This is a genomic window from Micromonospora radicis, from assembly GCF_003583405.1.
Classification (GTDB): domain Bacteria; phylum Actinomycetota; class Actinomycetes; order Mycobacteriales; family Micromonosporaceae; genus Micromonospora; species Micromonospora radicis.
On record NZ_QXEC01000026.1, the window covers coordinates 1 to 57,226 of the forward strand.

Annotated in this window: 52 protein-coding genes, 1 tRNA gene, 1 other RNA gene and 1 pseudogene (1 of these 55 cut by a window edge); 18 read left to right on the forward strand and 37 right to left on the reverse strand. The window is 70.2% G+C overall.

The genetic code is table 11. The annotated features are described in order from the left end of the window. Window positions 1-7: 7 nt before the first annotated feature. The 10 genes from D2L64_RS21955 to D2L64_RS22000 form a co-directional block, all read right to left on the reverse strand. Entirely contained in the window at window positions 8-946 is a 939-nt protein-coding gene (locus tag D2L64_RS21955) for a transketolase family protein (RefSeq protein ID WP_119579106.1), read from the reverse strand. Next, the gene (locus D2L64_RS21960) at window positions 943-1,815 is read right to left on the reverse strand and encodes a transketolase (protein WP_119579107.1); all 873 of its coding nucleotides are present in this window, start codon (window positions 1,813-1,815) and stop codon (window positions 943-945) included. Before D2L64_RS21960 ends, D2L64_RS21955 begins: the two co-directional genes overlap by 4 nt. Continuing rightward, complete coding sequence (locus D2L64_RS21965; protein WP_119579108.1) at window positions 1,808-2,242, reverse strand: RpiB/LacA/LacB family sugar-phosphate isomerase; 435 nt, start codon at window positions 2,240-2,242, stop codon at window positions 1,808-1,810. Before D2L64_RS21965 ends, D2L64_RS21960 begins: the two co-directional genes overlap by 8 nt. A 52-nt stretch (window positions 2,243-2,294) precedes the next feature. Then, on the reverse strand, window positions 2,295-3,425 hold the full coding sequence (locus tag D2L64_RS21970; protein ID WP_119579109.1) for an epoxide hydrolase family protein: 1,131 nt from the start codon (window positions 3,423-3,425) through the stop codon (window positions 2,295-2,297). Further along, complete coding sequence (locus D2L64_RS21975; RefSeq protein ID WP_119579110.1) at window positions 3,391-4,398, reverse strand: Cof-type HAD-IIB family hydrolase; 1,008 nt, start codon at window positions 4,396-4,398, stop codon at window positions 3,391-3,393. Before D2L64_RS21975 ends, D2L64_RS21970 begins: the two co-directional genes overlap by 35 nt. After that, complete coding sequence (locus tag D2L64_RS21980; protein ID WP_119579111.1) at window positions 4,398-5,873, reverse strand: MFS transporter; 1,476 nt, start codon at window positions 5,871-5,873, stop codon at window positions 4,398-4,400. The genes D2L64_RS21975 and D2L64_RS21980 overlap by 1 nt, the downstream gene beginning before the upstream one ends. Before the next feature lie 88 nt (window positions 5,874-5,961). Beyond that, entirely contained in the window at window positions 5,962-6,738 is a 777-nt protein-coding gene (locus tag D2L64_RS21985; RefSeq protein WP_119579112.1) for an SDR family NAD(P)-dependent oxidoreductase, read from the reverse strand. Window positions 6,739-6,761: 23 nt separating this feature from the next. Next, entirely contained in the window at window positions 6,762-8,306 is a 1,545-nt protein-coding gene (locus D2L64_RS21990; protein WP_119579113.1) for a xylulokinase, read from the reverse strand. Between the two features lie 10 nt (window positions 8,307-8,316). Further along, a complete protein-coding gene (locus tag D2L64_RS21995; RefSeq protein WP_119579114.1) occupies window positions 8,317-8,871 on the reverse strand; it encodes a VOC family protein in 555 nt (184 codons plus the stop codon). Window positions 8,872-8,904: 33 nt separating this feature from the next. Further along, complete coding sequence (locus D2L64_RS22000; RefSeq protein ID WP_119579115.1) at window positions 8,905-9,399, reverse strand: VOC family protein; 495 nt, start codon at window positions 9,397-9,399, stop codon at window positions 8,905-8,907. A 181-nt stretch (window positions 9,400-9,580) separates the two neighbouring features. On the opposite strand from D2L64_RS22000, the gene D2L64_RS22005 reads away from it, so the two are divergent. Both D2L64_RS22005 and D2L64_RS22010 read left to right on the forward strand, forming a co-directional pair. Next, window positions 9,581-10,462, forward strand: a complete 882-nt coding sequence (locus D2L64_RS22005; protein ID WP_119579116.1) for a class II fructose-bisphosphate aldolase — start codon at window positions 9,581-9,583, stop codon at window positions 10,460-10,462. Then, window positions 10,459-11,226, forward strand: coding sequence for an HAD-IA family hydrolase (locus D2L64_RS22010; RefSeq protein WP_119579117.1), 768 nt, complete (start codon window positions 10,459-10,461; stop codon window positions 11,224-11,226). Before D2L64_RS22005 ends, D2L64_RS22010 begins: the two co-directional genes overlap by 4 nt. Before the next feature lie 58 nt (window positions 11,227-11,284). On the opposite strand, the gene D2L64_RS22015 is transcribed toward D2L64_RS22010, so the two are convergent. The 3 genes from D2L64_RS22015 to D2L64_RS22025 all read right to left on the reverse strand — a co-directional run bounded on the left by D2L64_RS22015 (window position 11,285) and on the right by D2L64_RS22025 (window position 14,106). After that, a complete protein-coding gene (locus D2L64_RS22015; RefSeq protein ID WP_233559088.1) occupies window positions 11,285-11,989 on the reverse strand; it encodes a GntR family transcriptional regulator in 705 nt (234 codons plus the stop codon). A gap of 808 nt (window positions 11,990-12,797) precedes the next feature. Next, window positions 12,798-13,304, reverse strand: a complete 507-nt coding sequence (locus D2L64_RS22020) for a hypothetical protein (RefSeq protein WP_119579119.1) — start codon at window positions 13,302-13,304, stop codon at window positions 12,798-12,800. Then, window positions 13,297-14,106 (reverse strand): IS630 family transposase, encoded by an 810-nt coding sequence (locus D2L64_RS22025; protein ID WP_119579120.1) that lies wholly within the window; start codon window positions 14,104-14,106, stop codon window positions 13,297-13,299. Before D2L64_RS22025 ends, D2L64_RS22020 begins: the two co-directional genes overlap by 8 nt. On the opposite strand from D2L64_RS22025, the gene D2L64_RS28040 reads away from it, so the two are divergent. Together D2L64_RS28040 and D2L64_RS27130 are read left to right on the forward strand one after the other, a co-directional pair. After that, window positions 14,078-14,635, forward strand: a complete 558-nt coding sequence (locus D2L64_RS28040; protein ID WP_147376282.1) for a hypothetical protein — start codon at window positions 14,078-14,080, stop codon at window positions 14,633-14,635. The two genes, D2L64_RS22025 and D2L64_RS28040, sit on opposite strands and share 29 nt — an antisense overlap. Window positions 14,636-14,976: 341 nt before the next feature. After that, entirely contained in the window at window positions 14,977-15,564 is a 588-nt protein-coding gene (locus D2L64_RS27130) for a peptidase inhibitor family I36 protein (RefSeq protein WP_147376283.1), read from the forward strand. Window positions 15,565-16,256: 692 nt separating this feature from the next. On the opposite strand, the gene D2L64_RS22035 is transcribed toward D2L64_RS27130, so the two are convergent. Beyond that, window positions 16,257-16,838, reverse strand: coding sequence for an RNA polymerase sigma factor (locus tag D2L64_RS22035; protein WP_119579122.1), 582 nt, complete (start codon window positions 16,836-16,838; stop codon window positions 16,257-16,259). A gap of 340 nt (window positions 16,839-17,178) precedes the next feature. Beyond that, window positions 17,179-18,264 carry an IS110 family RNA-guided transposase gene (locus D2L64_RS22040; RefSeq protein WP_119579123.1) on the reverse strand — a complete coding sequence of 362 codons (1,086 nt, stop codon included), beginning with the start codon at window positions 18,262-18,264 and terminating at the stop codon, window positions 17,179-17,181. 268 nt (window positions 18,265-18,532) lie between these two features. On the opposite strand from D2L64_RS22040, the pseudogene D2L64_RS22045 reads away from it, so the two are divergent. Next, window positions 18,533-19,684, forward strand: a pseudogene (locus tag D2L64_RS22045) (IS3 family transposase). A gap of 137 nt (window positions 19,685-19,821) precedes the next feature. On the opposite strand, the gene D2L64_RS22050 reads toward D2L64_RS22045, so the two are convergent. From D2L64_RS22050 to D2L64_RS22060, 3 genes are all read right to left on the reverse strand, one after another. Continuing rightward, window positions 19,822-20,019 (reverse strand): hypothetical protein, encoded by a 198-nt coding sequence (locus tag D2L64_RS22050; protein WP_147376284.1) that lies wholly within the window; start codon window positions 20,017-20,019, stop codon window positions 19,822-19,824. Between the two features lie 435 nt (window positions 20,020-20,454). Then, window positions 20,455-20,527: transfer RNA gene (locus D2L64_RS22055), tRNA-Ala, on the reverse strand. A gap of 89 nt (window positions 20,528-20,616) precedes the next feature. Further along, entirely contained in the window at window positions 20,617-21,207 is a 591-nt protein-coding gene (locus D2L64_RS22060) for a YqgE/AlgH family protein (protein WP_119579168.1), read from the reverse strand. A 271-nt stretch (window positions 21,208-21,478) separates the two neighbouring features. Between D2L64_RS22060 and mdlC the strand changes: the two genes are divergently transcribed. Further along, the gene (gene mdlC, locus D2L64_RS22065) at window positions 21,479-23,074 is read left to right on the forward strand and encodes a benzoylformate decarboxylase (RefSeq protein ID WP_119579125.1); all 1,596 of its coding nucleotides are present in this window, start codon (window positions 21,479-21,481) and stop codon (window positions 23,072-23,074) included. A 21-nt stretch (window positions 23,075-23,095) separates the two neighbouring features. Here the strand turns inward: mdlC and D2L64_RS22070 are convergent, their stop codons facing one another. The 8 genes from D2L64_RS22070 to pruA all read right to left on the reverse strand — a co-directional run bounded on the left by D2L64_RS22070 (window position 23,096) and on the right by pruA (window position 30,638). Next, on the reverse strand, window positions 23,096-24,055 hold the full coding sequence (locus D2L64_RS22070) for a hypothetical protein (protein ID WP_119579126.1): 960 nt from the start codon (window positions 24,053-24,055) through the stop codon (window positions 23,096-23,098). Window positions 24,056-24,181: 126 nt separating this feature from the next. Then, window positions 24,182-24,557: a transfer-messenger RNA gene (gene ssrA, locus D2L64_RS22075) on the reverse strand. A gap of 108 nt (window positions 24,558-24,665) precedes the next feature. After that, the gene (smpB, locus tag D2L64_RS22080; RefSeq protein WP_119579127.1) at window positions 24,666-25,145 is read right to left on the reverse strand and encodes an SsrA-binding protein SmpB; all 480 of its coding nucleotides are present in this window, start codon (window positions 25,143-25,145) and stop codon (window positions 24,666-24,668) included. A gap of 154 nt (window positions 25,146-25,299) precedes the next feature. Then, window positions 25,300-26,175: a permease-like cell division protein FtsX gene (gene ftsX / locus D2L64_RS22085; protein WP_119579128.1), complete on the reverse strand. Its 876-nt coding sequence runs from the start codon at window positions 26,173-26,175 to the stop codon at window positions 25,300-25,302. Window positions 26,176-26,244: 69 nt separating this feature from the next. Next, on the reverse strand, window positions 26,245-26,925 hold the full coding sequence (ftsE, locus tag D2L64_RS22090; protein ID WP_013731749.1) for a cell division ATP-binding protein FtsE: 681 nt from the start codon (window positions 26,923-26,925) through the stop codon (window positions 26,245-26,247). A 118-nt stretch (window positions 26,926-27,043) separates the two neighbouring features. Beyond that, the gene (gene prfB, locus D2L64_RS22095) at window positions 27,044-28,165 is read right to left on the reverse strand and encodes a peptide chain release factor 2 (protein ID WP_119579129.1); all 1,122 of its coding nucleotides are present in this window, start codon (window positions 28,163-28,165) and stop codon (window positions 27,044-27,046) included. A 126-nt stretch (window positions 28,166-28,291) separates the two neighbouring features. Then, window positions 28,292-28,810 (reverse strand): PadR family transcriptional regulator, encoded by a 519-nt coding sequence (locus D2L64_RS22100; protein WP_119579130.1) that lies wholly within the window; start codon window positions 28,808-28,810, stop codon window positions 28,292-28,294. 199 nt (window positions 28,811-29,009) lie between these two features. Continuing rightward, window positions 29,010-30,638, reverse strand: coding sequence for an L-glutamate gamma-semialdehyde dehydrogenase (pruA, locus tag D2L64_RS22105; RefSeq protein WP_119579131.1), 1,629 nt, complete (start codon window positions 30,636-30,638; stop codon window positions 29,010-29,012). A gap of 299 nt (window positions 30,639-30,937) precedes the next feature. Here pruA and D2L64_RS22110 point away from each other — a divergent pair, with 299 nt between their 5' ends. Continuing rightward, complete coding sequence (locus D2L64_RS22110; protein WP_233559090.1) at window positions 30,938-32,017, forward strand: hypothetical protein; 1,080 nt, start codon at window positions 30,938-30,940, stop codon at window positions 32,015-32,017. A gap of 12 nt (window positions 32,018-32,029) precedes the next feature. On the opposite strand, the gene D2L64_RS22120 is transcribed toward D2L64_RS22110, so the two are convergent. Further along, entirely contained in the window at window positions 32,030-32,548 is a 519-nt protein-coding gene (locus D2L64_RS22120) for a DUF6912 family protein (protein WP_119579132.1), read from the reverse strand. A gap of 219 nt (window positions 32,549-32,767) precedes the next feature. On the opposite strand from D2L64_RS22120, the gene D2L64_RS22125 reads away from it, so the two are divergent. Together D2L64_RS22125 and D2L64_RS22130 are read left to right on the forward strand one after the other, a co-directional pair. Continuing rightward, the gene (locus D2L64_RS22125) at window positions 32,768-32,995 is read left to right on the forward strand and encodes a helix-turn-helix transcriptional regulator (RefSeq protein WP_119579133.1); all 228 of its coding nucleotides are present in this window, start codon (window positions 32,768-32,770) and stop codon (window positions 32,993-32,995) included. A 120-nt stretch (window positions 32,996-33,115) separates the two neighbouring features. Next, window positions 33,116-33,775: an Rv3235 family protein gene (locus D2L64_RS22130; protein ID WP_119579134.1), complete on the forward strand. Its 660-nt coding sequence runs from the start codon at window positions 33,116-33,118 to the stop codon at window positions 33,773-33,775. A 392-nt stretch (window positions 33,776-34,167) separates the two neighbouring features. On the opposite strand, the gene secA is transcribed toward D2L64_RS22130, so the two are convergent. Next, on the reverse strand, window positions 34,168-37,113 hold the full coding sequence (secA, locus tag D2L64_RS22135) for a preprotein translocase subunit SecA (RefSeq protein WP_119579135.1): 2,946 nt from the start codon (window positions 37,111-37,113) through the stop codon (window positions 34,168-34,170). Between the two features lie 161 nt (window positions 37,114-37,274). On the opposite strand from secA, the gene D2L64_RS22140 reads away from it, so the two are divergent. Together D2L64_RS22140 and D2L64_RS22145 are read left to right on the forward strand one after the other, a co-directional pair. Beyond that, window positions 37,275-38,504 (forward strand): GNAT family N-acetyltransferase, encoded by a 1,230-nt coding sequence (locus D2L64_RS22140; protein ID WP_233559092.1) that lies wholly within the window; start codon window positions 37,275-37,277, stop codon window positions 38,502-38,504. Next, on the forward strand, window positions 38,501-39,613 hold the full coding sequence (locus D2L64_RS22145; protein ID WP_119579136.1) for a GNAT family N-acetyltransferase: 1,113 nt from the start codon (window positions 38,501-38,503) through the stop codon (window positions 39,611-39,613). Before D2L64_RS22140 ends, D2L64_RS22145 begins: the two co-directional genes overlap by 4 nt. Window positions 39,614-39,674: 61 nt before the next feature. Here the strand turns inward: D2L64_RS22145 and hpf are convergent, their stop codons facing one another. The 5 genes from hpf to mtrA all read right to left on the reverse strand — a co-directional run bounded on the left by hpf (window position 39,675) and on the right by mtrA (window position 45,479). Beyond that, window positions 39,675-40,298 (reverse strand): ribosome hibernation-promoting factor, HPF/YfiA family, encoded by a 624-nt coding sequence (gene hpf, locus D2L64_RS22150; RefSeq protein WP_119579137.1) that lies wholly within the window; start codon window positions 40,296-40,298, stop codon window positions 39,675-39,677. A 250-nt stretch (window positions 40,299-40,548) separates the two neighbouring features. Continuing rightward, window positions 40,549-41,247, reverse strand: a complete 699-nt coding sequence (locus tag D2L64_RS22155; protein ID WP_119579138.1) for a ComF family protein — start codon at window positions 41,245-41,247, stop codon at window positions 40,549-40,551. Between the two features lie 6 nt (window positions 41,248-41,253). Continuing rightward, entirely contained in the window at window positions 41,254-43,032 is a 1,779-nt protein-coding gene (locus D2L64_RS22160; protein WP_119579139.1) for an LpqB family beta-propeller domain-containing protein, read from the reverse strand. After that, window positions 43,029-44,777 carry an MtrAB system histidine kinase MtrB gene (gene mtrB / locus D2L64_RS22165; protein ID WP_119579140.1) on the reverse strand — a complete coding sequence of 583 codons (1,749 nt, stop codon included), beginning with the start codon at window positions 44,775-44,777 and terminating at the stop codon, window positions 43,029-43,031. The genes D2L64_RS22160 and mtrB overlap by 4 nt, the downstream gene beginning before the upstream one ends. 12 nt (window positions 44,778-44,789) lie before the next feature. Continuing rightward, a complete protein-coding gene (gene mtrA, locus D2L64_RS22170; protein ID WP_119579141.1) occupies window positions 44,790-45,479 on the reverse strand; it encodes an MtrAB system response regulator MtrA in 690 nt (229 codons plus the stop codon). A gap of 211 nt (window positions 45,480-45,690) precedes the next feature. Between mtrA and D2L64_RS22175 the strand changes: the two genes are divergently transcribed. Genes D2L64_RS22175 through D2L64_RS22195 form a run of 5 tightly spaced genes read left to right on the forward strand, consistent with a single transcriptional unit; the run spans window position 45,691 to window position 50,861 of the window. Beyond that, window positions 45,691-46,536 (forward strand): hypothetical protein, encoded by an 846-nt coding sequence (locus D2L64_RS22175; RefSeq protein ID WP_119579142.1) that lies wholly within the window; start codon window positions 45,691-45,693, stop codon window positions 46,534-46,536. Then, the gene (locus D2L64_RS22180) at window positions 46,533-47,189 is read left to right on the forward strand and encodes a DUF4129 domain-containing protein (protein ID WP_119579143.1); all 657 of its coding nucleotides are present in this window, start codon (window positions 46,533-46,535) and stop codon (window positions 47,187-47,189) included. The genes D2L64_RS22175 and D2L64_RS22180 overlap by 4 nt, the downstream gene beginning before the upstream one ends. Then, a complete protein-coding gene (locus D2L64_RS22185) occupies window positions 47,186-48,571 on the forward strand; it encodes a DUF4350 domain-containing protein (protein WP_199714710.1) in 1,386 nt (461 codons plus the stop codon). Before D2L64_RS22180 ends, D2L64_RS22185 begins: the two co-directional genes overlap by 4 nt. Window positions 48,572-48,582: 11 nt before the next feature. Beyond that, a complete protein-coding gene (locus D2L64_RS22190; protein WP_119579170.1) occupies window positions 48,583-49,554 on the forward strand; it encodes an AAA family ATPase in 972 nt (323 codons plus the stop codon). Beyond that, a complete protein-coding gene (locus tag D2L64_RS22195) occupies window positions 49,551-50,861 on the forward strand; it encodes a DUF58 domain-containing protein (protein WP_119579144.1) in 1,311 nt (436 codons plus the stop codon). The genes D2L64_RS22190 and D2L64_RS22195 overlap by 4 nt, the downstream gene beginning before the upstream one ends. Before the next feature lie 20 nt (window positions 50,862-50,881). On the opposite strand, the gene D2L64_RS22200 is transcribed toward D2L64_RS22195, so the two are convergent. After that, complete coding sequence (locus tag D2L64_RS22200; RefSeq protein ID WP_119579145.1) at window positions 50,882-51,871, reverse strand: stage II sporulation protein M; 990 nt, start codon at window positions 51,869-51,871, stop codon at window positions 50,882-50,884. Between the two features lie 44 nt (window positions 51,872-51,915). On the opposite strand from D2L64_RS22200, the gene D2L64_RS22205 reads away from it, so the two are divergent. Then, window positions 51,916-53,145 carry an RDD family protein gene (locus D2L64_RS22205; RefSeq protein ID WP_233559091.1) on the forward strand — a complete coding sequence of 410 codons (1,230 nt, stop codon included), beginning with the start codon at window positions 51,916-51,918 and terminating at the stop codon, window positions 53,143-53,145. Then, window positions 53,145-53,303 carry a hypothetical protein gene (locus D2L64_RS27670; protein WP_199714712.1) on the forward strand — a complete coding sequence of 53 codons (159 nt, stop codon included), beginning with the start codon at window positions 53,145-53,147 and terminating at the stop codon, window positions 53,301-53,303. Before D2L64_RS22205 ends, D2L64_RS27670 begins: the two co-directional genes overlap by 1 nt. A 174-nt stretch (window positions 53,304-53,477) precedes the next feature. Here the strand turns inward: D2L64_RS27670 and ahcY are convergent, their stop codons facing one another. The 3 genes from ahcY to D2L64_RS22220 form a co-directional block, all read right to left on the reverse strand. Continuing rightward, window positions 53,478-54,980 (reverse strand): adenosylhomocysteinase, encoded by a 1,503-nt coding sequence (gene ahcY, locus D2L64_RS22210; RefSeq protein WP_119579147.1) that lies wholly within the window; start codon window positions 54,978-54,980, stop codon window positions 53,478-53,480. Between the two features lie 295 nt (window positions 54,981-55,275). Continuing rightward, entirely contained in the window at window positions 55,276-56,439 is a 1,164-nt protein-coding gene (gene manA / locus D2L64_RS22215) for a mannose-6-phosphate isomerase, class I (RefSeq protein WP_119579148.1), read from the reverse strand. A 3-nt stretch (window positions 56,440-56,442) separates the two neighbouring features. Further along, on the reverse strand, window positions 56,443-57,226 hold the 3' portion of the coding sequence (locus D2L64_RS22220; RefSeq protein ID WP_119579149.1) for a cation diffusion facilitator family transporter. Its footprint extends 170 nt past the window's final position; only the last 784 of its 954 coding nucleotides appear in the window; its start codon lies beyond the right edge, outside the window; its stop codon occupies window positions 56,443-56,445.

The following is a 57,226-nucleotide window of genomic DNA, read 5'->3' on the forward strand; positions in this document are numbered from 1 at the left end:
CCCCCGCTCAGTTCCCTGTCGCGAGGAGCCCGAGGATCCGCTTCTCCAGGGCGGGGGCGTCCAGGCCGTACATGCTGAGCAGCCCCGGGTAGGGGCCGGTCGCGATGTGGGTGTGCGGGAGACCGATCGCGTCGGTGCGGATGCCGAGCGGCCCGACACACTCGGCGACGGCCGCAGACAGGCCGCCGCGTACGTAGTGTTCCTCGACGGTGATGATGTGGCCCGTGCGCCGCGCAGACGCGCCGATGAGGTCGGCGTCGATCGGCTCGACCGTGGGCATACCGATGAGTTCCACCCGGATGCCACGTTCGCCAAGACGATCGACCGCGGCGATCACCTCGGCCGTGATCTGACCGGTACTGACCACGGTGGCCGCATCGCCCTCCCGGATGGTTCGGCCGATCCCGATACGGAACTCACCCGGCGCGAACAACTCGGGGATCGACGGGCCACCGACGCGCATGTAGACGGGGCCGTCGTGGGCGAGCATCGCGTCGACCGCACCGCGGATCTCGCCCGGATCCTGCGGTGCCAATACGACGACGCCTGGGATCATTCGTACGAGCGCGTAGTCCTCCAGCGAGTAGTGAGTAGGCCCAAGATCGGAGTAGGTCATACCGCCGTTACGCCCCACGATCTTGACGTTCTGGGCCATATAGCCGACATCGTTGCGGAATGCCTCAAAGTTGCGGTTCGTGACGAACGCGGCGATCGCGGCGAACACGGGGACGAAGCCGGTCGTGGCGAGCCCCGATGCGACTCCGGTGACGCCGTGTTCCTGAATGCCGAATTCGAGGTAGCGCTCAGGGTGGCGGGCGCGGAATTCTCCGAAGCCCGACGAGAGTCCGCTGTCGGCGGAAAGCACGACGATGCGCGCGTCCTCCTCCGCTCGGGCCGTGACGGCCGCGCCGAGAGTCTTACGCGGATCGACAAGTGCGGCACTCATCGTACGACCGCCAACGACTCGCGCCGTGCGGCGTCAAGCGTCGCGCGGAGTTCCTCCTCCGCGGCATCCAGCTCGGCCTCCGATGGTTTCCAATAGTGTGAGGCCACGGTGTTCTCCAGGGTCGAGATGCCCTTCGCCTTCACGGTGCGGGCCACGACCGCCGTGGGCACTGTGGCCGCCGGGTTCAACCCGTCGAACACATCGAGGATCTGCGCCATGTCGTTGCCGTCGATCGTGGTGACGTTCCATCCGAAGGAGCGGAACTTGTCGTCGATGGGTTCCATCCCCATCACTTCTCGCGTCGGCCCGCTGATCTGCAGGTCGTTGACGTCGACGAACGCGACGAGGTTGCCGAGCCGGTGATGTGCCGCGATCGACGCCCCCTCCCAGTTCGCGCCCTCCGGAAGCTCGCCATCGCCCAGGATCGTGAACACACGTGCCCCAGTTGTGGCCAGGCGGGCGCCGAGCGCCATGCCGGCGGCGATCGACAGACCATGCCCGAGCGCACCGGTGTTCGCCTCGACGCCGGGGAGCTTGTGCATGTCGGGGTGCCCGGCCAGTCGACTGCCGAGCCCGCCGTAGCTGTCGAGCCAACTCTCGGGGAAGAACCCACGTCGGGCGAGGACGGCGTACTGGGCCATCGCCTTGTGGCCTGCGGAGAGCAGGAATCGGTCGCGCGTGGGTGCCTCAGGGTGGGTGGGATCGACGCGCAGCGCTCGGAAGTAGAGCGCCGTGACGATGTCGATGCACGACAGCACTCCGCCGAGGTGGCCGGATCCCCCCGCACGCAGCATCCGCAGCACGAGCAGGCGCGCGTGTGCCGCTTCCACCCGTAGCCCGGACGCGTCGAGTCCGCGTTCGTCAGGCATTTTCGAGCCGCTCGAGTTCGGCGAGCTTGGGCGCGCTGCGGTCGTTCTCGACGTAGGCCGTCCCGAGATACTCCGCCAGCAGGAGCTTGGCGAGTTCGGGGCCGGTGACCTGCGAACCCATCGCGATGAGGTTGGCGTTGTTGCTCAACTGGGCGCGCTGGGCCTGGTAGGTGTCGGTGACGAGTGCACAGTGCGCGCCGCGCACCTTGTTGGCCGCGATCGAGACCCCGATTCCGGTGCCACACAGCACGACTCCCCGGTCGACCTCGCCGGCGACGACCGCCTTCGCGACGTCCACAGCCGTGCGGGGGTAGAGCGGATCATCCGACCCCAGATCCCGCGCCTCGTGTCCGAGCGCCTCGGCATACGCCATCAGCGTGTTCTTCAATTCCCCGGCGTTGGGGTCACTGCCGAATCCGACGATCATCCCAGGCACTCCTCCCACTCGTATATACATGTGTATATCACACGCCGTGCGATCACGATGCCTGCACGGTGGTGACGAAATCGAGAACGTCACCGGCGAGTTCCTGCGGACGTTCCAGGGCTGCGAAGTGTCCCCCGCGCTCGTGATGGCGCAGATGCACGAGGTGATAGCGGCGCCGCAGCCACTCGTCGGGGATCGCGACGGCGACCCCCATCTCCCGCGGGAAGCGCGCGTATCCGACCGGCACCTGCACCGGGCGGCTCCAGTCGAGCCCTTCGGGGCCGGCCGACTCGAAGTAGAAGTTCATCGCGCTCGCCGCGGTGTTGGTGACCCAGTAGAGCATGATGTTGGCCACGACGGCGTCGGCGTCGAGGTCGTGCAGGACTCCGCCGGGGCTGTCGGACCAGGTCTCGAACTTCTCCAGGATCCACGCCGCGAGTCCGGCCGGGGAATCGGCCTGACCGACGCCGAGCGACATCGGCTTGGTCTCCTGGATGCCGAGGTAGCCGGTCTCCCCGGCGTAGCCGTTCGCCGCCTCCGTGAAGGCCGCGATCTCCGCGGGGTCGCCGTCCTCGGGTGGCAGGGCGAGCGCGAGGTTGAGGTGCAGGCCGATGACGTGCTCGGGGTTCCGTTGGGCCATCGCGGTGGTCACCCGGAAGCCCCAGTCGCCGCCCTGGAGAAAGTACCGGTCGTAACCGAGTTCGTCGGTGAGCAGGGCGGTGAAGGCGTCCGCGACGCGGTCGACGTTCCAGCCCTCGTCGGTGGGTTTGCCGCTGAATCCGTACCCGGGTAGTGACGGGATGATGAGGTCGAAGGTCGGGCCGTCGGCCGGTGTACGCGCCGTGAGGATGTCGACGACCGCGCCGAACTCCAGGAACGAACCGGGCCATCCGTGTACGAGCATGAGCGGGAGACTGCCCTCGGGGCCCTTGATGTGGAAGTAGTGCAGGTCGACTCCGTCGACGCTCGTCACGAACTGCGGGTACGCGTTCCACCTGCGTTCGACGGCGCGCCAGTCGAAGTCCTGACGCCAGTAGCGGAGCAGTTCCTCGAGTTCCGCCAGGTCGACACCGCGTGAGCGCGGAGCCCCCGGAAGGGGCGGAGGAAGACGGGTCGCGTCCAGCCGCCGATGAAGGTCGGCGATGACCTCATCGGAGATCTCGATGCGGAATGTGCTGGTCATGGCGTTTCCCTTCTGCTTCTGGTCCGGGTGGCTCGCCGTCGGGTGGTGCAGGGCTCGCCGTCGGGTCGTCCGGCTCGTCGGTGAACGCCCACGGCAGGTGGCGGCGAAGCGCGAGAGCCACCCCGTCCTCAGTTACCGATGCGGTGGTGAAGTGGGTGAGCGCGCGTACCTGTGGGGGAGAGTTGCCCATCGCGACGGGGTGGCCGACTACGCGCAGCATCGGCAGGTCGTTCTCGTGGTCGCCGATCGCGAGAATCCGATCGAGTGGAACCCCGTACCCTTCGGCGATCAGCGCGAGCGCCGAACCTTTGTCGGCTCCCGGCGCCTCCAGGCCGAAGGCACCGCCGGACGACCGGGCGAGCTCGGACGTTCCCGCCCACGACGGCAGTTCCCGCCGTACCCGGACGGTGATCCGCTCGGCTGCGATCTCGTCCGCCGCGATGAAGACAAGCTTCACGACCGAGGTGCCGGCCAGTTCGCGGACGGGATCGGCGATCAGCCGCGCGCCCACCCGCGTCCACCGCGCCTCGGGCGTGCTGCCCGGCTCGTGCAGGTGGCCGGCGACCGGGAAGACGGAGAGGTCGTCGACGCCGTAGAACATGACATCGAGGTCGAACCGCTCGGCGATCCTCACCGCCCAGGCAATGGCATCGGCGGGGAGGGTCGCGCGGCGCAGGATGTCATGGTCGTCCCGGACTACTGCGCCGTTGGCCGAACCCAGGACCGGTTCGGCTGCCAGCACGTCGCGGTAGGGGGTCATCATGGCGTGGGTACGCCCCGAGACGAGCACGACCGGCACGCCCGCCTCCCGAACCCGCCGGACGGCATCGACGACGGCGGGGGCGATCCGGTCGGAGCGGGGCGAGTCGATCAGGGTGCCGTCGATGTCGAGGGCGACGAGGCCGATCCGGGCAGGGCCGAGCGGAACCGTTCCCGCGTCGGCGACAGCACTCGCTGGGCCCTGCCCGCCCATCAGTGCGACACCTGCGCGAAGCGGATTCCGCGCGGTATGAACAACGCGACGAGCAGGCCGCAGAGCGTGGCCCCCACGAGCATCCCAAAGGCCACCTGGTAGCTGTCGACGGTCGGGGCACCCGTGGCCGGATCGGCGTACGCGGTCAGTGCCAAGCCGTACAGCGCGGCGCCCAGCGCCTGACCGATCGACGCGAACACGATGTACAGCCCGGTTGTCGCCGCCGCGCGATCCTTGGGCGCCTCGGCGGCGATGAGTGACGTGCTCGCGATGACGAGCGCGTGCACGAAGTAGCCGAACAGCGCCGTCACGATGACGAACTCGACGATGCTGCCGTGGAAGAAGTAGAAGAACACGTAGGTGAGGAAGATTCCCGCGCCGGGCAGGAGAATGCCCGTGCGGGCCGTCACCCGGCCGAGCAGGGACGGGGTGAGCCGGGCGGCGAGCCATCCGAACAGCGAGGACGGGATCATGACGCAGGCGGCCATGACGGGGCTCAATCCGAACCCGTAGCCGGTCTCGGCTGGCGTCATCATGAACGTCAGCACGAGGCTGAACAGCGTGAGGGTCGCGAGCGTGGAGAACAGGAACTGGGTGAAAGCCGGCCACAGCTTGCGGGAGAAGGCGATGCGTAGGTCGACGAGCGGGTTGGGGGCGCGGAACTCCCACCCGATCCAGGCGGCGATGCACACGACACCGAGCGCGAGGGTGAACAGGAACTCCGGTGAGCCGCTGCCCCAGACGAGCACCTGGTTGAGGGCGATCGTGAGCGCCGCGAGGCCGACACCGAGCAGCCCGATCGCGGGGATGTCGTAGTCGCGTAGCGGCACGCGGGTGCGCGGCTGGTCGACCTTGGGCACGAGCAGGAGCACCGCGACGAAGCAGGCCAGCAGCAGAGTGCCGCCCGCCGCGAACGCGATCCGCCACGAGAAGCCGAGCGTGAGCAGCGCGCCGCTGAGGATGAAGCCGACCGATGTCGCCGTGGCCTGGCCGGCGATGTTGATGGCGATCGCCTTGCGCTGGTCGGGTTGGGTGAGGTGTCGGGCGACGATCGCGAGGGTGAGCGCGGCGGTGGCGTTGCCGAACCCGGTGAGGAATCGCCCAGCCAACAGCAGCGGCGCGGTCAGGGCGGCAGCCGAGACGAACCAGCCGATGACCACCAGGACGAGCGTTCCCACCAGCACGCGGCGGTGGCCGAGGATGTCGCCGAGCCGGGCGATGAGCGGGGTGCTCACGGCCGACGCGATCGCCGAGGCGAGGATCGCCCAGGACACGGCCGAGGGGGCCAGCCCGAGATCCGCGCCCATCGGACCATAGAGGTTGACGGGCATGAAGAAGGCGATCTCGCTCATCGTCACGAGGAGCATGAAGGCGATCGCCATGCTCAGGCCGCGGGGCAGCCAGGGGATGAGAGCGGGGGACGCAGCAGGCGAGGTGGTGGTGCGGTGTGTCGTATCGTCGGTGTCGAGCGTCATGGCGGGGGTCCGTTCTGTCCGTGCGAAGGGCGCACTCGGCCACGGGGACGCGCAGTCGGCGCATTCCCGTGACAGGTGCGGGTTCGGGTCAGTAGCCCCCGGTGGAGTTGGCGCCGCCGTCGACGGCGATCGCCTGGGCGGTCACGTACGAGGAACGAGCGCTCAGCAGCCACGCGGCGGCATCGGCGATCTCCTCCGGTGTCCCCCAGCGGTGCATGGGGTTGGACTTGCGGTAGACGGCTTCGAGTTCGGGGCTCGCCTGGAAGTGCTCTGCCATCATCGCGGTGGCGATGACGCCGGGGCAGATCACGTTGATCCGTACGTTCTGCCGGGCGTAGTCGGCAGCCGCGGCCTTCGTGAGGCCGACCACGCCGTGTTTGGCGGCCGTGTAGTCGGCCATCCCGGGTACGCCGATCAGGCCCGCCACGGAGGCGATGTTGACGATCGACCCGCCGCCGACCTCGAGCATCCGCTCGATCTCGTAACGGACGCAGAACGCGAGGCCCGTCAGGTTCACGCCGAGGTTGCGGTTCCACTCGTCGGTCGGGATCTCGGCGAACGGATGCATCTTGCTGTCGATGCCGGCGCTGTTGACCGCGCCGTCGAGGCGTCCGAAGCGCTCGATCGTGAAGTCGATCGCGGCCTTGACGGACTCCTCCGAGCTGACGTCGCAGACGATCGAGGCGGCTTCGCCGCCCTGCGCCTCGACGAGGGCGACGGTCTCCTCGAGGCCCTTCTCGTTAAGGTCGACGACGACGACGCGGGCACCGTCGGCGGCGAAGGTCAGGGCGCAGGCCCGGCCCATGCCGGAAGCGCCACCGGTGATGAAGGCGACCTTGCCTTCCAGAAGTGGTGTGGTGGTCATGATGATGCTCTTTCGGGTCGGGCTCACGCCGCCGCAAGCGGCAGTGCGGGAGCGGAGTAGACGTGCTCGGAGAGCGTCCGGGCGGCGCGCTCGTAGAGGGCGCTCGCCTCCCGGTAGGCGTCGGCCGTCGACGGATCGGCCTCGACGACGCGGTTGACCTTGGCGACGGTCTGGGCTGCCTCCGTGTGATCGGCGTAGACACCCGCGCCGATCCCCGCGATCGCTGCGGCACCGAGACATCCGGTGTACTGCGGTGGGCACTGCGTGAGTTCCAGGCTGCGGCCGGTGACGTCAGCGATGATCTGCAGCCACAGCGGCGACTGACTGCCGCCGCCGGTGGTCCGCAGGATCGGCGGGGACTCGCCGACCGCCGTGTCGACGAAGCCGATCGCCTCGGCGAGGTCGAACGCGGTGCCCTCCAGCACGGCACGGACGACGTCGTCGGTGGTGTTCGTGAAGTCGAGGCCGATGAGCGTCGTCCGCGCGAACGGGTTGCTGAGGGTGCCCCAGAAGTGGGGCAGGAAGGTCACGCCGTTGGCGCCGATCGCACTGCGGGCCGCGCGTGTGTTGATGCGCTCGTAGATGGCCTGCTCGTCGGTCGCGTCGATCGCGTCGCCATAGCAGATGTTCTCCTTGAGCCAGCGGTAGCTGGCGCCGAAGGAGGGGCTTCCCGTGCTGACCTTCCAGTCGTCGAAGCCCGCCGTCGTGATCGTCGTGGTCGGGTCGGGAATGTCGATGAAGTGCGGGGTGCGCTTGATGACGATTCCGGTCGTGCCAAGGCTCAGGACCGAGACATCGGGGTCGAACCCGTTGAGGGCTACGGTCTGGGCGACCGAATCGCTGGAGCCGACGTAGATCCGGGTGCCCTCGACGAGGCCGCTCTGCGCGGCGACGTCGGCGGTGACGGCGCCGACCGGGGTGCCGGGCGCCAGGAACGGAGCGAAGATCGCCGGTTCGATGTCGAAGGCTGCCGCCAGGGAAGGGTCGTACCGCCGGCGCTCGACGTCGTAGATGTTGGAGAAGGCCGCCTCGTCGTCGGTGTCGGCGTAGCCGTCGTAGCCCAGCGCCCGGATAACGGCCGAGTGACCGGAAAGCCCGACCTTCTGCACGCGGTCGAACTCGGCCGGGTACAGATCGCGCAGGGCGAGGAACTGGGTCAGCCAGATCATCGGTGCCCGATTGATCCGGAAGAAGTCGTCGAGCGACAGACCGGCGGCCTCAAGTCGCTGGCGCGCTTCGCCGTAGTAGCGGCCGGCGCGGCCGTCCATCACCGACATCATGTGGAAGGGCATACCGCCGTCCCGGTCGAACATCGTGAGCGTGGCGGGAACCGCGACACTCACGCCCTCGATCTCCCGTGGGTCCACGCCCTTCGCGATCGCGTTGCGGATCGAGGTGTAGAGGGCGGTACGGAGATCGTCGTCGTGGTAGACGAGCTGACCAGGCTGGGCGGAGCGGGCGATGAAGCTCGCCGAACCGCCCGCCACGAAGCTGCCGTCGGCCTCGAAGACACCCGCGCGGATACCGCTGGAGCCGACGTCGATGCCGAGGAGGTAGCGCTTTGTCATGGCATCCCCCTCACGCCTCGATCAGGACGATGACGATGTTGTTGGGATCGCGCAGTGACATCGCGCGCGTCGGGCCTACCGGGCCGTCGGGCAGCACGCCGGCAGGGATGACGATCTCCTCGGAGATGAACCGCGCGCCCGCCTCGCGGAGTCGCTCGCGCGTCCCTTCGAAGTCGTCCACCAGGAACTCTAGGCGAGCGAACCCGACGTGGTTGACCTCTTCGTACGCTTCGTGGTTGGCGTAGGGCGGGTAGTTCCACAGAAACGTGTCGATCCAGGGGCCCGTCGACTCGGTCCCCGGCACCGCCATGAAGATTCCGGCGATGTCGAACTGCTTGACGGCAGGCATGGCGTACAGCGTGGGCAGCTTCTCGGTGACGAGAGCGTTGATGTAGTCGGCGATGACGGGGTCGGGCGAGTCGATGTTGTCGCGGCTGAACATGATCCCCTTGTCGGGGAACTGCGAGTTCTCGCGGGTCGTGAGGCCGAGCAGGCCGGTGTAGAAGGCGAGCGTCTCGTGGATGTCGCGAGCGTGGATGCAGCGGTGGGCGATGGTTACGGCCATGGCGGGTATGCGCTTTCTGGAGGAGGGCGCTGGTCAGCGGGCCTTGATCTGCATCATGACCCCGTCGGGGTCGAGTGCCGAGATCAGGCGGGACGGCTTCGGGGGGTTGGCGGAGTTGCCGGCGCCGAGCCATTCGAACTCGTCGGCGTAGAACTTGGCCCCGCGAGCGATCAGCCGCTGGCGAACCCCGTCGAAGTCGTCGACCTGGAACTGCGTGCGGACCAGCCCGACGTGGTTGGAGGTCGGGTACGCGTTGCGGCCGACGGGCGCCGGGGTCCGCCACTGGAAGAGGTGGATGAGGGCATCGCCCGGCTTCCCTTCCGTCTCGGCGAGGTACGCCTCGCGGAAGGCGACGGGACCATCGACGCCGAACAGGGCCGGGTAGACGTTGTTCTCGAGATCTGCCTGGAGTGCGGCGTCGCGTTCGGGCGTGACGTCCACGAACCCGAAGACCTGTGTGTAGAACTCGAGCGAGACATCGAGGTCGGTGCAGTTGATCGTCTGCAGGTAGATGCGACTGATTCCCACGTGCGGCTCCGTTTCTGCCGACAACAGCGTCTTCGAGGTGTCCTGGGTGTTTCCGCTGTGCTACCGGGACTCGACTTGTGTCATGCAGGCTACACACGTATAGTCATGTATAGCAATAGTCATCTCCGCTCCTCTCGGCCTCGAGACGGGCCCCGCATTCCCAGAAAATCCGGAGGCCACCGTGCCCCTCGCCGAAACGCTCGACCTCGTCCGAGCAGCACAGGCCGGCAAGTACGCCGTACCCGCCGTCAACATCGTCGACGAGCTCTCCATCCGCGCCGTCGTGTCCGCCGCGAGTCGGGCCGGGTCGCCCGTGATCTTGCAGACTTCCGTCAAGACGGTGAAGCTCAGCGGCGCCGCCGTGATCTCCGCGATCGTCCGCGCCGTCGCGCAGGACGCGGACGTGCCCGTCTCACTGCACCTGGACCACTGCCCCGACCCTGCCGTGGTGACCGAGGCGATCGCCAACGGATGGTCGTCGGTGCTCTACGACGCCTCCCACCTCGACTTCGACGAGGCGCTCGCCACGACCCGTGCCGTCACCCTGGAGGCACACGCGGCGGGGGTTTCGGTGGAGTCGGAAATCGAGAACATCGTCGGTGTCGAGGACGGCGTCGGCAGCGACCTGGCCCTGCACGGCTACACGATCGAGCAGCTCGTCGACGCGGCAGAGATCACCGGCGTCGACATGCTCGCCCCGGCGTTGGGCACCTCCCACGGGCTGTACACGTCCGAGCCAACGCTGCAGTTCGCGCGTGCCCGCGAACTGCGTGGTCGCACCGACCTCCCCGTCGTCCTGCACGGCGGAACGGGTCTTACCGCCGACCAGTTCCGGGAGTTCATCGACGCGGGCATTGCGAAGATCAACATCTCGACGGCGCTCAAGCGCGCCTACATGGAAGGTGCCCGCGATCACCTCGTCGAGGCGGAGCGGACGGGCAAATGGGAACCCACGGCGCTGTTCCGCGCGATCGACGAACGCATCGAACCGATGCTCACGGAGCACATGGAGATGTTCGGCTCGGCGCAGCATGCCCGCCTCGTCACGGAGACGGCCCGATGACCGCATCGCGTGCGCTGCTGCTCGACTGTGACGGCGTACTCGCCGAGACCGAGCGCGATTCACACCTGCCCGCCTTCAACCACGCGTTCAGCGAGCTGGGCATCCCGGTGCAGTGGACGGCCGAGGAGTACGGTCCGCTCCTGCGCATAGGCGGCGGAAAGGAGCGCATGCGTACGCTCGTGACCGAGCACCCGGAAGCGGGGCTGCCGACCGACGCCGCCGAACTCGACGCCGTCATCGCCCGACTGCACGCCGTCAAGACGGCGGAGTACGTCCGCCTCGTCACGCAGGGACTGCCCGGGCGGCCCGGCATCCGCCGGATCGTGGCCGAGGCGCTCGACGCCGGGTGGCAGGTCGCCATCGCCTCGACCTCGGCCCTGCCCAGTGTCCGCGCGGTGGCAGACAGCGTGCTCGGATCGGACCTCGTCGAGCGACTGAGCGGAATCTTCGCCGGTGACATCGTCGCGAACAAGAAGCCGGCCCCCGACATCTACCGCTACGCCCTGACCGTGCTCGGACGCTCGCCCCAGCAGGCCGTCGTCGTGGAGGACTCACAGTCGGGCGCGGCGGCTGCTGCCGCCGCCGGTATCGCACACGTCGTGACCGTGAGCGCCTACACCCACGAGGACGACTTTCCCGCAGCCACCGCCGTCCTCTCCGACCTCGGTGAGCCCGGGCGGCCCGCCACTGTGCTCGCGGGTGACCTGGCCCTGCACGACGGCATCGTAGGGCTTGCCACGCTCGAAGCCGTACTCGTCGGGTAGGCCCACTGTCCGGGGAGGCCAGTTCGCCCCCGTCCGGTCCGGGTGCCCCGCCGGGTGGTCAACGTTCGTACTGGAACTCGAGTCTGATGCGGTCGCCGCGAAAGTAGATCCGCGCGAGCTCGAACGGTCGACGGTCGGCACTTGAGATGGTCTGCTCCAGCAGGAGCAGCGGCGCACCCGGGCTGACGTCGAGCTGGGCGGCCTCGGCTCTCGGCGCGGGCACCGACACCAGGGTCTCGGCGATGAACGACATCGCAAGGCCGAAGTCCTCCTCGAGCACGACGCACAGTTGCCGCTCCGAGAGTTCCGCGGTGACGAGGTCACGGGCACGCTGCTCGGGGATGTACGACTCGTGCAGGCTGATCGGCTGGTCGTCGACGAACCGCAGGCGCCGGATCCGCACGACCCGGTCGGTGACGGGGAGGTCCAGCCGTTCAGCCACGGACTGGGGCGGCTCGACAACATCGATGCCGAGTACCACGGTGCGCGTCGCGTATCCCTGCTGCTCCAACTGCTCCCGGATCCCCAGGTACGCGGGGGATCGGGTACTGATCTTGCGATGGGCGACGAAGGTGCCCTTGCCCTGCACACGGTAGAGCAGATCCTCGTCAACGAGACGGTTGAGCACCTGGCGCACGGTCATTCGGCTGAGACCGTACATGGTGTTCAGCTCGTTCTCGGACGGGATCTTGCTTCCCGGTGCCCACTCCCCGGACGCGATGCGCTCGCGCAGGATGTCGCCCAACTGGGCGTAGAGGGGCACCGGCGAGTCTCGGTCGAGCATCGTAGCCATGACACGAGCCTCCTCGGGGCAGTCTGAATGTCTATCCCACGATATACATGTCCACGCCAGCGGCCACGCCTGCCGGTCGGGCACCTCGCCATGCAGTTGAACCGGTGTAGACAAGGCCGGAAACGAACGGGCCCGGTCAGGTGGCGCAGCACAGGGCAGGCCACCATCGATACCTGGGTGCGACGCTCCGGGCGCCATCCGCTGGTAGCGGCACAGCCTCTATGAACGGAGCGGTTAACCCACACTTCACCTCGATCAGGCCAACAGCCAAGATCACAGCGAAATGCCTGCTGAAGATCGGTGTGATGCACGACCTGCCGCCGATCATCGAGCAGCAGTGTGGGGCGATCGTGTGAGCACACCTGTGAGCACGATGATCAGAAAATCGGCATTGGTCGATGACCAATGCCGATTGACCTGCGGAAACAAGGGTGGAGCCGAGGGGACTCGAACCCCTGACCCCCACACTGCCAGTGAACTAGCCGGGCTGCCGGGGGGCGCCGGACAGTGCCAGCCCGTGCCAGGGATGCAGGTCAGGGGCCAGGCAATCGGCCGGGCCATGCCAACCGATACCGGGTCTTCCCGGACCGTCCGTGAGACGGTTGTGAGATATCACGGCGCTCCACCTTGGGAGAGGCGTTGGAGTTCAAGACCAGCGCCTCTCCCTCCACCGGTGATGCAGATCACGGATTGCCCTCTAAATCATCGACACCGTGGGGCTTCTTCCTTGGGTCACTGTCGCTGCTGGTAGCACTCATGAGCCAAGCCCCGGCGTAAATCATGACAAGTCGCGAGTCAGTAGCTGTTCGCTCACCCAGTCCTGCGGTGCGGTGAGTTCGTCGCAGGCCAGCATGTCGAGAAACTGCTCCTGTCCGGTTCTCTCCGCCTCCTCGTCCTGCGGCGACCACGCGAACGGGTTGTCGTTCAGCATGAATATCGCGTGCTTCGCGTGGAGTTGGTCGTCGGTGAGGAGCAGCCGGGGGCGGTCCGGAAGCTCACGTGCGAACCGTTGGAGTTCGGGGCAGTCGCGGGCCGGCTGGGTGACCGCGACGATGTCGTACGGTGCCCGAAGTGCTTCCGACAAGACGTCCAGCGACTCAGCCATACGCTGGTCCGCTCCCGCGATACGGCGCTTCACCTCGACGGGTACGAGGCTCCCGTCGGCGAACAGTAGGACGACATCGGCTTCCCCGATGTTCCTGTCGCCGTCGAAGAAGTTGACCCCAGGATGCGCTCCGACGAGGCCGTGTCGCTCGAAGAGCTGATCTAGTGCCGCATCAGGCAACGTTCGCCCTGTTGACTACCTCGCGTAGGCGTTCGTCGGCGGCGTTCTTGTTCCGCCAGATGATGTAGCGGCGGATCATGCTGCCCTGCTGCTTGTGGCTGGTGTGGTCGGTGCCGTCGAGGGTGAAGTAGCGCAGGGCGGTGAATTGGGCCTCAATGCGGTTGAGCCAGGAGCTGTTGGTGGGTGTGTAGGCGAGTTCGACGTTGTTGGCCGTGGCCCAGTCGCCGACCCGGGTGTCCTTCTTCGTGGTCAGGTGCGGGGAGTAGTTGTCGAGCACGATCGCGATGCGGGTCTGCGGCGGGTGCAGGCTGCGCAGGTAGCGGCAGAACTCCAGGAACCGTGTGCGGGTCTTCGTCGGCTTGATGTGGCCGTAGAGCTTGTCCTTGCCCAGGTCGTAGGCGGCGAACAGGTGCCTGATCCCATGCGGTCGGGTGTAGGTCGCCCGCCTGCGGGGCCTGGGCTCGCGGTCAGGGTCCTTGTGCCGTCCACCGCGCTCGGCCCACTGCCGTCCAGGATGAGGTTGGAGATTCAGGGGACCGAACTCGTCCAGGCAGAACACGACCTCGGGCTCGTCGTCCTCCGCTATGACCTCACCGTCAGCGATCGCGTAGAGGTGCTCGACCCGGGCCTTCTTGGCGGCGTAGTCCGGGTCGCGGGAGGTCTTCCAGGTCTTCACGCGTTGAAACGACACGCCCTCCTCGCGGAGCAGGACCCGCAGGCCCTCGTGGCTGATGTCGTCAACCACCCCCTCAGCGACCAGGAAGTCGGCCAGCTTGGCCAGGCTCCAGGTCGAGAACGGCAAGCAATTCGTGTTCGCGGTCAAGGAGAACCGACGGGCACTGTTCGACACCCTGAACGCGCTGTCCTGGGCGGACACGCCGATCGCCCACAGCAGTGTCGACACCGGACACGGACGGATCACCCGCCGCACCATCCAGGTTCTGCCCGCCCCACCCGATCTGCCGTTCCCGCACGTCAACCAGGTCTGGCTGATCGAACGCTACGTCACCGACACCACCGGCCGGCACCTGTCCGCCGTCGCTCAACTCGGCGTGGCCAGCCACACCCCTCACCAGGCCAGACCCGCCGACCTCGCCGGCTACGTTCAAGGCCACTGGGCCATCGAAGCCCTGCACTGGATCCGAGACACCTACTACCGCGAAGACCACACCACCGTGCGCACCCGATCCGGACCCCGCATCCTCGCCTCGCTGCGTAACCTCGCCATCAACGCGCTACGCCTGGCCGGCCGCCCTGACATCACCGAAGCCACCCGCTGGGCCAGCCGTCACATGACCAGACCATTCGCCATCCCCGAACCCACAAAGTGATCTTGAAACGGCCGTGCTGATTGAGGCCGTGACCAGCAGTTACACCAACACGCAATGGCCCTGGGGGTCCAAGTGGCCGACCTGCGGCTCTTGTCGCCACTCGGGCTCCTACTTCATCTGGCTGTTTCAAATGGGTCAATCTCCCCCAAATGACTGTCGGAGTATCTCCTTTCGGAAAAAATTACAGGCATTGACGTAGTCAACCACTCGCTGTGAATTGCAGGTTGCACTCGGTCACCGAAGTTCAATCGACGGGGAAGGGTCCTATCTTGTCAAAACCTGCATTTCGGCTGGTCAGGGTTCTGGCGGCAGCCTCAGTGACTGCTTGCGTGACTTTACTCATGACCCCCGCGTCGGGTATCGCCGCACCGGCCTCGAGTGACAGTTACGACTGGGAGTCGGCAACCGTGGCGCCCACCGAGAGGCAATTGGCGGCGGGCATCGCCGACGTCCTGAAGCGCACGCCGGGCTCCCGTCAGATTGGTCCGGCGGAAATCGAACTAGCCCCCGGGCTGATAATGCAGCTGCCGCCAGCTAACGGCGGGGCGCGGGGGGCAGAAGCAGACCCGCCGTGCCCCAGCCTTTACATGTGCGCCTACGCGCACCGACAGTACACTAACCCCAGTCTCAACTTCACGGTGTGCGGCCGGGAATGGAACTTGGGCAACTACGCCTATCCGGGCGGCGGTGTGTGGAACGACAAGATTTCGTCCATCAACAACAACCAGAGTAGTGGGACCTGGTCGTACTTCTACGACCACGTGGGCAACAATAATTGGGACAGAATCTTGTCAGTTGCTGCTGGCACTCGGCGAGCCAATCTGGCGCTAGACGCCGCTGAGTCGGGCGGAGGGAACGCTAACGACAGGATCGACGGCGTGCATGTCTGCGGCCCCGTTCCTTCTCCCTGGAAGCCGAACTGGCCGTAACGTAGCGGCACATCAGGCGTGTCCGGAGAGTTTCTCCGGGCACGCCTGATCTGTCCGCTAACTTGCACGAGTGCTCTCAAGAGCCGGAGTAGGCGGGACAGGGTAAGAGGAGCCTGTCTCGGGAGCTTGCGGCGACGAAGTGCTCGGGCGTACGGGAGCCACCTGAAGACCGACAGACCCGCAGGTCTCGGGAGCGTTATTAAACTTATCGCCATCTATGATATAGATTAGCTTTCCGGCCGGCGGCTGAATTGGCTCCTGTGTCGAAGGGGTCGGCCCGCCGATCACGCACGAGAATAAGCTTTGCGGCGCTTCTTCATCGAAGACTCGGCGCCAGATCCTGCGACACGCATCAACTGGTTCTTCTCCTTCCTCAAGGCCGGTTTCCGCCTGACTCTGAAGGCCTTCTGTCGAACACACAAAGGCCGAATCGGAGGCCGGCAGGTACTCGGGCGAGGCAATTGGCGCATCGTAACGGGCGATTGCCGCCGTAGCCCCACCAACAAACACTACCCCCAACGCCGTGGCTGCAAGCGTGGCGCGGAGCGAGGGCCGACGCCGCTTGGCGGATCTTTGTCCTGTCGTCAGCACGTCTTTCAATACTGCTTTTCCGTCCGTCCCGCGGGCATATCCGTTTGATAGATCCGGCCTTGACCCGCGGAGGAGCCTTTCCACCTGATCGTTCGAGAGTTTCAACGCGCTGCTCCTGTTTGAGATTGACCTGCATTCGAATGAGTAGTCGATCCACTTTGGGTGATCTTCAATCGAATTATTTCCGCAAAACGACGTTTCGCTCGGTGCAAGCGAACCGCAAGAGCCGCTTGACTGCAGCCCGCCGCGATCGCCGCATCGCGTCCCGCCAAGTCATACCAGTAGCGAAGCAGCAGGACTTCGCGATCCGCCTCGCTGAGTCTGCCCAGGGCAGCTACCACCTCGCGCTGCTCGACGATACCGTCCGCATGGTCAGCGAGGCCCTCGCCGGGGAATTCCTGTAGGCGCTGGTGCAGCGCGACCCAATCAGCGACTTGCCGTTTTTCGGTGGCAATAACGCGCCGTGCGACACCAAATAGCCATGGGCGCTCCTCTCCGGGACGTATAGAGTCGAGCCGACGCCACGCCACTGCAAAAACCTCACTCACTACATCCTTAGCAGCTTCAGCGGTCACCCGATGACTGGCATATGCATAGATCGCGTCCCCGTGGCGAAGGAACAGGTCGGTCAGTCGCTGTCGATCCGCTGCTACGGCAGCGCGTGTATGTTCGGCGGGCACCATGCCTCCAGAGATGCGTCTACCCGTACTTGTTCGAAACCCCGGAGTTTCTTACACCCAGCGACGTGTCCCAGGACTATGGTGGTAGTTGCCCCGCCACAGGGCCGGCCCATCCGGCATCCCGGTCGACGGAAGCCGCCTGCGAGCTACCAAGCCGGGACTACAGAGGTTGAAAGGCTGGCGGCTCAGCCCGCTTCTTCCGTCCGGTCACATCGTCCAGTGTCGCCGTCATCACGGCACCTCCTCACCTTGGGCTTCCCCCTGAGACGTGGACACCCTGAGACTGGACGTTGGTCCAGAGGAAGGGGTGTCCCCGTTGGGGCGTCCGATGCCCCTATGGTCGTCAAGCGGCGGCTGGTTGGAGCATCGTGAAGATCTCGCGGGCGACGTATCGCTTCAAGCAGCGGATGGCTTCGCGGCGGGTCTTGCCTTCTGCGAGACGCCGGTCGAGGTAGTCGCGAGTCCGTTGGTCCCATCGCAGCCTGGTGATCACGATCCCGTAGAGGGCAGCGTTCGCTTGACGGTCGCCGCCTCGGTTGAGGCGGAGCCGTTGGGTCTTGCCTGATGAGGCTTCGACCGGACTGGTGCCGCAGAGCGCGGCGTAGGCAGCTTCGTGCTGCATCCGTTCGGGATTGTCGCCGGCGGCGATGAGCAGGGCGGCGGCGCTGTCCGGTCCGACGCCTTGCCGTTGAAGCAGCTCTGGCGTAGTTGCGGTGATCGTCTCGGTGAGCTGGCGCTCCAGGTCGCGGATCTCGGCGGTGAGCTGGTGGATGCGCTGGGCAAGGAGCCGCAGGGTGTGGACGACCGCCTTGGCGGTGATCGAGGCCGTTGCCGCTGGGAGCGGGAGTTCGGCGCAGCGGCGGAAGAGTGTCTTGGGTCCGAGCCCGCTCAGCGCCTCACGTAGCGAGGGGTCGGCACCGACGAGGACGGCTTTGAGCTGGTTGATTGCTTGAGTACGGGCTTTGTTCGCGGAGTCTTTGGCGAGCTTGAACAGGCGCAGTGCTTCCACCGCACCGTTGGTCGTCTTTGCCGTGATGGTTGCCCGCCCGGACAGGACCGCTCGGGCGGCGGCTTCGGCGTCGATCGCGTCAGTCTTGCCGCGTCGGCGACGCGTGGCTCGGTCGGGCTGGTTGACCTCGATGACCTTGATGCCGTGGTCGTGGAGGTGCCGGGTCAACGCGGCGCCATACGAACTGGTGCACTCGACGCCGGCACGCTGCACCGTGCCGTGTGTCCGGGCCCAGGTAAGCAGTTGTTCGTAGCCAGCCGCGGTGGCCGGGAACGTTCGGGTGCCCAGGAGTACGCCCATGGTGCTGACCGTAGCGGCGACGTGGACATCCTTGTGCGTGTCGATGCCAAGGACGACTTCACTGTCCGAGCCAGATGAGACGGCACGGGTGTGGACTGCTGCCTTGAGCAGGTCGGTCATGCGGCGGGCTCCTCAGGAGTTGGCGGCGTTGCTCGTCGCCGGGCCCGCTGGGATGGTCAGGACTGTGACGGTGCCTCATGCGGCAAGGCCCCTATCGGGACACACCCCGCCGGCCCGGCGGCGGACAGCACCGCCCTTGGCCGCAGCCGACAGATCGGACGCAAGGCAGGAAGCCAATCGAAGTACGGGTCAGACCACGGCCAACGACGATGCCGCACCAGTCTCACAATCGAAGTACACGGAAGAGTTTCAGCGTGACGCGGTCGACCTGGTCCACTCGTCGGGGCGGCCGATCAACCAGGTCGCCCGTGAGCTGGGGATGAGTCACGAGACCCTGCGGAACTGGGTTCGTAAGCGGGATCGGCAGACCGGTACGGGTACGGCTGCCTCCGGTGACGGGGGTGTCGGTGGCGGACAAGGACGCCGAAATCGCCCGTCTGCGGCGTGAGATGGCTGAGCTGCGGCAGGAGAAGGAGATGCTGCGCAAGGCAGCCGCCTATTTCGCGAAGGAGATGGATCGGTGACCAGCCGCTTCCGGTTCATCTCCGCCCACCGCGCCACCTTCGGCGTCAAGCGGCTGTGCCGAGTCCTGGCGGTGTCCCGCTCCGGGTTCTACCGCTGGACCGGCAGCGAACCCGCCCGTCAGGCCCGCGCCGCCGCCGAGGACGCCCTCGCCGCACAGATCACCCAGGTTCACGCCGACTCCGACGGCACCTACGGATCCCCTCGGGTGACCGTCGAGCTACGCGCCCAAGGTGTGCGTGTCAACCGCAAGCGGGTCGAGCGAATCACGCGGCAACGCGACGTCGTCGGCCGGCACCTTCGCCGCCGCAAACGCACCACCATCCCGGACCCGGCCACCCCGCCGGCGCCGGACCTGCTCGGCCGCGACTTCACCGCCACCACACCCGACCAGCGCTGGTGCGGCGACATCACCTACCTGCGCGTCGGCGCCGGCTGGCTGTATCTGGCCACCGTCATCGACATCGCCACCCGCCGACTGATCGGCTGGTCGATCAACACCCACATGCGCACCAGCCTGGTCATCGACGCCCTCGACACGGCCGTCGCCGCCCGCGGCGGCCGCGTTGACGGCGTGATCTTCCACAGCGACCGCGGGCAGCAGTACAGCAGTGCCGACTTCACCGACGCCTGCCAACGGCACGGCATCCGCCGCTCGATGGGACGCATCGGCTCGTCGTACGACAACGCCCTGGCCGAAGCCTTCTTCGCCACCTGCAAGCGTGAACTCGACGTCGACCACCGACGCTGGACATCCGAGGCCGACGCCCGCCGCGACGTGTTCCGATGAATCGCCTTCTACAACCACCGACGCCGCCACTCCGCACTCGGCTACCTCAGCCCCGCCGACTACGAACAAACCCTCACACCAACTACACTCCACCAAGTCGCGGCGTAACCCGGTGTCCACATCCCAAGGGGAACCTCACTCCGTGAGAACAAGATCCGTTGGGCCGGACTGGTTTCGACGGACGTGGCCGATCAGAGTACGCAAGGGGGACCGAGAACCTACAACCCGGATCGTCACTGTGGGCGTTAGAGGCCGATCGGGGGTAGCCCGTGGATGCCGGTCGCCGTCACGGTGGCGTCGTCGATAGCACTCGGGTCGATGCTCCAGCGACCGGCCATCGCCATCACATCGGGCTCAGACGGCGTCGTTTCGTACCAGGCTGTCCACTCATCGTCCGACCAGTGTTCCCACCCCGGCTCCATGCCCCGAATGCCGATGCCCAACTCGGCCTCGTGCCTCCGTACCCCGGCTAGCCGGTGGATCTGGTAGCTGCCGCTCGCCGACACCTCCGACCCCCAGCTCAGACCGCGACACCGAACGGCAGTGATCACGGCCCGCAGCCCGGCAGGACGGCATCGGACACGGTACTCACGGCTACCCAGGCGTTGCCACACCAGCACAGATTCGATGTGGTGCTGTGCCTTGCTGACGGTCTCGGACCCGGCAAACTTCGACGAGCCGGGCGGGCCAACGGGCCGACGCAGCCACTACCACCAGGCACATCGCTCCGGAAGAAGGACGGTTCGCGGCTGCCCCGACGGCTGGGGCAGGCCATCCCAGGAGGCCCAACAGCCTTCACCTCGTGAGACGAGGTGATACGCGAAGCCAGCGACATTCACAAGCATCGCTTGAAAATGCCGCTGGCCTGCGGTTTCGGGTGGAGCCGAGGGGACTCGAACCCCTGACCCCCACACTGCCAGTGTGGTGCGCTACCAGCTGCGCCACGGCCCCTTGCGGTCGCGCCCGGTCGCCCGGGCACGGAGAGAACTATACACACACCCCTCGGCATGGTCATCTCGCGGGGTGTCGCGCCCGTCGGGTCAGTTGAGCGCCACATCCGGCGGGAAATGGGCCACCGCGGCCATCATGCCGCCCTGCCGGCGCAGCACCATCGGCCACAGGTCGTCGGGCCGCTCGACGAAGGCGTCGCCGGGCAGCGCCTCCAGCACGAACCAGGAGCCGTCCTCGACCTCCTGCTCCAGCTGCCCGGTCCCCCAGCCGGCGTACCCGGCGAAGACCCGGATGCTCTGGACGTTCTCCCGCAGCCGATGCGGATCGACCGACAGGTCCAGCGTGCCGACCGCGCCGGAGACCTGGTGGAAGCCCTTGAGCCGGCGGACCGGTTGGCGCATCCGGGCCAGGCAGATCGCCGAATCGGGCTGCACCGGGCCGCCCTCGAACAGCACCGCCGGGTGTCGGGCCAGGTCGCCCCATTCCCGCAGGACGTCCGCCACCGGCACCTCGGTGGCCCGGTTGAGCACCACACCGAGCGCGCCACCGGGCTCGTGGGCGACCAGCAGCACGACCGTACGGTCGAAGTTCGGGTCCTTCAGCGCGGGCGTCGCCACCAGCAGCTTCCCGGTCATCGACTCCGTAGCCTGCCCGCCGATCGCCTGCCCCTCTCCCTGCATCAGGCGCACCCACCAGCCGCGCACCGGCGGCGGAACCGGTCACCCGCAACGACGGCAGGCCCCACCGGTGCCGTCCGCGCTGTCATTGCCATGCCTGGCACCATAGCCTGCGGCCCGGACCGTGGCGACGGTCCGATCGTCGGCTGATCGACAGCAGTGGTCGGTGTCCGCACAGGGCGGGCAGGTAGGGGTGCCCCGGACCGGCGGTGGACGAACCCGAGCACCGGCGAATGGCCTTTCTTCCGCAAGTTGCCCGGCTAGATTCAGTGCGATGGCAACGGTCCGCGACACCACCTACGACCTCCTCCGCGCGCTGGGCTTGACCACTGTCTTCGGCAACCCCGGCTCGACCGAGGAGCCCTTCCTGCAGGACTTCCCCGACGACTTCCACTACGTGCACGCGTTGCACGAGGCGTCGGCGGTCGGCATGGCCGACGGGTACGCCCAGGTCACCGGCCGGCCCGCGCATGTCAACCTGCACACCGCACCGGGTACCGGCAACGCGATGGGCAACATCGTCACCGCCTGGCACAATCGCACCCCACTGATCGTCACCGCCGGTCAGCAGACCCGGGAGATGCTGCTGCTGGAACCCCGGCTCACCGCCCGCCGCCCCACCGAGCTGCCCCAGCCGTACGTCAAGTGGTCGCACGAGCCGGTCCGCGCGCAGGACGTACCGGCGGCGCTGATGCGGGCCTACGCGAGCGCGGTCCAGCCGCCGGCCGGGCCGGTCTTCCTCTCCCTGCCGCTGGACGACTGGGTGCAGCCCGCCGACCCGCCGCCACAGGCCCGCACGGTCGCCACCCGGTTCGCCCCCGACCCGCAACGGCTGCGTGACTTCGCCACGACGCTGGCGAACAGCCGGTCACCGGTGGTGGTGCTCGGCGCCGCGGTCGACCGGGCCGACGCCTGGGGGGCCGCGGTCGCCCTGGCCGAGCGGCTGGCCGCGCCGGTCTGGTCGGCACCGGCACCGGAGCGGACCGCCTTTCCCGAGAACCACCCGCACTTCCAGGGGGTCCTGCCCTTCGCCGCCGGCCCGCTGGCGGAGCGGCTCCGCGGGCACGACACGGTGCTGGTGGTCGGCGCACCGGTGTTCCGCTACTACCCGCACGTACCCGGCGATCCGCTGCCCGACGGCGCCCGGCTGCTGCACGTCACCGACGATCCCGACGAGGCGGCCCGCGCACCGGTCGGCGACAGCCTGCTCGGCGACGCCGGGCTCACCCTCGCCGCCCTGACCGAGCTGGTGCCGCCGGTGGACCGCCGACCGCCACCGCCACCGCCCGAGCCGGCCCCGGTGGAGGACACCATCCCGCTCAGTGCCGACGCGCTCTTCGCCGCGCTGGCCCGGTACTGGCCCGAGGACGGGGTGCTGGTGCAGGAGTCACCGTCCAACCTCTCCGCGCTGCGCCGCCGGCTACGGTTCACCCGCCCCGGGTCGTACTTCACGATGGCCAGCGGCGGGCTCGGCTACGGCCTGCCGGCGGCCGTCGGCATCGCGTTGGCCCAGCGCGACACCGGCCGGCACCGGCCGGTGGTCGCGGTGATCGGCGACGGCTCGTTCCACTACTCCGTGCAGGCACTGTGGACCGCCGCCCAGCTGCGCCTGCCGCTGGCCGTCGTAGTCCCGGTCAACCAGCAGTACGCCATCCTCAAGGCGTTCGCCGAACTCAAGAACACCCCCGGCGTACCGGGACTGGACCTGCCCGGACTGGACCTCACCGCGATCGCCCGCGGCTACGGCTGTGCCACGACCGTCGCCGACACGCCCGAGCAGTTCGGCGAGGCGCTCGGGACGGCGTTGCGGGCGGAGGGGCCGACGGTGCTGCCGGTGCCGATCCGCACCGACATCCCACCGATCCTCTGAGCTGGCAGCCGCCGCCGGCGGTCAACCGGTGGCGAGTCGCAGCGGGGCGCCGCTGAGCGCGTCCAGGACCAGCCGCGTGCCCACGGGTGCCGCCAGGGTCACCTCGACCGGATGCAGGTTGAGCATGTCGTCGCAGCCGTCGGTGGGCAGGACGACGGTGCCGCCGACCACGATCACGTGGTCGTGTTCCTGCACCAGCGGGGTGATCCCGGTGTCGCAGCTGCCCACACCGAGCCGGTAGGTGATCGTCGTACCGTCGGCGGCCTCGATGTCCTGGGCGCTCACCAGATCCCGCAGGGTCGGCGCGGGCGGGGTGTGCGGCTCGGGCACGGCACCGACCGCGCCGGGTACGACCGCCACCCGGGCGACCATCGCACCGATCTCGGCCACGGTGAACAACCACGCCGGCACCTGCGCCGATCCCCGGGTGGTGTGCACCGGCGCGGTGCCCAGCTCGACCTTCGTGACGGTCAGCGGTGCGCAGGCGCCCTGCGGCCGGCTGCTCACCGCCGCGTCCGGTCCGGCCGTGGCCGGCGGCGCGGTGGCGGGTTCCGCTTCGGGGCAGGCTCCCTGGCCCCCCTGGTTCAGTTGCCGGTACGCCTCGGCCGCACTGATCAGCGGCAGCTCGGTCGAGCCGTCCAGGAAGCGCGCCGTACCGTCGGCGGGCCGGGTGTCGGGCAGGGTGACGACGGTCCGGTACCAACCGTCCTGGAAGGCGGCCTCGGTCGCCGGGGTGAAGTCGGGCTCCCCGACCAGCACGGTGGGATCCTGTAGCGGCGTGTACCCGCTGGTCCACGTCCCGCCGGGCGGCCATGCCCCGGCGATCTCGGTCGCCCGTCGGTCGAACGCCGCCTGGCGCTGCGCTGCGTCGGGCGGGGTGCCGACCGCGCCACCGGGCCCGAGCGGCTCGGTGGCCGCCGGGGCGCACCCGGCCAGGATCATCATCAGGGGCAGGCCCAGCAGGGCGGCTGATCGACGCATACCGGTTCGGACGGGTCGCCACCGCGGCCGGTTCCGCCCACCGCGGCCGGTTCCGCCCACCGCGGCCGGTTCCCGGCTGGAGACGACTGTGCGCCCCGGTCGTCCGACCGAGGCGCACAGTACGGGTGGTGGAGGTGCCGGGAATCGAACCCGGGTCCTTCGCCGCCTTGTCAGGGCTTCTCCGAGCGCAGCTCGCTGTGCCTCTACTCGGCCCCTCCGATCACGCGAGCGAGTCGGTGTGACGGGCCCAGTCGCTGATTGATCTCGCCGCACGGACCCCGCGACCGGGTCCGGTTGGCCAGCCTTCTAGCTGATGCCGGCTAACTGGGTCGAAGGCGCTCCCAGGCCGACAGACTTGCTACTCGCCTCAGGCGGCGAGAGCGAAGTCAGCGCGATTGTTCTTGGCGCTTATTGGTTTCCGACGAACGATTCTCGAGACGACGTCGGCTTCCTCGGCTCGCTTCCCCTGCCGCAACGTACGAAGTCGAAACCAGTCACCCCCTCGACAGGCCGCCGAATCTCCGGCGGCTCCGACAAGCGTAACGCCTGCCGCAACCGGAATCATCCCGGTGCCCGGTCGCCGACCGGACGCAAGGAAAATCCGGACAAATCAGTCGTCCATCCCTTTACCTCGCCGGCCCACGACTCGCTGGATCTCCCGGTCGGCATCCCGCTTGGCGAGGTCCTGGCGCTTGTCGTACGCCTTCTTGCCCTTGGCCAGGCCAATCTCCACCTTGGCCCAGCCGTCGGAGAAGTAGACCTGCAACGGCACCAGGGTCAGCCCGCTCTCGCGGGTCTTGCCGATCAGCCGGTCGATCTCCAGCCGCTTGAGCAACAGCTTCCGGGTCCGCCGGGGCTCGTGGTTGGTCCAGGTGCCCTGGGTGTACTCCGGGATGTGCATGCCGTGCAGGTACAGCTCACCGTCGCGCTCCTGGGCGAACGCGTCGACCAGCGACGCCCGCCCGGCACGCAGCGACTTGACCTCGGTGCCGGTCAACGCCATGCCCGCCTCGTAGGTGTCGAGGATGGCGTAGTCGTGCCGGGCCTTCTTGTTGGAGGCGACGACCTTGCGCCCCTTCTCCCGTGGCATCGCGGCACCACCTCCTCTCCCGTGCGCTCCCGACCGCGACCGGCCGCGAAGCGGATGTGCCCCCCGCCCGCGAAGCGGAGATCATGCTACCCGAACGACAAGGGCCCTCCGCCGCCGTTTATTCCGGCGTCGCAGGGCCCTCGTCGCACCGAAGCTAGACCCGCAGGTAGAACCGGAGGGTGACCCAGGCGGTGACCGCGCTGATCAGGCCGCCGACCCCGGCCATGATCGGGAAGGTCAGCAGCACCTCACCCCAGCTGACCGGGGCGAACAGCCCCTGCAGGGCGCTCAGTGCGTCGTCGAAGAGGAACTTCTTCAGCGCGACCAGGGCACCGAGGCCGAGCACCGAACCGATCAGGCCGGCGACCACCGCCTCCAGCACGAACGGCGCCTGGATGAACCAGTTCGAGGCGCCGACCAGCTTCATGACCGCGACCTCGCGCCGCTTGCTGTACGCGGCGACCTGGATGGTGTTGGCGACCAGCAGCAACGCGGCGACGGCCATCGCGACGGCGGCGGCCAGCGCGACGTTCTGCCCGGCGGTGAACAGGTTGAAGATCTTGTCGAGCACCTGACTCTGGTCGACCACCTGGTCGACCCCCTCGGCCGAGGCGTACTGCTCCGAGATGGTCTTGTACTCCTCCGGGTTCACCAGGTTGAGCCGGTAGGACTCGGGCAGCTGGTCCGCCTTGACCGCGCTGAGCAGGTCCGGGGAGTCGCGGAACATCTCCTGGAAGCGCTGGAACGCCTCGTCCTTGTTGACGTAGGTGACCTGCGAGACCAGCGGGTCGGACTCCAGCCGGGCGCCCAGCGCGACCCGCTCATCTTCGGAGATGTCGGTCTTCAGGAAGACCGACACCTGGATGTTCTCGAAGTAGAGCTCCTTCATGTCAGCGACCTTGGTGTAGATCAGGCCGCTGGCGCCGAGCATGGTCAGTGAGACACCCAACGTGATGATCATCGCGATGGTCATCGTCACGTTGCGCCACAGTCCGACCAGTACCTCGGACAGGACGTATTTCATCCGCATCGGGATTTTCCTCCGGCTCTCCGGCGTGAGGTGTTAGTCGTCAGATCGGGGTGCGGTGGGTCGGCCTCGTCACCCGTAGACGCCGCGGGCCTGGTCGCGAACGATCCGGCCGCTCTCGATCTCGATGACCCGGCGGCGCATCTGGTTCACGATGTTGGAGTCGTGGGTGACCATCACGACGGTCGTACCGGTGCGGTTGATCCGGTCCAGCAAACGCATGATCTCGATGGACGTGTCCGGGTCCAGGTTTCCGGTCGGCTCGTCGGCCAGGAGGATCAACGGGCGGTTCACGAACGCCCGGGCCACCGCGACACGCTGCTGCTCACCACCGGAGAGCTCGTGCGGGTAGCGGTGCTCCTTGCCACCGAGGCCGACCAGTTCCAGCACCTCCGGCACGACCCGGCGGGCCACCGCCTTGGTCTTGCCGATCACCTCGAGGGCGAAGGCCACGTTCTCGTACGCGGTGCGGTTGGGCAGCAGCCGGAAGTCCTGGAAGACGCAGCCGATCGAGCGGCGGAAGTGCGGACGCTTCCAGGACCTCATGGAGGTGACGTCCTTGCCGTTCACCACGACGCGACCCTTGTTGGGGGTCACCTCGTGCAGCAGCATCTTGATGATCGTGGACTTGCCGGAGCCGGATGGACCGATGAAGAAGACGAACTCGCCCTTGTCGATCGACACGGACACGTTGTCGAGCGAAGGCCGCGACGCCTTCGGGTACGTCTTCGTCACTTGCTCAAGCTGAATCACGGGTGGTGAGTCTACGCGGTGTAACGGTCGTGCCAAGTCCTACGCCCCGCCGTTGCGGGACATGTCATTGATTCAGCACGTCACGTCGAGATCGATGACGCACTCCGCCCACGATCGATCACGCACCGTCGCCGGCGAGTTGCTGCTGCTTGCGCCAACGGATACCGGCTTCGATGAACGGGTCCAGTTCGCCGTCGAAGACCGAGGTCGGATTGCCGGTCTCCTGCTCGGTACGCAGATCCTTCACCATCTGATAAGGGTGCAGCACGTACGACCGCATCTGGTCGCCCCACGAGCCCGCCGCGTCGGTCTTCAGGCCCTGCAGCTTGGCCTGCTCCTCCTGGCGCTTGCGCTCCAGCAACCGGGCCTGCAGCACCCGCAGCGCGGACGCCTTGTTCTGCAACTGCGACTTCTCGTTCTGGCAGGTCACCACGATGCCGGTCGGGATGTGCGTGATCCGCACCGCCGAGTCGGTGGTGTTGACGCTCTGCCCACCCGGCCCGGACGACCGGTAGACGTCGATCCGCATCTCGTTCTCGGGGATGTCGATGTGGTCGGTCTGCTCCACCACCGGCAGCACCTCGACCCCGGCGAAGCTGGTCTGCCGGCGTCCCTGGTTGTCGAACGGGCTGATCCGGACCAGGCGGTGGGTGCCGGACTCGACGCTGAGGGTGCCGTAGGCGTACGGCACCTTGACCGTGAAGGTGGCCGACTTGAGGCCCGCCTCCTCGGCGTACGAGGTCTCGTACACCTCGGTCGGGTAGCCGTGCCGCTCGGCCCAGCGCAGGTACATCCGCAGCAGCATCTCGGCGAAGTCCGCCGCGTCCACGCCACCGGCACCCGCCCGGATGGCCACCAGGGCCTCCCGGGAGTCGTACTCGCCGGAGAGCAAGGTGCGGACCTCCATCTCCTGGATGGCCTTGGCCAGCCCGGTGATCTCCGACTCGACCTCGGTGAGCACGCCGGAGTCGGACTCGGCCTCGGCGAGTTCCAGCAGCACGTTCGCGTCGTCGAGCCGCGAACGCAGGGAGCCCAGCTTGTCGATCTCGCCGTTGACGTACGACAGCTGCGAGGTCACCTGTTGGGCCCGGGCCTGGTCGTCCCACAGGTCCGGGGCGGACGCCTCCTGCTCCAGGCGTTCCTTGTCCGCCCGCAGGCGGTCGAGGTCGAGCACCGCCTCGATGTTGCGCAGGGTGGCGTCGAGTTCCTTGAGCTGTTCGGCGTAGTCGGCAGCGGTCACGACAGACAAGACTACTGCTCGGGCGAGGAGTGAGCTTGCGAGCCCCGCAGTCCCGAGCCAAAAACACGCCGCTCGGGCGAGGAGTCGGCTCGTCAGCCCCGCAGTCCCGAGCCGAGAAGGGGGTGGTCAGCTGCTGACCGGGGCGCTCTTCAGCCAGGACAGGGCGGCCTTGTGGTACGCCACGGCGAACTCCAACGCGCTCGCGTCGTACGTGTCGCCTTCCTTGCGGGCGTTCTTGGCCTGCTCGCGGACCCGCGCCAGGGCTTCGGTGTGGTACTCGTTCGCGGCCGCCTGGAGGCTCTTCAGCTGGCTCGCGGAGTGCAGCTGCCCGAAGGCGATGCGCAGGGCGATCGGGTTACGGATGGTGTCCCGGCCGGGATCCTCGGCCAGCCAGCGGGAGAAGGTCCGCTTGCCGGCGGCCGTGATCGCGTACGGTTGGCTCATCCGCGGCCCGGGCTTACCGAGCCGGACGAGGCCCTTGTCGGCGAGCACCGGTAGCTCCCGGTAGACCTGACTGCGGGTCATCGACCAGTACGGCGCCAGCCGGCGCTCAGCGGCGGCCATCAACTGGCCACCTGTCATGGGACCCTCGTGGAGCAGCCCGAGCAGGGCCGCCGCCGTGGGGTTGACTCCGGATTCCGCCATGCCCCTTACGCTGCCACTTTGCCGCGCCGCCGTCCAGGATTTCACCGTTTCGCCACCCATTGGGGTTTCCTATGTGCACTGTCGGCGCGCGACGGTCGGCGTCGGGCCTACGTACCGCGGCACGCCACTCCGGTCAGCGGCGCCGTCAAGAAGGGACCTTCCTGTGCACCGGGCGTCAGGAAGGGCCCTTCCTCACCGCTCAGCCCATGTGGGGGTAGGTGTGGTCGGTCGGCGGGACGAAGGTCTCCTTGATCGTCCGGGGGGACATCCAGCGGACCAGGTTGTGCCAGGAGCCGGCCTTGTCGTTGGTGCCGCTGGCCCGGGCGCCACCGAAGGGCTGCTGCCCGACCACCGCACCGGTCGGCTTGTCGTTGATGTAGAAGTTGCCGGCCGCGTACCGCATCTTCTCGGCCACCGCGTCGACCACCCGGCGGTCGGTGGCGAAGATCGACCCGGTCAGCGCGTACGGGGCGATCGACTCGGCCTGGGCGACCACCTCGTCGAAGCGGGCGTCGTCGAAGACGTGCACGCCGAGGATCGGGCCGAAGTACTCGGTGGTGAACGTCTCGTGCGCCGGGTCACCGCACTCGAAGATCGTCGGCCGGACGAACCAGCCGACCGAGTCGTCGGCGGTGCCACCGGCGATGATCCGGCAGCTGCCGTCGCCGGAGATCAGTTCCAGCGCCGCGGTGTGCCGGGCGAACGCCTTGTCGTCGATGACCGCGCCGCCGAAGTTACGGAAGTCGGTGACGTCGCCGTAGGCCAGCCCGTCCGCGGTGGCGGCCAGCCGGTCGCGCAGGCCGCTCTCCCACATCGACCGTGGCACGTACGCCCGGGAGGCCGCCGAGCACTTCTGGCCCTGGTACTCGAAGGCGCCCCGGATCAGGGCGGTGTGCAGGGCGTCGACGTCGGCGCTGGGATGCGCCACCACGAAGTCCTTGCCACCGGTCTCACCGACCAGCCGGGGGTAGCCCCGGTAGCCGGCGATGTTCTCCCCGACGGTGCGCCAGAGCTGCTGGAAGACCTTGGTGGAGCCGGTGAAGTGGATGCCGGCCAGGTCGGGGTCGGCCAGCACCACGTCGGAGACCTCCTCGCCCCGGCCGGTGACCATGTTGATCACACCGGGGGGCAGGCCGGCCGCCTCGAACAGCCGCATCGTGAAGTGTGCCGCGAACTGCTGGGTGGGGCCCGGCTTCCAGACCACGGTGTTGCCCAGCAGGGCCGGCGCCGAGGGCAGGTTGCCGGCGATCGCGGTGAAGTTGAACGGGGTGACCGCGTAGACGAAGCCCTCCAGCGGCCGGTGGTCGAACCGGTTCCACACCCCGGGCGAGGACATCGGCTGCTCGGCGAGGAGCTTGCGGGCGAAGTACACGTTGAACCGGAGGAAGTCGATGAACTCACAGGCCGAGTCGATCTCGGCCTGCACCGCGGTCTTCGACTGACCGAGCATGGTGGCCGCGTTGAGGGTGTCCCGCCACGGGCCGGAGAGCAGTTCGGCGGCGCGCAGGAAGATCGCGGCCCGCTCCTCGAAGGGCAGCGCGCGCCAACCCGGTGCCGCCTCCTTGGCGGCCCGGACCGCCGCCCGGGCGTCGTCGTGGGTGGCGTGCCCGGTCACCCCGAGCACGTGGGCGTGCTTGTGCGGCTGCACCACCTGGATCTGTTCGCCACCGGCCATCCGCTGCTCACCCGCGATGGTCATCGGCAGGTCGATCCGATCGGCGGCCAGTTCGACGAGCCGCCGCTGGAGCCGCGCGGTGTCGGCACTACCCGGCTGGTAGGTGCGTACCGGCTCGTTGTGCGGCTCGGGTACGGAGAACACGGCGTCCATCAGGGCTCCTGGCGATCTCGACGGCGGTGACGAAACCGGTCCCGCGGTGGCGGGACCTCGGGCAATCCTCCCACGCTCAGCGTCGGCCGAGCACACCACGGCCGCCCGGGAACCAATGATCTAGAGGTTGTTGGTCTTGTTCGACACCGATTCGTACCTTCACGGCACGAAGTGCCGAAGGAATGCAGGCCGCAGTGGCGGCGCGCGGGGTTCGATCCCCGGGTCGGGGCGGCCGCGTACGCTGGGTTGCCGGTGACGTACCGGGCCGGGTCGACGGGCCTGGCGGCGAAGGGGAGACGATGAGCAACCAGCCCGGCGGGCCGACCGTCGTGCCCGCTGACCGGTCCCAGAGCGTCGATCCGGCCGACGGAGTCGACACCTCGGCTCGGCGGCCACCGCACGCTCCCGGCAGCCTCGGGCTGGCGATACTGGCGGTCGGCTGGCTGGCGGCGATGCTCTGGTCGACCCGCGAGGCGATCAACTCGGCCACCGCCGGGGTCACCGCAGTGAGCCTGTCGGCCTTCGCGCTGCCTGGCGTGATCTCGGCAGCCCTGGTGGCCGGTGCCGCAGTGGGGCTGGCCGTCGCCGAGCCGGTCAGCCGGCGGGGCGATCGCAGCACCCTACGGTTCGCGGTGGCGATCGGCGCCGGCCTGGTCGTCGGCCTGGCCACCGCGCTCACCATCGACCTCAGTTACGTGGGCAACACCACCACCCGCACGATCGCCGGCACCGCCGCCGCGGCGGCGGTCATCGGCGGCGCTCTGGCCGGTTCCCGCAGCGGGGCGGTGGTCGGTGCCGTCGTCTCCGCCGCGCTCGGCACGCTGGCCTTCGTGGTGGCGTTCAGCGTGGCCCGCGACCCGCTGTTCGACCTGTTCGGGGCCGGTGACAGCCAGCAGTCGCTGGTCACCGCGGCAACCTGGGTCTCGCGCACCGAATCGCTGCTCGCCGGTCTCCTCGCCGGCGGCTTGGCGTTCGGCTACCTCACCTGGGCTCGCCGACGGGCCGCCCGGCGCGGCACCGACGGGGCCGGACTGCGCTGGCCCGCGTACCTGGTCGCCGGGGCGGGCCCCGGGCTCCTGCTGCTGCTCGCCGAGGTGATCATCCGGGTCGGTGGGCGGTCCCTGATCGACCTGGCCGCGGCGTTGAGCGAGGCGGACGCGATCGCCCAGACCTCGCTGGGCACCTCACGGGTGGACAACGGCATCTGGGTGCTGTTCGTAGGCGCCCTGACCGCCATGATCGTCTTCGGGCGGACCCTCACCCCGGCGCCCGACCCCGACGAGGCCGAGTCCGGCCCGACCGAGTCCGGCCCGACCGAGTCCGGCCCGGCCGAGTCCGGCCCGGCCGAGCCCAACCCGACCGGGGGCGACCTCCGCTGAGTCGGCCGCCGGTCACTCCGGGCCGGCGGCGGCCCGGAGCAGCACGTCCAGCTCGCTCGGGTCGTACCACTCCAGCTCGTGGTCCTCGGCACCGTCGACGGTGAACTGGGCGTCCGGGTCACCCGCCAACGCCTCCGCCACCACCTTCGCCGCGGCAGCGACATCCGCCACGGCGTCCGCCCCGTCGACGTGCAGGGCCGCCACGGCACTGGCGGGTACCGGCCCACGCAGCTCCACCACACTGGAACCCAGCTCGCCATCGCCACGGCCGAGCACCGACACCGGGAGGTCCACCGACACCACCACCCGCCGACGCGGTGCCGCGCTGTCGTGCCGCAGCAGTTGCAGGGCGTCCTGGGCGGCACGGGTGAAGGCGACGTACTCCAGCTCCTCCTCGTCACCCTCCGCGTACCACTCCCGCAGCATCGGGGTCACGGCGTGCGCCTGGGCCGCCGTGAGGCCGTGCTCGGGCAGCCGGGCCAGCATCGGCACGGTCGCCGGCAGGTACACCCGGACTAGCTCGTCGGTCACCGTTGGTCTCCCCCGCTCTGTTCCCCGGCCGGCGACACCGCCGGCCGGCCGCACGGTCACGCCGTACGCCCTGACCGTCATACACCCCGTACCCGCTCCGGCGAAAGTTCCGGCGCCACCGGGTGTGTCCGACGACCGGCAGTTGCCGGACCGGTGTTTGCGTTCACGTCAGTCCGTGATGGCAAACTGAGGCAAACGACGCCAACCTGGGGAGTTTAGGTGGAGCCGAGGTTCCTGCTGCTGTCCGACGTGGCCGCCGAGCTGAACGTGTCGGACTCGCAGGTCTACCACATGGTACGCAGCGGCGAACTCCCCGCCATCAAGATCGGCGGGCGGGGTCAGTGGCGGGTGGAGCGCCCCCGGCTGGAGGAGTACATCCAGCGCAAGTACGCCGAGACTGCCGAGTGGGTACGCACCAATCCGCTGGCCGAGCGCGATCCCGAGTAGCCGCGGGCACCCTGCCGACCATTGACCAACGACTCTCCCTTGCTCAACAATGAGCCTTACCCGGAAGCAAACGAAGGCAAACGAAGGCAATCTCGGGTATCCGCGAGAGTGAGGGCAGGGATGATCGACCGTCGCCGACCTGGACCGAGCCGACCGCCCGTACGGCTGCGACCGGCACCCGCGTTCGACCCGCCCTGCGTCGACGAGGGCGACGGCGCCTGGCCCCGCCCGAGCGACGACCAACTCACTCTCGACTTCTTCGGCGCCCAGCAGCGACCCGCACGGCGCGAGCCCGACCGCGCTTCCGCCCCACGCGGCGCGTCACGTCCGGCGCCCGCCCGCCCCAGGCCCTCCCGCCAGCTACCGCCGGGCGCCCTGGCCACCGCCACCCCGGTGGCCACCCAGGTCGCCCACCGCTTCGTCGCCAACTGCCTGGAGGTGTTCAACGGTTTCCGGGCGCCGGTGCAGCTACGACACCAACTCGATCCGGCCCGTGCCGCGCTGCTCCTGCCCGAGTTGGCGCGGGCCACCGCCCGGGGTGGGGCAGCGCGGGCCACCGCTCGGGGTACGGCAGCGCGGGCCGCCGCCCGGGGCGGTTCGCGACATCGCTCGGCCCACCCCACGCTGCGACTGCGCCGCCTGCGCGTCTGCGAACTCCACTCGACCGCCATCGAAGCCGCCGCGGTGCTCACCGGAGCCGCCGGCACCAGCTGGGCGATGGCGGTACGTCTGGATCACCGGCGCGGCAGCTGGCTCTGCACCGACCTTCGCGTCCTCTGAACCCGCACGGCGCACGCCGGCAGGACCGCGCCGATCCTGGGTCGCGACATCGTTGCTTTTATCCGGGATCGTTACGTTTATCCGGGATCGGAAGATCGGCACGAGCGGGTGACACACTGCGGTGCCGCGTGATTGCACAGAGAAATAATGATTTCTGACTGCAATCACGACGGACCACACGATGCCCGCCGGCCGGGGCCGGGGAATACACCATGCCGCCGAATCAGCGAAGGCCGATCAGAGAGGCGATCGCCCCTCGGCGTTACCGCGGCCAACCCGACGCGGCCAACCCGACGCGGCCAACCCGACGCGGCCAACCCGACCCGGAAAGCCCGACGGTGGCCGACGCGGGCAGCCCGCGTCGGCCACGCTCGGTCGAGCCGACGGGTCGGTCAGCTGGCCGAGGTGCCGCCAGGGGCGCCGTGGCACCGCTTGTACTTGCGTCCCGAGCCGCAGGGGCACGGCGCGTTCCGGGACGGACCGTTGCTGGCGGCCGCCTGCCCGGTGACCGCCGCCTGGCGGGCCGTGCTGGACGCCACGCCCGGACCGCGCTGGGCACCGGCGGGGCGGTGACCGGCCGACCGCTGGGGAGCGCTCGGGGCCGTCCCACCGGGTGCCGCCGGGGCGGCCGGGGCGGGGCCACCGATGCCGAGCGCCGGGGCCTGCTGGTCCTCGCGTTGCACGGCGACCGCGCCGGCTCCGGCCTCACCGTCGATGGTCGGCGCGGAGTACTGCAACCCCTGCTGCTGCGGCGCGCGGCCCAGGCCCTTGGCCCGGATCTCCACCGGCTTGTCCAGCAGCTGGACCTCCTCGGCCTCCGGCTCCGGCTCGTTGACCTGCACGTCGAGGTTGTATAGGAAGCCGACCGTCTCCTCCTTGATGCCCTCCATCATGGTGGTGAACATGGCGAAGCCCTCGCGCTGGTACTCCACCACCGGGTCCCGCTGGGCGTACGCCCGCAGTGTGATGCCCTCCTGGAGGTAGTCCATCTCGTAGAGGTGCTCACGCCACTTGCGGTCGATGACCTGGAGCAGCACCATCCGCTCCAACTGCCGGGTGCCCTCGGCGCCGAGTTGCTCCTCGCGGCGGTCGTACGCGGCGTTCGCGTCCTCCTTGAAGCGGGAGATCAGGAAGTCGGCGTCGAGGCTGCCCCGCGATCCGCCGGCCTCCTCCTCCATCTCCTCGATGGTGATGCCCACCGGGTAGAGCTGCTTGAGGCTCGTCCACAGCTGGTCGAGGTCCCAGTCCTCGGCGTAGCCGTCCGAGGTCGCACCCCGGACGTACGCTTCGACCATGTCGTCGATCATGTTGCGGACCTGCTCGGAGAGGTCCTCGCCGTTGAGTACGCGCAGCCGCTCGGCGTAGATCACCTGGCGCTGCTTGTTCATGACCTCGTCGTACTTGAGGACGTTCTTGCGGATCTCGGCGTTCTGCCCCTCGATCTGGGCCTGCGCGCTCTTGATCTGGCGGGTGACCATCTTCGACTCGATGGGCACGTCCTCCGGGATGTTGAAGCGCTCCATCACCGCCTCGACCGCACCGGAGCGGAACCGCTTCATCAGCTCGTCCTGCAGGGACAGGTAGAACCGCGACTCACCCGGGTCGCCCTGCCGGCCGGAGCGACCGCGCAGCTGGTTGTCGATCCGCCGTGACTCGTGCCGCTCGGTGCCCAGCACGTAGAGGCCACCGGCGGCGGCCACCTCCTCGGCCTCGGCGTCGCAGGCCTGCTTCCACTTCGGCAGGACCTCCTCCATGGCCTTGTCGTACTCCTCGGCGTGCTCCTCCGGGTCGAGGCCGCGCTGGCGCAGCTCGCTCGCGGCGAGGAACTCGGGGTTACCACCGAGCAGGATGTCGGTGCCCCGGCCGGCCATGTTGGTGGCGACCGTGACCGCGCCCTTGCGACCGGCCTGGGCGACGATCTCCGCCTCCCGGGCGTGGAACTTCGCGTTCAGCACGGAGTGCGGGATGCCCCGGCGGCGCAGCAGCTGGGAGAGGATCTCGGAGTTCTCCACCGAGACGGTGCCGACCAGCACCGGCTGCCCGGCCTGGTGCCGCTCGGCGATGTCCTCGATCACCGCGTTGAACTTGGCCTTCTCGGTCTTGTAGATGACGTCGGCCCGGTCCTGCCGGACCATCGGCCGGTGGGTCGGGATGGTCACCACGCCGACCTTGTAGACCTTGTTGAACTCGCCCGCCTCGGTCTGGGCGGTACCGGTCATGCCGGAGAGCTTGTCGTAGAGGCGGAAGTAGTTCTGCAGGGTGATGGTGGCCAGGGTCTGGTTCTCCTGCTTGATCTCCACCCCCTCCTTGGCCTCGATCGCCTGGTGCATGCCCTCGTTGTAGCGACGACCGTGCAGGATGCGGCCGGTGAACTCGTCGACGATCAGGACCTCGCCGTCGCTGACGATGTAGTCCTTGTCGCGCTTGTACAGCTCCTTGGCCTTGATGGCGTTGTTCAGGTAGCCGACCAGCGGGGTGTTCACCGACTCGTAGAGGTTGTCGATGCCGAGCCGGTCCTCGACCTTGGCCACGCCCCGCTCGGTGACGGCGATGGTGCGCTTGGCGTAGTCGACCTCGTAGTCGCCCTCGCCGTCCTTGCCGGACTGCAGGCGGGCCACCACGGCGGCGAACTCGCCGTACCAGCGGGCGGAGTGCTCGGCCGGGCCGGAGATGATCAGCGGCGTCCGGGCCTCGTCGATCAGGATGGAGTCGACCTCGTCGACCACGGCGAAGTTGTGGCCGCGCTGGACCAGCTCGTCCTTCGACCAGGCCATGTTGTCGCGCAGGTAGTCGAAGCCGAACTCGTTGTTCGTGCCGTAGGTGATGTCGCACTCGTACGCCGCGCGGTGCTCGCTCGCCGGCCGGTTGGGCAGCACCACGCCGACGGACAGGCCGAGGAACTGGTGCACCCGGCCCATCCAGGCGGCGTCCCGCTGGGCCAGGTAGTCGTTGACCGTGACCACGTGCACGCCCTTGCCGGACAGCGCGTTGAGGTACACCGGCATGACCGAGGTCAGGGTCTTACCCTCACCGGTCTTCATCTCGGCGATGTTGCCGAAGTGCAGCGCCGCGCCACCCATCACCTGGACGTCGTACGGCCGCTGGCCGAGCACCCGCGCCGCCGCTTCCCGACAGACCGCGAACGCCTCGGGCAACAGGTCGTCAAGGGTCTCCCCCTCGGCGAGCCGCTCCCGGAACTGTTCGGTCATGCCGCTCAGTTCCTCGTCGGTGAGGTTGACGTAGTCGTCCTCGATCGAGTTGACGGCGGCGGCGATCGCCTTGAGGCGGCGTACCATGCGCCCCTCGCCCGCGCGGAGGACCTTTTCCAGAATCGACACGGATCAACGCTCCCCTAGACAGTCTCGAACCATCGTAGGCGTTCCATCGGGCCGATGGTCACTGGTGGCGGCGGTCGGCCACCCCGAAACCGACATAACGCTCGGCTGGCCGGTCCGGACGCTCGTTTTCCGGTTACGCCGTGGGCGAACGATCCGGCACGATGGGTCGGGTGGAGCCTGTGGAGATCATCGAGGACGGTCTGGTGTTACGGCCGTGGCGCGCCGAGGACGCCGACGACGTGCACCGCGCCTTCCAGGACCCGGACATCCAGCGCTCGACCAGCATCCCGCATCCGTACCTACCGGAACACGCGCGGGCATTCGTCGCCAGGCGGGCGCAGCGGCTGGAGGCAGGCACCGCCGCGCCCTTCGCGGTCTGCGACGCCGCCACCGGCGACCTGCTCGGCGGCTGTGACCTGCACACCATCGACCGGAACCGCGAACTCAGCGAGATCGGCTACTGGACCGCGCCCTGGGCGCGCGGTCGCGGCGTCGCGGTACGCGCGGTCCGGGCGCTGGCCCGGTGGTCGTTCGCGGAACTCGGGCTGCGCCGGCTGGTCTGGAGTGCCGCGACCGGCAACCACGCCTCGCGGCTGGTCGCCCTGCGCTGCGGCTTCCAGGTGGAGGGACGGCTACGCGCCGCCGAGACCGAACGCGGCCACGAGTGGTTCGGCTCGCTGCTGCCCGGTGACGTACCGGCGCCCGGCGAGGTCGGCCCCGCCGGGCCGGACACGCTGGCGGCCCGCCGGGCGGCCGTCTTCGGCCGGCCGCAACCCACCCTCTTCGCCTCCGCCGGGGCGCACGAGCTGCGGCTCCGCCCGATGGAGGAAGGCGACCTCGACGCGGTGGTGATCGCCTGCCAGGATCCGGACACCCAGCGGTGGACCACGCTGCCGCAGGAGTACGATCGGCCGGCCGCCGAATCGTTCCTGAGCCACTGCCGGGACACCTGGGCCGGCGGCACCGCCGCCTGCTTCGTGATCGCCGACAGGCAGGACCGCTACGCCGGCTCGATCGACCTGCGCCTGAGCGCCACCGACCCACTGCTGGCCGACGTCGGCTTCCTCACCGCGCCACACGCCCGGGGCCGGGGCTACCAGCCGGCGGCGCTGCTCGCACTCTGCGCCTGGGGATTCGCCGCGCTCGGACTGGCCCGGATCGAGTGGCGGGCCAACGTCGGCAACGTCGCCTCCCGCCGGGTCGCCGAGAAGGCCGGCTTCACCGTCGAGGGCGTCGCCCGCAACGCCCTCAACCATCGGGGCACCCGGGTCGACGCCTGGGTCGGCGCGCTGCTCGCCGAAGACCTGACCGGAGCCGGGCAGGGCACGCTCGACGGCGGGCAGGGCACGCTCGGCGGCGGGCAGTTGATCACGGGCGAGGTGGCGGTGTGAAGCCGGAGACCATCGACGCGGAGGGCCTGCGGCTGCGCCCGTTCCGCCCGGCCGACGTCCCGGACGTCACCGCCGGCTGCGCCGACCCGCTCACCCAGCGGTTCCTCGACGGACTGCCCAGCCCGTACACCGAGGCCGACGCCCGGCGGTGGGTCGCCGAGGGCGCGCCGGCCGCCTTCGCCGGTGGTGGGGCCGCGTACGCCGTCGCCGACCCGGCGACCGATCGGCTGCTCGGCACCGTCGGGCTGAGCAACCCGGTGCCGCAGCGGAACCAGGCCGAGATCGGCTACTGGGTGGCACCGTCGGCACGCGGCCGGGGCGTGGCCGGGGCGGCGACCCGGGCGCTCGCCGGCCGCGCCTTCGCCGACGGCTTCGCCCGGCTGGAACTGCTCGCCCACGTCGAGAACTCGATCAGCCAGCGGGTCGCGCTGGCGGCCGGGTTCCGGCCCGAGGGGGTACGCCGCGGCGCCGCCCCGGTACGCGGCGGCGGCCGCCGGGACCTGACGGTGTGGGTACGCCTCGCCGACGACCCGCCCGGACCGTACCCGCGCCCGCTGCCGGACCTGCCCGACGGTCGGCTCACCGACGGTGTGGTCGTGCTGCGGCCGCTGGAGCCGGCGGACGCAGACCAGATGTACCGCCTGCACACCGGCCCGGACGTGGCCGCCAGCCGGGTGCCGCCGGGCGTGCCGACCCGCGAGGAGATCGACCGCCGTGGCCTGGCCGCGGCGAGTCAGTGGCTGACCGGTACCGCCGCCTCGATGACCATCCTCGACGCCGAGTCGGACGCGGTGGCCGGCAGTTGTGCGTTGATCTACGACCAGCCCGCCACCGGTCAGGCGATGCTCGGCTACAGCCTGTTCCCGGACTGGCGGGGCCGCGGCTACGCCGGTCGGACGGTACGACTGCTCGCCCGGTGGGGCTTCGACCGGGTCGGTCTGGCCCGGATCTGGGCCGGCACCCTGCCGGAGAACGTGGCCTCCCGACGGGTGCTGGAGCGGGCCGGTTTCCGGTACGAGGGACAGCTGCGCGGGCGGCTGCCCGGCGGGTCCGGCACCCGGGCCGACTCCACCGTGTACGCCCTGCTGCCCGGCGACCTGACGCGGTGATGCGCGCAGCGGCCCACCGGACGACGCGGGCCGGGACGACAGTCGTCCCGGCCCGTGCCGGTCAGATGTCCAGCGAGATGATGCCGTAGTCGTAGGCGTGCCGCCGGTAGACCACGCTCGGCCGGCCGGATTCCTTGTCCTGGAACAGGTAGAAGTCGTGACCCACGAGTTCCATCTGGAAGAGCGCGTCATCGACGGTCATCGGCTCGGCCGGGTGGACCTTCTCCCGGGCGAGGTGCCACGGCTGGTCGTCGTACTCGTCTTCCTCGACCCGCTCGGCGACGGCGGTCGCGGTGCCGGCCGACGTGGCCAGGGCGGGCAGGTCGGTCACCGGTAGGCCGGCGGTGGCGGCGGCGACCGACAGCGGAGCGTGCCGGCCACGGTGTACGCGGCGGCGGTCGGCGGCGCGGCGCAGCCGGGCGTCCAGCTTGGCGATCGCGGCGTCCAGCGCGCTGTAGAAATCGCTGGTGCAGGCCTCGGCCCGGATTACCGGGCCCCGGGAGAAGCAGGTGATTTCCACCCGCTGGCAGTGGTCGGCCTGGCGCGGATTGCGCTCATGAAACAGTTCGACCTCGGCACGGATTAGCTTGTGGTCGTAGCGTTCGATCTTCGCGAGCTTTTCTGCTACGTGCACTCGGTAATGGTCCGGCACTTCAACGTTACGGCCCTTGACCACGATGTCCACGTGACCTCCCTTGTTCGGACGGTCTTTGATCCGAGAACTCCGGTCGCACGTCCGGGGAGGGGTCCCGCTCGGCGTCGACCGGTCAATACGGCTACGCCTCCTCTCACCGCCGGGGGTGGGTGGGATAGCTCTCCTACCCCCGACAGGCAAACGCTAACTCCTGTTGGCCCGACAGTCACCCCCAGTTGCCAAGACCACCAAGGAATTTCCACCGCTCACACACGAAGGGGTGAATTGGAAACACGATGGGTCACCGCTGGTGCCTTTTCTCGGTCGCCGCCAACACCGCCGCCACCGACGGCGACAGTCCGTTCACGTTCAGCGTCCGGCTGATGGCGGCGAGGGTGGCGCCGGTGGTGACGATGTCGTCCAGCAACACCACCGCCGTACCGGACGGCACCGGGCCGGTCCCCGACCGGATCCGGAAGGCGGCCGAGGCCGCCGCCGCCCGGCCGGCGCTGTCCAGCGTGACGGAGTCCGGCCGTGGTGCCGCGCGTACCGGCCGGCGCACCCGCACCGGCCAGCCCGCCGCGCGCAGCCGGTGGGCACAGTGCCGGGTCAGCCGACCGAGGTGGTCGCCGTAGCGGGCGCGAGCCGCCGCCGCGGTGTCCGGCACCGGCACCAGCACCACCGGCCGCGGCGGGCCGATCGCCGCCGCCACCACCTCGGCGAGCAGCGCGCCGAGCGGCCGGGCCAGGCCGTGTCGACCATGGTCCTTGTACGCGAGCAGGGTCTCCCGCAACGGCCCGGCGTACCAGCCGAGGGCGTGGCAGGGCGGTAGTCCCGGTGGGGCGGGCGTGGGGCGTACCGGCCGGGGCCGCAGGGCACCCAGCACGGCCACGCACTCCGGGCAGACGCCGTGCCGCAGGCCGGACCGCTGTCGTCGACAGCCGGCGCACTCCGCGGGCAGCACCAGGTCGGTCAGGTCCGACCACAGCCCGCCCAGCACGGCTGCTCAGTAGAGGAAGAAGGGCGCGGTGGGATCCCCGGCCGGTGGTAGGGCGACGTCCTGGACCTGCTCCCGCACGATCCGCTCGAACGGGCTGTTGCGGTAGATCACCCCGTTGGCCTCGTACATGAACGCCCCGGCCAGCGGAGAGTACGGCGTGGCCGGGTACGCGGCCAGGTGGCTGACCGATGCACCGGCGTCGTCGCGCAGCCGGGTCTCCAGCACACCGTCCACGCTGACGTCGTGGATCGCCGGACGCCCGGCGGTACCGGCCACCAACAGCCGGCCCTCCGCCCACCATTCGACCGCCGTCAACCGAGTCAGGGAGGTGACCAGCCGACGGGCCGGACCGACCGTGGGCACCCCGCCCTGCCAGCTGATCGCGGCCACGTACAGCGCGCCGTCGACGATCAGGGCGATCCGGTGCCCGTCCAGCGCGGCGGCCACCGCGTCGACCCGCCCCGGCAGACCGAGCTGCACCGGCCACATCGCCGCCTGCTCGTCGAAGCGGTACAGCTGGCCGTCTGCGATCACCATGCCGAACAGCTGGTCGCCGTCGTTGCGCAGCCAGACCGGCCGACCGAGCGCGGCGTGCACCGGGCCGGGGGTGAAGTGCTCCACCGTGCCCCGACCCCGGCCGACGCTCAGCCGCTGGCGGCCGTCCCCGGTGGCCACCACCAGGGCGGCCAGGATGTCGTCACCGGCGCGCCGCAGTCCGGCGGAGACCACGTTCCGGTTCGCCTCGGCGGCCACCGGGACCGCGTCCACCGGCTCGTTGGCCACCGCGAGCGCGTGGATCGCCCCCTCGTAGACGCAGAACCGCCGCGCCCCGTCCGGCCAGTCCAACTGGTTGGCCGACCGCTGCTCGCCCAGGTCGACCAGCCGCCGGGACTGGTTGAGAATCTTGATCTCGACGGTGCCGTCCAGCTCCGACAACGACCAGGCCAGCTGGGTGGCGAACTGGTCCAGCCGGGTGTCGTCGGCGCCGGGCATGTCGAGGTTGACCTCCCACCGGCCGTCCGAACCGGTGGCGTTGTTGATCATCTCGGTCCGGTCGGGCAGCCCGGAGACGCCGACCCGCAGCCACTCCGAGGGGCCGGCGGTCAACCAGCGGACCACCTCGCTGACCCGCCGCTCGGGCGGGACCGCCGAGGAGAGGTAGCGCTGGTCGGGCACGAGCCGGTTGCGTTCGGAGTTCCAGAAGTAGATCGACTCGGCCTGGTAGTAGCGGCGCAGCGCGTCGTCGCTGAGCAGCAGCACGTTCGGCGGGTTGCTGACGTAGAAGCCGGCGTCGTCCTGGCCGGCCGGGCCGGCGTTGACCAGCTGGAACTCGTACGTCGTCTCGGTGGCCAGCGGCGGGACGAGCATCCCGTTGGCCCGCAGCAGCCCGACCTGCTGCACGGAGATGGTGACCTTCATGCTGTCGACGTCCGGCGCGATCACCGGGTTGTCGGTGAGGCGGACCACCGACAGCGCCACCTCGCTGCCCTGCTTCGCCTGCAGCCGACCGCGGTCGGCCACCGCGATGAACTGCTTGACCCGCTCGTACGCCCGGTCCGGTTCGCCCGCCGCGGCGGCCAGGAAGTTGCGCACGAACGCCTGGGCGTCGCTGCCACTGGCCTCCCGGTTCGGCGGCTCGCTGCCCCGGCCCAGCGACCAGCTGGTCTCCGCGGCCGGACCGCGCCGCTCGATCTGCACCTCGGACCGGTCGGGGATGCCGCACCCGACCACCCCGGTCAGCAGCAGCACGCCGCCGAGCGCGCCACCGAGCAGACGTCCCCTCACGAGCCCACCTCCGCCCGCCGTTCCGGCACCGGGCCGACCGCGATCGTCCCGTCCGGCGCCGGACCGATGGCCAGCAGGCCACCGGCGGGCACCCCGCCGAACGGCACCGCCGCGTCCGCGGGCACCAGGCGCAGCGGCGAGGTGGTCAGCCGATCACCGGCCCGCGCCGGCAGGGTGAGCCGGAACTGGGCGCCCTGCCCCGGCGCGCCCCACGCCTCCAGCCAACCGCCGTGCAACCGGGCGTCCTCCAGGCTGATCGACAGGCCCAGACCGGTGCCGCCGGTCTGCCGGGCCCGGGACGGGTCAGCCCGCCAGAACCGGTTGAAGACCAACTTCTCCTCACCCGGCTTGAGCCCCACCCCGTGGTCCCGGACGGTCACCGCGACGGCGGTCTCGTCCATCCCCAGGGTGATCCGTACCGGCCGGCCCTCGCCGTGCTCGACGGCGTTGCCGACCAGGTTGCGCAGTACCCGTTCGACCCGGCGCGGGTCGATCTCGGCGATCACCGGCGCGGTCGGCACGTCCAGTTCGATCGCCACCCCGACCCGCTCGGCCAGCCCGGCGAGGCGGTCCACCACCCGGTGCACCACCGGCACCAGGTCGGTCGGCTCGGCGTCGAGCACCGCGAAGCCGGCGTCGAACCGGCTGATCTCCAGCAGGTCGGTCAGCAACTCCTCGAACCGGTCCAGCTCGGCCTGGAGCAACTCGGCGCTGCGGGCCACCGCCGGTTCGAACTCGTCGCGCTCGGCGAAGATCAGGTCGGCGGCCATCCGGACCGTGGTCAGCGGGGTACGCAGCTCGTGCGAGACGTCCGAGGTGAACCGGCGTTGCAGCCGGGACATCTCCTCCAGGCGCAGGATCTGCCGTTGCAGGTTGGTGGCCATCTGGTTGAACGACGCGGCGAGCAGGGCGAGATCGTCCTCGCCGTTGACCGCCATCCGCTGGTCGAGCAGCCCGGCGGAGAGCCGCTGGGCGGTCCGCGCGGCCACCCGTACCGGGGTCACCACCAGCCGGGTCACCAGCGCGGCGAGCAGGCCGAGCAGCAGCACCAGGGCGGCGCCGGTGGCCACCACCGTGGCGCGGGCCTGGGCGGCGGTGGTGTCCTGCAGCGTCAGCGGTACGAAGTAGTAGAGCTCCACCTGGCCGAAACGGGTCGGCACCGGCGAGCCGTAGACCAGGTACTTCATGTCCCGGTCGCCGATGAGGCGGCCGGTGCGGATCTGGTTGGCCACGTTGCCGCCGGCCACCGCCGCCCGCAGTTCCGGGCTGATCAACGGCCGGAAGTCCTCCACCGCGGGCGAGCTGCGCGGCAGGATCATCCCGCCGGTGCCGTCCGCGGTCACCGCGACCACCACCCCGCTGGTCTGCTGCGGGTCGCCGCCGGCCAGGTAGTTGACCGTGCCGTCGATGGTCTCCTGGAGCTGGGCCTCCTGCGGCTGGCTGTAGAGGCTGAACTGCTTGGCCGCGTACTCGGCACCGCTGGTCAGCCGCTGCTGGACGTCGATCTTGGCGTTCTCCAGCAGGATGCTGGTGATCTTGTCTGCGATCAGGTACGCGAAGCCGCCCACCAGCAGGCTCGAGACCACCAGCGTGATGGTCACCACACGCACCTGCAACGAGCGGCGCCAGGTCTGGTGCAGCCCGGCGAACAACCGCAGGGCCCGACCGCTCAACCCACGCCACAGCTCCCGTACGGCACCACGCCGACGGGTCGCGTCGAGATCGGGGATCGGGGAGGTGGTCACAGTGCGACCAGGCTATCCGGTACCCGCCTTGTAACCCACGCCCCGCACGGTGAGGATGATTTCCGGCCGCTCCGGATCCGGCTCGATCTTGGCGCGGAGGCGCTGCACGTGCACGTTGACCAGGCGGGTGTCGGCCGCATGCCGGTATCCCCAGACCTGCTCCAGCAGCACCTCGCGGGTGAAGACCTGACGCGGCTTGCGGGCCAGCGCGACCAGCAGGTCGAACTCCAGCGGCGTCAGCTTCACCTCCTCGCCGTTGCGGCTGACGGTGTGGGCCGGCACGTCGATGGAGATCTGGTTGCCGGGTGGTCCGATGGTGAGCAGCTCGGGGGCGGCATCCTCCCCCCGCCGCAGCCGCGCCCGCATCCGGGCCACCAGCTCCTTGGGCTTGAACGGCTTCACCACGTAGTCGTCCGCCCCCGACTCCAGGCCGAGCACGACGTCGACCGTGTCGCTCTTGGCGGTCAGCATCACGATCGGCACCCCCGATTCCGCCCGAATCGCCCGAGCGACATCAATGCCGCTCATTCCGGGCAGCATCAGGTCGAGCAGGACGATGTCGGGCCGGTTGTCGCGGAACGCGGCCAGGGCCCGTTCCCCGTCCGCCACGAAAGAGGGCATGAAACCCTCGCTGCGCAGGACGATGCCGAGCATCTCGGCGAGCGCGGGGTCGTCGTCGACCACCAGTACCCGGGCTCTCATGGGGTTAATGTTTCCATCCCGTTCAGTTCGGTGGGTTCGGCGTCACCCGGCACGCTACTGCCGTCACGGGCGCCGCGCCCAGCACCGGCGGTTGCAGCACTCACCCGAGCCGCCCCGGCGGGCGGGGTGTCCACCCGGGCACTCGCGCGTGTCAACATGATCCCTGGCCGCGCCCTCGCGCGCCAGAATCCAGTCCTGGACAGGAGTACGCGTGCCCGACGTCGGCTCGACCGCGGCACTCCCTGGCCGCCCACTCACCGTCGGTGAACTGCTCGACTCCGCCGTACTGCTGCTGCGGGGCCACGCTGGTGTCCTGCTCCCGCTCGCCGCGGTGCTGGCCGTCGGCGAGCAACTCCTGCTGCTCCCCCTGCGCACCGCCGTCGGCGCCGATCCGCCGCTGTGGTGGGCGGCCGGGCTCGGCAACCTCGGCCCCTTCCTGTTCCTGCTCGCCGTCGGCGCGGCCGGCGAAGCCATGATCATCATGCTGCTCGGCAATCCGGCCGCCCGCGCGGCCGGTGCCGCGCTGGTCGGTCACCGGATCACCGGCCGGGAACTGCTGCGCCCCACCGGTGCCCGCTGGGGCGCGACCGCCCTGCTCTGCCTGGTCGTCGGCGCCACGATGCTGCTCGCGTCCCTGGCCGGTCCGACCTGGTTCGTCGGCTTCGCCCTGCTCGGCGCGGTGGCTCCGGCGCTGGCGCTCGACCGGGTCGCGCCGGGTCGCGCCCTGCCCCGCGCGGTCACCCTCGCGCTGCGCGTGGACGGCCGGGGCGCGGCCCTGCGGCTGCTCGGCTACCTGCTCTGGTGGATCCTGCGGGTCGGCCTCGGCTGGGGCCTGTTCGTCGGGCTCTCCGCGCTCGGCCCGGTGCCGCCCGACCGGGCCGTGGCCGTGGCCATGCTGATCTGGGCGGCCGTGAACACGGTCGGCTACGCCGCGCTGGCCTGCCTGGACGCGGTCCTGCACCTGGAGACCCGGATCCGCACCGAGGGACTCGACATCCAGCTCGCCCGGACCCCCGTCGGCGTACCGCGGGCCACCCGGCTGGCGGTCCACGGATGAGCTTCGACCGGTGGTGGACCGAGACCACGGCGGCGCTCGGTGACCGCCTTCCACTCCCGCTGGCCGCGCTGCTGCTGGTGCTGGCGACCGCGCTGGCCGCGACCGCCTGGTACACCTACCCCGCCTGGGTGCCCCGCCGGCTGCCGCGTCCACGCCGCAGGCGCGCCCCCCGGCCGCGCCGCCGGCCCACCGCCGGCCCCCCGCCCCCGCCGGCCACCGCCGCCCCCGAATCCGCGACGCCGCAGGTCGACGCCGCCAGGTCGGCCGAGCGGCTGGCCGACCGGCTCGCCGCCGATGGCCGCTACGCGGAGGCCATCCGCGAACGGCTGCGGTCCCTGGTCCACGACCTGGCCCGGCGCGGTGTGCGGGTCCGCCCCGGGATGACCGTCACCGAGATCGTCAGCACGGCCACCGCCCGCCGCCCGGCCGCCGGACCGTTCCTCGCCGCCGCCGCGGCGATCTTCGCCCAGGCCTGGTACGCCCAGCGTCCCGCCACCGCCGAGCAGGACCACCGGATGCGCGAGCACACCACCCGGCTACGGCACCTGCTCGACGGGGAGACCGACGGCACCCCCGTCCCGCCGGGCGGGCCCGATACCGACGCCGCTCCGGCGAGCACCCTCGGGAACCGGCCCGAGGAGCCGGCCCGGTGAACACTCGTACCCGGCGCCGGACCCGCCGCCATCGGATCCTGATCCCGGTGTTGCTGGGCGCGTTGGTGCTCGTCACCACGCTGGTCACCCGCGCGATCGACCAGCCGGCCCAGACCGACGAGGGCTTCCTGTCGCCGGTGGCCACCGGGGACGACGGCGGCAGCCGGTTGGCCGCCGGGCTCGCCGGCCGAGGGGTGCTGGTGCAGCGCGAGGTCGACACCCTCCGGGCGCTGCGGGCCACCCGGTCCGGTCCGGCCACCCTGTTCGTCCCGGCACCGGAACTGCTGCATCCACAGACCGTCGACCGGCTGGGCATGTTGCCCGAGGGCATCCGGTTGGTCCTGGTCGACCCGCCGCGGCGGGTGCTGGCCGGCGCCGGGTTGCCGCTGCGGCCGACCAGTCGACGGTGGGCGGCCCGGGCCGCCGGCCCACACACCCCGCGGCCCTGTCCGCTGGCCGAGGTCAGCCCCGCCGGGACGGTCGCCGTCGAGCGGCAGCGGTACGCCCCGACCGGCACGTCCGGCGCCGTCGATCTCTGCTTCGGGGCCGGGGTGGCCCGGTTGTCCGGCCCGGCGGAGAGCATCGTCGTGGGTGCCAGCGACCCATTCCGCAACAGCCGGATCGACGAGTGGGACAACCGGGCCTTCGCCACCGCCCTGCTGGCCACCACCGGTCGGGTGATCTGGCTGGACCTCGACGGCCCCGCGCCGGCACCACCCAGACTCAGCGTCCCGCCCACCTCGCCGCCGGCCGAACCCGACCTCGACGGCCCGGTCTACGACCCACCCGTCGACCCGGACGAGCAGGGTTCAGGTGGCGTCGAGGAGACGCCGAGTCCCCACGGTGGCGGCGACGCGTCCGGCGGGGCGGGCCGGGAGCAGACCGCCAACCCGCTCTGGTCCGCCTTCCCGCCCTGGTTCTGGGCGTTGCTCGCGCAGCTGGCCCTGGCCGCGCTGTTGGTGGCCGCGGCGCGGGCCCGCCGGTTCGGCCCGCCCACCCCGGAACCGCTGCCGGTGTCCGTGCCCGCGGCCGAGACCGTGCTCGGCCGGGCACGGCTCTACCAGCGGGCGAAGGCCCGGCAGAGCGTCGCCGAGACACTCCGGGCCGCCGCACGGTTCCGGCTGACCCGCCGGCTGCACCTGCCGACCGACGCGCCGCCGACCGACGTCGCGGCGGCCGTGGCCGCCGGCACCGGCGGTCGCCCGGAGCGGGTCCACGAACTGCTCCACGGCGACGCCCCGAGCACCGACCGCGAACTGTTGGACCTGGCCGGCGAGCTGGACCGCACCGCCCGGCACGACGGCGCTACCGGCCGGACCGACCACTCCCGGCAGGCGCCCGCCACGCCGCCGCAACCCCGCTCCGAAGGAGACCCCCGGTGACCCGACCCACGATGACCGCCGATCCGCTCGCCACCGACCCCGCCCGGGCAGCGTTGCACCGGTTGCGCGCCGAGGTCGCCAAGGCGGTCGTCGGGCAGGACGGCGTGGTCACCGGCCTGATCGTCGCCCTGCTCTGCCGCGGCCACGTGCTGCTGGAAGGGGTACCGGGGGTGGCGAAGACGCTGTTGGTGCGTACCGTGGCCGCCGCGCTCGACCTCACCGACCGGCGGGTGCAGTTCACCCCCGACCTGATGCCGGGTGACGTCACCGGCTCGATGATCTTCGACTCCCGCACCGCCGCCTTCACCTTCCGGGAGGGGCCGGTCTTCACCAACCTGCTGCTCGCCGACGAGATCAACCGGACCCCGCCGAAGACCCAGTCCGCGCTGCTGGAGGTGATGGAGGAACGGCAGGTCACCGTCGAGGGCGAGCGCCGCGCGCTGCCCGACCCGTTCATCGTCGCCGCCACCCAGAACCCGGTGGAGTACGAGGGCACGTACCCGCTGCCGGAGGCCCAGCTGGACCGGTTCCTGCTCAAGCTCACCGTGCCGCTGCCCGCCCGGGACGAGGAACTGGGCGTACTGCGCGCCCACCACGCCGGCTTCGACCCCCGGGACCTGGCCGCCGCCGGGGTGCGCGCGGTGGCCGGCGCGAGCGACCTGGCGACGGCCCGCGCGGCCGTCGGTCGGGTGCACGTCGCCGAGCCGCTGCTCGGCTACATCGTCGACCTGTGCCGGGCCACCCGCGCCACGCCCGCGCTGGAACTCGGCGCCTCCCCGCGCGGCGCGACGGCACTGCTCGGCACCGCCAAGGCGTGGGCCTGGCTGACCGGCCGCGACCACGTGGTGCCCGACGACGTCAAGGCGATGGCGCGGCCCACCCTGCGGCACCGGCTGCGGCTGCGCCCGGAGGTCGAGTTGGAGGGCGTCGGGGTGGACGCCGTGCTGGACACGGTGCTGGCCACCGTGCCGACGCCACGATGACGTGGCGGGCGGCAGCCCTGCTCGCGGCCGGCGCGCTGACCCTGCCCGCCTGGCCGGCACCCTTCGTCGGGGTGGCGGTGATGACCGGCGCGGTCCTCCTGCTGATCGGCGTGGACCTGGCGCTGGCCGCGCCGCTACGGGCGCTCACCGCGCACCGCGACGGCGAGCGTTCGGTACGCCTCGGCGGCACCGCCACGGTCACCCTGCACCTACACAACACCTCCGGCCGTACGATGCGCGCCCAGGTCCGCGACGCCTGGGTGCCGTCGGCCGGAGCCCGGCCGGACGTACCGCCGGGCCGGGTGGTGCACGTCGCCCCCGGTGACGTACTGGCGCTGCCCAGCCGGCTGACCCCCACCCGGCGCGGGGACCGGCCCGCGGCGACGCTGACCGTCCGCTCGCTCGGGCCGCTCGGGTTGGCCTACCGCCAGCGCACCGGCCGACCGGACACACCGCCGTGGACCCTGCGCGTGGTGCCCCGCTTCGACGCCCGACGGCACCTGCCGGAGAAGCTGTCCCGGCTGCGGGTGATCGACGGTACGCAGGTCGGTCAGGGACGCGGCGCGGGCACCGAGTTCGACACCCTGCGCGAGTACGTGCCCGGGGACGACGTGCGTTCCATCGACTGGCGGGCCAGCGCCCGCCGGGCCGAGGTGCTGGTGCGGAGCTGGCGACCGGAACGGGACCGGCGGCTGGTCTGCGTGCTGGACACCGGCCGCACCTCGGCGGTTCGGCTCGGCGACGAGCCCCGGTTGGACACCTCGATCGAGGCGACGTTGCTGCTCACCGCGCTGGCGGCGCGCGCCGGTGACCGGGTGGACGTACTCGCCGCCGACAGTGCGGCACGCGCGTCGGTCCTCGGTGCCGAACGACCGGCCCAGTGGCCCCGGCTGGCGCACACCCTGGCCCCGCTGCAACCGGCGCTGACGGAGACGGACTACCGGCTGATCGTCGGTGAGCTGCTGCGCCGGCACCGCCCGCGCAGCCTGGTGGTGCTCCTCACCGCGCTGGAGCCCGGCGCGCTCGGCGAAGGGCTCCTGCCGGTGTTGCCCCGGTTGACCGCGCGGCACCGGGTGCTGGTGGCGGCGGCACAGGATCCGGTGCTGGTCGCGCTCACCAGCACCCCGCCCCGACGGCCCCGGGACGCCTACGCCGCGGCTGCCGCCTGGCGTACGCTCGCCGAACGTGACCGCCTGACGGCAGCGCTGACCCGCCACGGCGTCACCGTCGTCGACGTACCCGCCCCGCGCCTGCCGTCCGCCCTCGCCGACGCCTACCTGCACCTCAAGGCCACCGGTCGGCTCTGACCCGCGCACCGATGCGGCGGTCAGCGGGCGACTTCGAGGTCCACGTCCCCGGCGGCCCCCTGGTCGGTCGGGTGCCCGCGGGCGCGGGCGCCGAGCAGCAGGACGTAGCCGAGGAAACCGAGCCAGGCGCTCGCGCCGACGGCGATCCGCACCATCGCCGGTAGCGGGGCGGGAGTCACGAACGCCTCGATCACCGCCGAGACCGCGAAGAGCCCGACCAGCCCGACGGCGACCACGACGGCGTCGCGTCCGGCCCGGGCCACCGCCTGCCCCCGGGTCAGCTGCCCGGGCGGCGCGATCCACGCCCAGCCGGTACGCAGACCCACCCCGGCAGCCACGAACACCCCGGTCAGCTCCAGCAGGCCATGCGGGGTGATCAGGCCGAAGAAGACGTCGGCCCGACCGTAGGAGACCATCACCCCACCGACCACCCCGATGTTCACCACGTTCTGCCACAGCAGGTAGCCGACCGGGACGATCAGCACCCCGGCGGCCAGGCACTTGGCCGCCAGCCAGGCGTTGTGCGTCCACAGGTGGAAGGCGAACGTCGGCGCGGAGAACTCGGTGTAGTAGCCGGCGAAGCCGGAATCGACGAGTTGGGCGGCTTCGTCATCGCCGATGAACGCCGCCGCGGTGTCCGGATTGTCGGCGACGAAGCCGATCAGGGTGAAGGTGAGCAGGGTGAACCCGGTGGCCACGGCGCACCACCACGGCGCCGCCCGCCAGACCGCTGCGGGGAAGCCGACCAGCACGAACCGGCGTACCGCCGCCCAGGAGAAGCCCGGCCGGTCGGTGAGCCGGGCCCGGGCCCGCAACACCACCTGGGACAGCTCCGCCAGCAGGGCCGGATCGGGCGAGCGGCTGCGCAGCACCGAGAGCTGGGTGGTGGCCCGCTGGTAGAGCGCGACCAACTCGTCGACCTCGGCGGCGTCGAGCCGACGCCGGTCGCAGAGCTGGCCCAGTCGGCGCCACTCCCCACCGTGCTCCGCGACGTACGCGTCGAGATCCACCGCCAGCCACCCCCGTCCGCGCGATCATAGTGTTCACTGTCCGGGTGAGCACAGCACCGGGACCGTCGAGCGCCCCTGCCTGGGGCGACGCCGGCCTGGTCAGCGGCGAGGCGGTGGAGCTGGACGTACGGGCCGCCCGGATCGGCTCCCGGACCCTCGCCCTGGCGCTGGACGTCCTGATCCAACTGGTTTCCGCCCTGGTGCTGGCCGGGGTCGCCGGGCTGCTCCTGGCAGCCGCGCCGTACGGCATGATCGACTTGGCGACGGAACGGGCCCTGCTGACGCTCGGGGCGATCCTGGTGCTGGTCGGCTACCCGGTGCTCTTCGAACGCTTCAACCACGGGCGGACGCCGGGCAAGGCGGCGGTCGGGCTTCGGGTGGTCAGCCTCGACGGCGCCCCGGTGGGGCTGCGCCAGTCGTTGACCCGGGCGCTGGTCGGCGTCGCCGTGGAGTGGCCGGGCCTGGTGCTGCCGCTGCTGTCCTGGGTGGCCGGTGCGGCGGTGATGTTGACCGACGCCCGTGGTCGGCGGCTGGGCGACCTGGTGGCCGGCACGATGGTCGTGCACACCCGCACCGCCACGCGCTGGACTCCCGTACCGGCCATGGTCCCCGTGCTCGCCGGTTGGGCGCGCACCCTGGACCTGAGTCGCCTGGACCCGGGCCTGGCCCTGAGCGTCCGGCAGTACCTGGCCAGGCAGCACCGGTTCGCCGAGCCGGCCCGCGGCGAGTTGGCCCGCCGGCTGTGGGCGGAGGTCGCCGCGGTGACCGCCCCGCCACCACCACCGGGACTGCCGGAACCGGTCTACCTCGCGGCCGTACTCGACGAACGGCACCACCGGGCCCGCCACCGGCTGGCCGCCGAACGCGCACTCGCCGCCCCGCTCTGGCCGCAACTCGACGCGACGGATTGGGACCGCTCGCTCGAACCGGTCACCGCGCCGCCCGCCGTCGGGCCACCCGCCTACGAACCGGCCACCACGCCGCCCGCCCCGTTCACCACACCCGCGCCGCCAGCACCGCCGACCATGCCGGCACCAGCGACCATGCCGGCACCGCCGACCATGCCGGCACCGCCGACCGTGCCGGCACCGCATGCCCCGGCGACCGTGCCGGCACCGGTCGGCCTGCGGCCGGCGGTACCGGGCGGGATGGTCCCGGTACGGCCGGCGGTGCCGGCGCAGGCCACCGCCGCAGTGGCCCGGCCGGGCCCGGACCGGCCTGATGCCCGAACGGCGCCGGTTGCCGGCGTCGAACCGACCCCCGGGAGGCAGTGATGAGAGGTTTCGGGCCGTGGCTGGCGGTGCTCGCGGTGGTGCTAGTGCTCAGCGCGCTGCGGCTGCGCACCCTGGCGGCGATGGTGTCGGTCGGCTGGCTGGTCTGGTGCGTCTGGACCTGGGTCCGGCCCGCTCGCCGCCGCGGCGACCCACGCTGACCCGCCGGCCCCGCCGCGCCGGACGCCCGATGCTCGGACCGGGGGCGGACTCGGCCCGATGCCCGACCGGGGCGGACCGGGGCGGACCGGGGCGGGGCGACCAGAGCTGGACGGGCTGGCCCGGAATGTCGAATCGGGCCGGCCCCGCGGGGCCGGCCCGATTCGACGGGTCGATCAGTAGCGGTAGTGGTCCGGCTTGAACGGGCCCTCCACGGCGACGCCGAGGTAGTCGGCCTGCACCTTGCTGAGGGTGCTCAGCTTGGCGCCGAGCGCGTCCAGGTGCAGCCGGGCGACCTTCTCGTCCAGGTGCTTGGGCAGCACGTAGACGCCGATCGGGTAGTCGGCGGTCTTGGTGTACAGCTCGATCTGGGCGATCGTCTGGTTGGCGAACGAGTTCGACATCACGAAGCTCGGATGACCGGTGGCGTTGCCGAGGTTCAGCAGGCGGCCCTCGGAGAGCACGATGATCGCGTGGCCGTCGTCGAAGCGCCAGACGTCCACCTGCGGCTTGATGTTCTCCCGGGTGACGTCCGAGCGCTTGGCCAGACCGGCCATGTCGATCTCGTTGTCGAAGTGCCCGATGTTGCCGACGATGGCCTGGTGCTTCATCCGGGCCATGTGCTCGTTGGTGATGACGTCGAAGCAGCCGGTGGCGGTGATGAAGATGTCCGCCTGCTCGACCACGTCGTCCAGGGTGGCGACCTGGTAGCCGTCCATCGCCGCCTGTAGGGCGCAGATCGGGTCGACCTCGGTGACCACGACCCGGGCGCCCTGGCCCCGCAGCGACTCGGCGCAGCCCTTGCCCACGTCGCCGTAGCCGAGCACGACCGCCATCTTGCCGCCGATCAGCACGTCGGTGGCCCGGTTGATGCCGTCGATCAGGGAGTGCCGACAGCCGTACTTGTTGTCGAACTTGCTCTTGGTCACCGAGTCGTTGACGTTGATCGCCGGGAAGAGCAGGGTGCCGGCGCGGTGCATCTCGTAGAGCCGGTGCACGCCGGTGGTGGTCTCCTCGGTGACGCCCTTGATGCCGGCGGCGATCCGGGTCCAGCGCTGGCCGTCCTCGGCCAGGGAGCGGTGCAGCACGCCGAGGATGACCGCGTACTCCTCGGAGTCGGCGGACTCGACCGGCGGCACCGCGCCGGCCTTCTCGAACTCGGCACCCCTGTGGACGAGCAGCGTGGCATCGCCACCGTCGTCCAGGATCATGTTGGGGCCGCCCTGCTCGTCGGGCCAGGCGAGCACCTGCTCGGTGCACCACCAGTACTCCTCCAGGGTCTCGCCCTTCCAGGCGTACACCGGGACACCGGCCGGGGCGTCCACCGTGCCCTCGGGGCCGACGACCACCGCGGCCGCGGCGTGGTCCTGGGTGGAGAAGATGTTGCAGGACGCCCAACGGACCTGCGCGCCGAGCGCGACCAGGGTCTCGATCAGGACGGCGGTCTGGATCGTCATGTGCAGCGAACCGGTGATCCGCGCGCCCGCGAGGGGTTGCGCGTCGGCGAACTCACGACGGATCGCCATCAGGCCGGGCATCTCGTGCTCGGCCAGGCGGATCTCCTTGCGCCCGAACTCGGCGAGCGACAGATCCGCCACCTTGTAGTCGCCCTCGGCGAGGGTGCGCGGCCGGGCCTCGGGCGACGTGCCACTGGCGGACGCCGGGAGGGTGCTGGTCATGAAAGCTCCTGTCGGACGATGATGCTGCGCAACCTCCCACCTTACGCGCGCCGCCCGCTTCCGGGCGGGGTGGTTGCGGACAGCGCACGGGGCGAACGGCCGTGGACGTGTGCCGTCCACCTCCGCCCGCCCCGTGCATCCCCCCGGTTTGGTTCCCCCGCGCGTTCCCGGACCTTCGTCGCGACAACGCTGCGCACTCATAGAGTCACACCGCGCAAGAGGTGAGTCAAGCTATTCCGGAAAAGTCGGACTTGCGCGCGTGGCGTAGCCGTAGCGGATCTCCGTCCCAGACACCTCAGCGCAGGCCGGGTGAGGCGACGTACGTCTCACCCGCGCCGGTCACCGTGAGTGGCCCTCCGGCGGCCGACCCCACCGCGGCCTGCCCGGGGCCGAGCGTCACGGGCGACATCGCGTCGGCGACGGTCACCTTGCCCGAGGTGCAGAGCACCACCCTGGGCCCCGGTGCACTCAACGTCACCTCGGGCCGAGCATCGTGCACCGACACCCGGTACAGCGCGAAGTCCGACACCGCAACGGGCCAGGTCACCACGCCGTCGGCGACCGGCCGAGGTGTCACCACCGGCTCGTCGAGCACCTCGAACCGGAGCACCCGCAGCAGCTCCGGCACGTCCACGTGCTTCGGGGTCAGCCCACCGCGCAGCACGTTGTCGCTGGCCGCCATCACCTCCACGCCCGTACCGCGCAGGTAGGCGTGCAGGTTCCCGGCCGGCATCCAGATCGCCTCACCCGGAGCGAGCCGGACCCGGTTGAGCAGCAACGCCACCAGCACCCCCGGGTCGCCCGGGTACGCCTCGGCGAGCCGGGCCACCAGGTCGGCGTCCGGTCCGGCGACCGCCGCCGCCCGGACCGCCGCGACCAGCCCGGCACGCTCCGTCGGCGGCCAGGTCAGCAGCGCGCGTACGGCCTCGGCCAGCCCGGCCGGCCCGGCACCGAGCGCGTCGACCACCGGCCGCAGCTCCGGTACGCCGAACCCGGCGAGCACCTCGGCCGAGCTCGCCGGATCCCGGAACCCGCACAGCGCCTCCATCGGCCCGAGCGCCACCAGCAGCTCCGGCTTGTGGAACGGGTCGACGTAGTTGCGGTGCCCGTCGGTACGGGCGTTGTCCGCGTCGTACCCGGCCCGGGCCTGCGCCGGATCCGGATGCGCCTGCAGGCTCAGCGGAGCGTCCGCGGCCAACACCTTGAGCAGGAACGGCAGCCGGCTGCCGAACCGCTCGACCACCTGCCGACCGAGCCACCCGTCGGGATCGGCGGCGAGCAGGTCGGTCAGGGCCACCCGGGCACCGTCGCGCTCCACCGCGGCCGGCGCACCCGGATGGGCGCCCAACCAGAGTTCGGCCTCCGGCCCGGCACTCGGCGTCGCCCGCCCCTGCAACTCGGCGATCGCCGAGCGGGAGCCCCAGGCGTAGTCCTTGATCGGCCCGTACAGCAGTTCCACCGGTCAACTCCCCGATCGGCCGGACACCTCGGCTGGCCCGCCCCGAGCATGGTAGATGTCTGGTTCCAGATAGATCACCCGGGCGACGGGCAGCGCGGCCCGGATCCGGGCCTCCACCGCGTCGATGCCCCGGGCCAGTTCCTCGGCGCTCTCACACCGCGAGACCGCGATCTTCGCGGCCACCATCAGCTCCTCCGGGCCGAGGTAGAGCGTCTTCATGTGGATGATCCGCTCGACCTCGGGACCGGCGGTGACCGCCCGCTCGATGGTCTCCACCTCGGCCGATTCGGCACCCTCACCGAGCAGCAGGCTCTTGGTCTCCATGGCGAGCACGATGGCGATCGTGACCAGCAGCAGTCCGATCATCGCGGTGCCCGCCGCGTCCCACCGGCCGTCGCCGGTGGCCAGGGTCATCCCCACCCCGAACAGGGCGAAGACCAGGCCGACCAGCGCGCCGAAGTCCTCCAGCAGCACCACCGGCAGTTCCGGTGCCTTGGACCGTCGGATGAACCTGATCCAGGACTGCCGGCCCCGGATCAGGTTCGACTCCCGGATCGCGGTACGGAACGAGAACGACTCCAGCCCGATCGCCACCAGCAGCACCGTCACCGGCACCCACTGCCAGCTGGTGATCCCGTGCGGCTCGGCCCACTTGTGCCACGCCTCGTAGAGCGCGAAGAGCCCACCCAGACTGAACAGCACGATCGCCACGAGGAACGCGTAGACGTAGCGCTCCCGGCCGTAGCCGAAGGGGTGCTGTGGGGTGGCCGCACGGCGGGCCCGCTTC

Coding starts and splice junctions, on each gene's coding strand:
- D2L64_RS27130 (WP_147376283.1), top strand. CDS start 14,977: ATGACCCCCGCGTCGGGTATCGCCGCACCGGCCTCGAGTGACAGTTAC.
- D2L64_RS22140 (WP_233559092.1), top strand. CDS start 37,275: ATGGGTCGGGTGGAGCCTGTGGAGATCATCGAGGACGGTCTGGTGTTA.
- D2L64_RS22100 (WP_119579130.1), bottom strand. CDS start 28,810: ATGGCGGAATCCGGAGTCAACCCCACGGCGGCGGCCCTGCTCGGGCTG.
- D2L64_RS22035 (WP_119579122.1), bottom strand. CDS start 16,838: ATGGTGCCCGCCGAACATACACGCGCTGCCGTAGCAGCGGATCGACAG.
- D2L64_RS21990 (WP_119579113.1), bottom strand. CDS start 8,306: ATGACAAAGCGCTACCTCCTCGGCATCGACGTCGGCTCCAGCGGTATC.
- D2L64_RS22060 (WP_119579168.1), bottom strand. CDS start 21,207: ATGCAGGGAGAGGGGCAGGCGATCGGCGGGCAGGCTACGGAGTCGATG.
- D2L64_RS21960 (WP_119579107.1), bottom strand. CDS start 1,815: ATGCCTGACGAACGCGGACTCGACGCGTCCGGGCTACGGGTGGAAGCG.
- D2L64_RS21970 (WP_119579109.1), bottom strand. CDS start 3,425: ATGACCAGCACATTCCGCATCGAGATCTCCGATGAGGTCATCGCCGAC.
- ahcY (WP_119579147.1), bottom strand. CDS start 54,980: ATGACCAGCACCCTCCCGGCGTCCGCCAGTGGCACGTCGCCCGAGGCC.
- smpB (WP_119579127.1), bottom strand. CDS start 25,145: ATGCCACGGGAGAAGGGGCGCAAGGTCGTCGCCTCCAACAAGAAGGCC.
- D2L64_RS22130 (WP_119579134.1), top strand. CDS start 33,116: ATGATCGACCGTCGCCGACCTGGACCGAGCCGACCGCCCGTACGGCTG.
- ftsX (WP_119579128.1), bottom strand. CDS start 26,175: ATGCGGATGAAATACGTCCTGTCCGAGGTACTGGTCGGACTGTGGCGC.
- pruA (WP_119579131.1), bottom strand. CDS start 30,638: ATGGACGCCGTGTTCTCCGTACCCGAGCCGCACAACGAGCCGGTACGC.
- D2L64_RS27670 (WP_199714712.1), top strand. CDS start 53,145: ATGAGAGGTTTCGGGCCGTGGCTGGCGGTGCTCGCGGTGGTGCTAGTG.
- mtrA (WP_119579141.1), bottom strand. CDS start 45,479: ATGAGAGCCCGGGTACTGGTGGTCGACGACGACCCCGCGCTCGCCGAG.
- D2L64_RS22180 (WP_119579143.1), top strand. CDS start 46,533: ATGAGCTTCGACCGGTGGTGGACCGAGACCACGGCGGCGCTCGGTGAC.
- D2L64_RS22110 (WP_233559090.1), top strand. CDS start 30,938: ATGAGCAACCAGCCCGGCGGGCCGACCGTCGTGCCCGCTGACCGGTCC.
- D2L64_RS21980 (WP_119579111.1), bottom strand. CDS start 5,873: ATGACGCTCGACACCGACGATACGACACACCGCACCACCACCTCGCCT.
- D2L64_RS22190 (WP_119579170.1), top strand. CDS start 48,583: ATGACCGCCGATCCGCTCGCCACCGACCCCGCCCGGGCAGCGTTGCAC.
- D2L64_RS21975 (WP_119579110.1), bottom strand. CDS start 4,398: ATGGGCGGGCAGGGCCCAGCGAGTGCTGTCGCCGACGCGGGAACGGTT.
- D2L64_RS21955 (WP_119579106.1), bottom strand. CDS start 946: ATGAGTGCCGCACTTGTCGATCCGCGTAAGACTCTCGGCGCGGCCGTC.
- D2L64_RS21965 (WP_119579108.1), bottom strand. CDS start 2,242: ATGATCGTCGGATTCGGCAGTGACCCCAACGCCGGGGAATTGAAGAAC.
- D2L64_RS22195 (WP_119579144.1), top strand. CDS start 49,551: ATGACGTGGCGGGCGGCAGCCCTGCTCGCGGCCGGCGCGCTGACCCTG.
- D2L64_RS21995 (WP_119579114.1), bottom strand. CDS start 8,871: ATGGCCGTAACCATCGCCCACCGCTGCATCCACGCTCGCGACATCCAC.
- D2L64_RS21985 (WP_119579112.1), bottom strand. CDS start 6,738: ATGACCACCACACCACTTCTGGAAGGCAAGGTCGCCTTCATCACCGGT.
- D2L64_RS22070 (WP_119579126.1), bottom strand. CDS start 24,055: ATGCGTCGATCAGCCGCCCTGCTGGGCCTGCCCCTGATGATGATCCTG.
- D2L64_RS22010 (WP_119579117.1), top strand. CDS start 10,459: ATGACCGCATCGCGTGCGCTGCTGCTCGACTGTGACGGCGTACTCGCC.
- D2L64_RS22040 (WP_119579123.1), bottom strand. CDS start 18,264: ATGACCGACCTGCTCAAGGCAGCAGTCCACACCCGTGCCGTCTCATCT.
- mdlC (WP_119579125.1), top strand. CDS start 21,479: ATGGCAACGGTCCGCGACACCACCTACGACCTCCTCCGCGCGCTGGGC.